The 55,307-nt window shown below is 69.4% G+C and carries 55 protein-coding genes, 2 tRNA genes and 1 pseudogene (1 of these 58 running past the window's edge); 30 read left to right on the top strand and 28 right to left on the bottom strand.

The annotated features are described in order from the left end of the window. The 9 genes from cyoE to ccoS all read left to right on the top strand — a co-directional run. Positions 1-338, top strand: the 3' end of a protein-coding gene (gene cyoE / locus ACLFRB_RS01060; protein ID WP_411067140.1) for a heme o synthase. The gene continues 592 nt to the left of window position 1, outside the view; 338 of the gene's 930 nt are visible here — the last part of the coding sequence; the start codon falls outside the window, past its left edge; the stop codon is at positions 336-338. A 274-nt stretch (positions 339-612) separates the two neighbouring features. Beyond that, positions 613-2,073, top strand: a complete 1,461-nt coding sequence (ccoN, locus tag ACLFRB_RS01055) for a cytochrome-c oxidase, cbb3-type subunit I (protein ID WP_411067139.1) — start codon at positions 613-615, stop codon at positions 2,071-2,073. A gap of 30 nt (positions 2,074-2,103) precedes the next feature. Continuing rightward, a complete protein-coding gene (ccoO, locus tag ACLFRB_RS01050) occupies positions 2,104-2,847 on the top strand; it encodes a cytochrome-c oxidase, cbb3-type subunit II (RefSeq protein ID WP_411067138.1) in 744 nt (247 codons plus the stop codon). A gap of 33 nt (positions 2,848-2,880) precedes the next feature. Further along, complete coding sequence (locus ACLFRB_RS01045) at positions 2,881-3,126, top strand: cbb3-type cytochrome oxidase subunit 3 (protein ID WP_411067137.1); 246 nt, start codon at positions 2,881-2,883, stop codon at positions 3,124-3,126. Next, positions 3,113-3,976, top strand: a complete 864-nt coding sequence (gene ccoP, locus ACLFRB_RS01040; RefSeq protein ID WP_411067136.1) for a cytochrome-c oxidase, cbb3-type subunit III — start codon at positions 3,113-3,115, stop codon at positions 3,974-3,976. The genes ACLFRB_RS01045 and ccoP overlap by 14 nt, the downstream gene beginning before the upstream one ends. A 183-nt stretch (positions 3,977-4,159) precedes the next feature. After that, positions 4,160-5,575: a cytochrome c oxidase accessory protein CcoG gene (gene ccoG / locus ACLFRB_RS01035; RefSeq protein ID WP_411067135.1), complete on the top strand. Its 1,416-nt coding sequence runs from the start codon at positions 4,160-4,162 to the stop codon at positions 5,573-5,575. A 101-nt stretch (positions 5,576-5,676) separates the two neighbouring features. Beyond that, on the top strand, positions 5,677-6,207 hold the full coding sequence (locus ACLFRB_RS01030; protein ID WP_411067134.1) for a FixH family protein: 531 nt from the start codon (positions 5,677-5,679) through the stop codon (positions 6,205-6,207). Beyond that, positions 6,207-8,687: a heavy metal translocating P-type ATPase gene (locus ACLFRB_RS01025; RefSeq protein WP_411067133.1), complete on the top strand. Its 2,481-nt coding sequence runs from the start codon at positions 6,207-6,209 to the stop codon at positions 8,685-8,687. The genes ACLFRB_RS01030 and ACLFRB_RS01025 overlap by 1 nt, the downstream gene beginning before the upstream one ends. Before the next feature lie 17 nt (positions 8,688-8,704). Beyond that, positions 8,705-8,947, top strand: a complete 243-nt coding sequence (ccoS, locus tag ACLFRB_RS01020; protein ID WP_411067132.1) for a cbb3-type cytochrome oxidase assembly protein CcoS — start codon at positions 8,705-8,707, stop codon at positions 8,945-8,947. Positions 8,948-9,209: 262 nt separating this feature from the next. Here the strand turns inward: ccoS and ACLFRB_RS01015 are convergent, their stop codons facing one another. The 18 genes from ACLFRB_RS01015 to ACLFRB_RS00930 all read right to left on the bottom strand — a co-directional run bounded on the left by ACLFRB_RS01015 (position 9,210) and on the right by ACLFRB_RS00930 (position 24,982). Next, the gene (locus tag ACLFRB_RS01015; protein WP_411067131.1) at positions 9,210-10,226 is read right to left on the bottom strand and encodes a class 1 fructose-bisphosphatase; all 1,017 of its coding nucleotides are present in this window, start codon (positions 10,224-10,226) and stop codon (positions 9,210-9,212) included. Positions 10,227-10,278: 52 nt separating this feature from the next. After that, complete coding sequence (gene zapD / locus ACLFRB_RS01010; protein ID WP_411067130.1) at positions 10,279-11,034, bottom strand: cell division protein ZapD; 756 nt, start codon at positions 11,032-11,034, stop codon at positions 10,279-10,281. Continuing rightward, positions 10,989-11,603 (bottom strand): ATP-binding cassette domain-containing protein, encoded by a 615-nt coding sequence (locus tag ACLFRB_RS01005; protein WP_411067129.1) that lies wholly within the window; start codon positions 11,601-11,603, stop codon positions 10,989-10,991. The genes zapD and ACLFRB_RS01005 overlap by 46 nt, the downstream gene beginning before the upstream one ends. After that, positions 11,600-12,223, bottom strand: a complete 624-nt coding sequence (gene coaE, locus ACLFRB_RS01000; RefSeq protein ID WP_411067128.1) for a dephospho-CoA kinase — start codon at positions 12,221-12,223, stop codon at positions 11,600-11,602. Before coaE ends, ACLFRB_RS01005 begins: the two co-directional genes overlap by 4 nt. A gap of 1 nt (position 12,224) precedes the next feature. Next, positions 12,225-12,716: a hypothetical protein gene (locus tag ACLFRB_RS00995; protein ID WP_411067127.1), complete on the bottom strand. Its 492-nt coding sequence runs from the start codon at positions 12,714-12,716 to the stop codon at positions 12,225-12,227. Further along, the gene (locus tag ACLFRB_RS00990; RefSeq protein ID WP_411067126.1) at positions 12,683-13,513 is read right to left on the bottom strand and encodes a prepilin peptidase; all 831 of its coding nucleotides are present in this window, start codon (positions 13,511-13,513) and stop codon (positions 12,683-12,685) included. The genes ACLFRB_RS00995 and ACLFRB_RS00990 overlap by 34 nt, the downstream gene beginning before the upstream one ends. Beyond that, positions 13,510-14,877, bottom strand: a complete 1,368-nt coding sequence (locus tag ACLFRB_RS00985) for a sigma-54-dependent transcriptional regulator (protein WP_411067125.1) — start codon at positions 14,875-14,877, stop codon at positions 13,510-13,512. The genes ACLFRB_RS00990 and ACLFRB_RS00985 overlap by 4 nt, the downstream gene beginning before the upstream one ends. Then, positions 14,849-16,474 carry a sensor histidine kinase gene (locus tag ACLFRB_RS00980; protein WP_411067124.1) on the bottom strand — a complete coding sequence of 542 codons (1,626 nt, stop codon included), beginning with the start codon at positions 16,472-16,474 and terminating at the stop codon, positions 14,849-14,851. Before ACLFRB_RS00980 ends, ACLFRB_RS00985 begins: the two co-directional genes overlap by 29 nt. A 9-nt stretch (positions 16,475-16,483) precedes the next feature. After that, the gene (locus ACLFRB_RS00975; protein ID WP_411067123.1) at positions 16,484-17,719 is read right to left on the bottom strand and encodes a type II secretion system F family protein; all 1,236 of its coding nucleotides are present in this window, start codon (positions 17,717-17,719) and stop codon (positions 16,484-16,486) included. Between the two features lie 24 nt (positions 17,720-17,743). After that, positions 17,744-18,595, bottom strand: coding sequence for a shikimate dehydrogenase (gene aroE, locus ACLFRB_RS00970; RefSeq protein ID WP_411067122.1), 852 nt, complete (start codon positions 18,593-18,595; stop codon positions 17,744-17,746). Beyond that, positions 18,592-19,527, bottom strand: a complete 936-nt coding sequence (locus tag ACLFRB_RS00965) for an ABC transporter ATP-binding protein (protein WP_411067121.1) — start codon at positions 19,525-19,527, stop codon at positions 18,592-18,594. The genes aroE and ACLFRB_RS00965 overlap by 4 nt, the downstream gene beginning before the upstream one ends. An 11-nt stretch (positions 19,528-19,538) precedes the next feature. After that, positions 19,539-20,357 (bottom strand): hypothetical protein, encoded by an 819-nt coding sequence (locus tag ACLFRB_RS00960; RefSeq protein ID WP_411067120.1) that lies wholly within the window; start codon positions 20,355-20,357, stop codon positions 19,539-19,541. A gap of 66 nt (positions 20,358-20,423) precedes the next feature. Beyond that, on the bottom strand, positions 20,424-21,227 hold the full coding sequence (locus ACLFRB_RS00955) for a hypothetical protein (RefSeq protein WP_411067119.1): 804 nt from the start codon (positions 21,225-21,227) through the stop codon (positions 20,424-20,426). Positions 21,228-21,264: 37 nt separating this feature from the next. Next, positions 21,265-22,710: an O-antigen ligase family protein gene (locus ACLFRB_RS00950; protein ID WP_411067118.1), complete on the bottom strand. Its 1,446-nt coding sequence runs from the start codon at positions 22,708-22,710 to the stop codon at positions 21,265-21,267. Positions 22,711-22,871: 161 nt separating this feature from the next. Beyond that, the gene (locus ACLFRB_RS00945; RefSeq protein WP_411067117.1) at positions 22,872-23,252 is read right to left on the bottom strand and encodes a hypothetical protein; all 381 of its coding nucleotides are present in this window, start codon (positions 23,250-23,252) and stop codon (positions 22,872-22,874) included. Between the two features lie 48 nt (positions 23,253-23,300). Then, a complete protein-coding gene (locus ACLFRB_RS00940) occupies positions 23,301-23,495 on the bottom strand; it encodes a prepilin-type N-terminal cleavage/methylation domain-containing protein (protein ID WP_411067116.1) in 195 nt (64 codons plus the stop codon). Between the two features lie 191 nt (positions 23,496-23,686). Then, positions 23,687-23,926 carry a PP0621 family protein gene (locus ACLFRB_RS00935; protein WP_411067115.1) on the bottom strand — a complete coding sequence of 80 codons (240 nt, stop codon included), beginning with the start codon at positions 23,924-23,926 and terminating at the stop codon, positions 23,687-23,689. 87 nt (positions 23,927-24,013) lie between these two features. Beyond that, a complete protein-coding gene (locus tag ACLFRB_RS00930) occupies positions 24,014-24,982 on the bottom strand; it encodes a polyprenyl synthetase family protein (RefSeq protein WP_411067114.1) in 969 nt (322 codons plus the stop codon). Positions 24,983-25,127: 145 nt separating this feature from the next. On the opposite strand from ACLFRB_RS00930, the gene ACLFRB_RS00925 reads away from it, so the two are divergent. The 6 genes from ACLFRB_RS00925 to slmA all read left to right on the top strand — a co-directional run bounded on the left by ACLFRB_RS00925 (position 25,128) and on the right by slmA (position 30,155). After that, positions 25,128-25,811 (top strand): DUF484 family protein, encoded by a 684-nt coding sequence (locus tag ACLFRB_RS00925; protein WP_411067113.1) that lies wholly within the window; start codon positions 25,128-25,130, stop codon positions 25,809-25,811. Further along, the gene (locus ACLFRB_RS00920; protein WP_411067112.1) at positions 25,808-26,719 is read left to right on the top strand and encodes a tyrosine recombinase XerC; all 912 of its coding nucleotides are present in this window, start codon (positions 25,808-25,810) and stop codon (positions 26,717-26,719) included. The genes ACLFRB_RS00925 and ACLFRB_RS00920 overlap by 4 nt, the downstream gene beginning before the upstream one ends. Before the next feature lie 66 nt (positions 26,720-26,785). Beyond that, positions 26,786-27,331 carry an ATP-dependent protease subunit HslV gene (hslV, locus tag ACLFRB_RS00915; RefSeq protein ID WP_411067111.1) on the top strand — a complete coding sequence of 182 codons (546 nt, stop codon included), beginning with the start codon at positions 26,786-26,788 and terminating at the stop codon, positions 27,329-27,331. Next, complete coding sequence (gene hslU / locus ACLFRB_RS00910; protein WP_411067110.1) at positions 27,324-28,646, top strand: ATP-dependent protease ATPase subunit HslU; 1,323 nt, start codon at positions 27,324-27,326, stop codon at positions 28,644-28,646. Before hslV ends, hslU begins: the two co-directional genes overlap by 8 nt. Further along, entirely contained in the window at positions 28,643-29,560 is a 918-nt protein-coding gene (gene argB, locus ACLFRB_RS00905; RefSeq protein WP_411067109.1) for an acetylglutamate kinase, read from the top strand. The genes hslU and argB overlap by 4 nt, the downstream gene beginning before the upstream one ends. 10 nt (positions 29,561-29,570) lie before the next feature. After that, on the top strand, positions 29,571-30,155 hold the full coding sequence (gene slmA / locus ACLFRB_RS00900) for a nucleoid occlusion factor SlmA (protein ID WP_411067108.1): 585 nt from the start codon (positions 29,571-29,573) through the stop codon (positions 30,153-30,155). A gap of 87 nt (positions 30,156-30,242) precedes the next feature. Here slmA and ACLFRB_RS00895 read toward each other — a convergent pair whose 3' ends face one another. The 5 genes from ACLFRB_RS00895 to hemA all read right to left on the bottom strand — a co-directional run bounded on the left by ACLFRB_RS00895 (position 30,243) and on the right by hemA (position 34,818). After that, positions 30,243-30,662, bottom strand: a complete 420-nt coding sequence (locus tag ACLFRB_RS00895; protein ID WP_411067107.1) for a Mov34/MPN/PAD-1 family protein — start codon at positions 30,660-30,662, stop codon at positions 30,243-30,245. Continuing rightward, positions 30,626-31,399 (bottom strand): HesA/MoeB/ThiF family protein, encoded by a 774-nt coding sequence (locus ACLFRB_RS00890; RefSeq protein ID WP_411067106.1) that lies wholly within the window; start codon positions 31,397-31,399, stop codon positions 30,626-30,628. Before ACLFRB_RS00890 ends, ACLFRB_RS00895 begins: the two co-directional genes overlap by 37 nt. Positions 31,400-31,607: 208 nt before the next feature. Then, positions 31,608-32,471: a peptide chain release factor N(5)-glutamine methyltransferase gene (gene prmC, locus ACLFRB_RS00885; protein ID WP_411067105.1), complete on the bottom strand. Its 864-nt coding sequence runs from the start codon at positions 32,469-32,471 to the stop codon at positions 31,608-31,610. 5 nt (positions 32,472-32,476) lie between these two features. Continuing rightward, positions 32,477-33,550, bottom strand: a complete 1,074-nt coding sequence (gene prfA, locus ACLFRB_RS00880) for a peptide chain release factor 1 (RefSeq protein ID WP_411067104.1) — start codon at positions 33,548-33,550, stop codon at positions 32,477-32,479. Further along, entirely contained in the window at positions 33,547-34,818 is a 1,272-nt protein-coding gene (hemA, locus tag ACLFRB_RS00875) for a glutamyl-tRNA reductase (RefSeq protein WP_411067103.1), read from the bottom strand. The genes prfA and hemA overlap by 4 nt, the downstream gene beginning before the upstream one ends. Before the next feature lie 440 nt (positions 34,819-35,258). Between hemA and ACLFRB_RS00870 the strand changes: the two genes are divergently transcribed. The 10 genes from ACLFRB_RS00870 (at position 35,259) to ACLFRB_RS00825 (ending at position 44,872) form a co-directional block, all read left to right on the top strand. Further along, positions 35,259-36,878 (top strand): tetratricopeptide repeat protein, encoded by a 1,620-nt coding sequence (locus tag ACLFRB_RS00870; protein ID WP_411067102.1) that lies wholly within the window; start codon positions 35,259-35,261, stop codon positions 36,876-36,878. Then, the gene (gene lolB / locus ACLFRB_RS00865; protein ID WP_411067101.1) at positions 36,875-37,483 is read left to right on the top strand and encodes a lipoprotein insertase outer membrane protein LolB; all 609 of its coding nucleotides are present in this window, start codon (positions 36,875-36,877) and stop codon (positions 37,481-37,483) included. The genes ACLFRB_RS00870 and lolB overlap by 4 nt, the downstream gene beginning before the upstream one ends. Positions 37,484-37,506: 23 nt before the next feature. Continuing rightward, a complete protein-coding gene (gene ispE, locus ACLFRB_RS00860) occupies positions 37,507-38,451 on the top strand; it encodes a 4-(cytidine 5'-diphospho)-2-C-methyl-D-erythritol kinase (protein WP_411067100.1) in 945 nt (314 codons plus the stop codon). 31 nt (positions 38,452-38,482) lie between these two features. Continuing rightward, positions 38,483-38,557, top strand: a tRNA-Gln gene (locus tag ACLFRB_RS00855). A gap of 125 nt (positions 38,558-38,682) precedes the next feature. After that, complete coding sequence (locus tag ACLFRB_RS00850; RefSeq protein ID WP_411067099.1) at positions 38,683-39,630, top strand: ribose-phosphate pyrophosphokinase; 948 nt, start codon at positions 38,683-38,685, stop codon at positions 39,628-39,630. Positions 39,631-39,666: 36 nt separating this feature from the next. After that, the gene (locus ACLFRB_RS00845; RefSeq protein ID WP_411067098.1) at positions 39,667-40,323 is read left to right on the top strand and encodes a 50S ribosomal protein L25/general stress protein Ctc; all 657 of its coding nucleotides are present in this window, start codon (positions 39,667-39,669) and stop codon (positions 40,321-40,323) included. Between the two features lie 9 nt (positions 40,324-40,332). Then, complete coding sequence (gene pth, locus ACLFRB_RS00840) at positions 40,333-40,917, top strand: aminoacyl-tRNA hydrolase (protein WP_411067097.1); 585 nt, start codon at positions 40,333-40,335, stop codon at positions 40,915-40,917. 34 nt (positions 40,918-40,951) lie between these two features. After that, the gene (gene ychF, locus ACLFRB_RS00835; protein ID WP_411067096.1) at positions 40,952-42,046 is read left to right on the top strand and encodes a redox-regulated ATPase YchF; all 1,095 of its coding nucleotides are present in this window, start codon (positions 40,952-40,954) and stop codon (positions 42,044-42,046) included. A gap of 59 nt (positions 42,047-42,105) precedes the next feature. Further along, positions 42,106-42,181 (top strand) — tRNA-Met (locus tag ACLFRB_RS00830). A gap of 129 nt (positions 42,182-42,310) precedes the next feature. Further along, a complete protein-coding gene (locus tag ACLFRB_RS00825; protein WP_411067095.1) occupies positions 42,311-44,872 on the top strand; it encodes an ATP-binding protein in 2,562 nt (853 codons plus the stop codon). A 21-nt stretch (positions 44,873-44,893) separates the two neighbouring features. Here the strand turns inward: ACLFRB_RS00825 and ACLFRB_RS00820 are convergent, their stop codons facing one another. Beyond that, complete coding sequence (locus ACLFRB_RS00820; RefSeq protein ID WP_411067094.1) at positions 44,894-45,778, bottom strand: crotonase/enoyl-CoA hydratase family protein; 885 nt, start codon at positions 45,776-45,778, stop codon at positions 44,894-44,896. A gap of 388 nt (positions 45,779-46,166) precedes the next feature. Between ACLFRB_RS00820 and miaB the strand changes: the two genes are divergently transcribed. The 4 genes from miaB to lnt all read left to right on the top strand — a co-directional run bounded on the left by miaB (position 46,167) and on the right by lnt (position 50,560). Beyond that, on the top strand, positions 46,167-47,516 hold the full coding sequence (gene miaB, locus ACLFRB_RS00815) for a tRNA (N6-isopentenyl adenosine(37)-C2)-methylthiotransferase MiaB (RefSeq protein WP_411067093.1): 1,350 nt from the start codon (positions 46,167-46,169) through the stop codon (positions 47,514-47,516). Between the two features lie 169 nt (positions 47,517-47,685). Continuing rightward, the gene (gene ybeY, locus ACLFRB_RS00810; protein ID WP_411067188.1) at positions 47,686-48,138 is read left to right on the top strand and encodes an rRNA maturation RNase YbeY; all 453 of its coding nucleotides are present in this window, start codon (positions 47,686-47,688) and stop codon (positions 48,136-48,138) included. 4 nt (positions 48,139-48,142) lie between these two features. Beyond that, positions 48,143-49,003, top strand: a complete 861-nt coding sequence (locus ACLFRB_RS00805) for an HlyC/CorC family transporter (protein WP_411067092.1) — start codon at positions 48,143-48,145, stop codon at positions 49,001-49,003. 9 nt (positions 49,004-49,012) lie between these two features. Continuing rightward, positions 49,013-50,560 (top strand): apolipoprotein N-acyltransferase, encoded by a 1,548-nt coding sequence (gene lnt / locus ACLFRB_RS00800; RefSeq protein WP_411067091.1) that lies wholly within the window; start codon positions 49,013-49,015, stop codon positions 50,558-50,560. A 120-nt stretch (positions 50,561-50,680) separates the two neighbouring features. Here lnt and ubiD read toward each other — a convergent pair whose 3' ends face one another. From ubiD to ACLFRB_RS00780, 4 genes and pseudogenes are all read right to left on the bottom strand, one after another. Continuing rightward, on the bottom strand, positions 50,681-52,141 hold the full coding sequence (gene ubiD / locus ACLFRB_RS00795; protein ID WP_411067090.1) for a 4-hydroxy-3-polyprenylbenzoate decarboxylase: 1,461 nt from the start codon (positions 52,139-52,141) through the stop codon (positions 50,681-50,683). A gap of 179 nt (positions 52,142-52,320) precedes the next feature. After that, on the bottom strand, positions 52,321-53,193 hold the full coding sequence (gene ubiA, locus ACLFRB_RS00790) for a 4-hydroxybenzoate octaprenyltransferase (protein ID WP_411067089.1): 873 nt from the start codon (positions 53,191-53,193) through the stop codon (positions 52,321-52,323). Beyond that, positions 53,175-53,714 (bottom strand): chorismate--pyruvate lyase family protein, encoded by a 540-nt coding sequence (locus ACLFRB_RS00785; protein WP_411067088.1) that lies wholly within the window; start codon positions 53,712-53,714, stop codon positions 53,175-53,177. Before ACLFRB_RS00785 ends, ubiA begins: the two co-directional genes overlap by 19 nt. Positions 53,715-53,772: 58 nt before the next feature. Beyond that, a pseudogene (locus ACLFRB_RS00780) lies at positions 53,773-54,657 on the bottom strand (YifB family Mg chelatase-like AAA ATPase); the annotation flags it as partial. Between the two features lie 47 nt (positions 54,658-54,704). On the opposite strand from ACLFRB_RS00780, the gene ACLFRB_RS00775 reads away from it, so the two are divergent. Beyond that, positions 54,705-55,307: recombinase family protein (locus tag ACLFRB_RS00775; RefSeq protein ID WP_411067087.1), on the top strand; the 603-nt coding region annotated here is incomplete at its 3' end.

Genomic DNA, 55,307 nt, shown 5'->3' with positions numbered 1-55,307 from the left:
TCGCCCGCTACCGGGACTACGCCGAGGCGGAGATCCCCATGCTTCCGGTCACCCACGGGGTGGCCCTGACCCGGCTGCACCTCCTGCTGTACACGGTGCTGCTGGTGCTGGTCTCGCTGCTGCCCTTCGTCACCGGCATGAGCGGCTGGGTCTACCTGGTGGGGGCGATGGGGCTGGGGGCGGGCTTCCTCGGTCAGGCGCTGGCCCTGCTGGTCACCGGGGACGACGAGCGATACGCGATGCCTACCTTCGGCTATTCCATTTTCTACTTGATGGCCCTGTTCGCCGCCCTATTCGTCGACGCCTACCTCCCCCTCTTGAGCGGCGTCCTGGCCTGAAGGATCCGAGCCACCGAAGCCCGCCTCAGGCCCCCGCCGACCCTGTTTCCGGCAGTGTTTGACAGGCGGGGGTCTACGCTTATAATTCCACAATGTTTTTGCGGGATCTCGCCGTATAAAGCATATTCTTATATGCCGGATCTATTGCCTTGGATTAGGCCATGCGCGTAGGATATTGTTCCGCATTTCCACGGTGAGTTTTTGCTAACCGGAGTCGGCGAAGGCTCCGACGGACGTATTTCCAGCCCAAAGAGAACAAGCCGGAGGGGAGACCATGGCACAGGCGCAAGCAGCAACCGCCGGCCAGACGGGCGTCAACGAGGAGTATAACTACCACGTTATACGCCAATTCGCGGTAATGACGCTGGTCTGGGGCATCGTAGGCATGTTCATGGGGGTGTTCATCGCCCTCGAGCTGGCGTACCCGGAGCTCATGTACGCGCTCACGGGTAGCAGCGAATTCCTGAACTTCAACCGGCTGCGGCCTGTGCACACCAGCGGTGTGATCTTCGCCTTCGGCGGCTCGGCTCTGTTCGCCACCTCCTACTACGTGGTGCAGCGCACCTGCCAGGCGCGGTTGTTCGGTGACAAGCTGGCCAGCTTCACCTTCTGGGGCTGGCAGGCCATCATCGTCCTGACGGTGATCAGCTACGTCCTCGGCTACACGCAGAGCCGCGAGTACGCGGAGATGCCCTGGCCGGTGGACATCTTGATCGCCCTGGTGTGGGTGGCCTACTTCGTGGTGTTCATCGGCACCATCATGAAGCGCCGCCAGCCCCACATCTACGTGGCCAACTGGTTCTATCTCGCCTTCATCGTGACCACCGCCCTGCTCCACATCTTCAACAACCTCCAGGTGCCCATCGCCTGGAACTCCATGTGGTCCTACTCCCTGTTCTCCGGGGTGCAGGACGCCATGACCCAGTGGTGGTACGGCCATAACGCCGTGGGCTTCTACCTGACCGCCGCCTTCCTCGGCATGATGTACTACTTCGTGCCCAAGCAGGCCGGCCGGCCGGTGTACTCCTACCGGCTGTCCATCATCCACTTCTGGGCGCTGATCTTCCTGTACATGTGGGCCGGCCCCCACCACCTGCACTGGACCGCCCTCCCCGACTGGGTGTCCACCCTCGGCGCCACCTTCTCCATCATGCTGCTGATGCCCTCCTGGGGCGGCATGATCAACGGCATCATGACCCTGTCCGGGGCCTGGGAGAAGCTGCGCACCGATCCGATCATCAAGTTCATGGTGGTGGCGCTGTCCTTCTACGGCATGTCTACCTTCGAGGGGCCGATGATGGCGCTGCAGAACGTGAACGCCCTGTCCCACTACACCGACTGGACGGTGGGGCACGTGCACTCCGGCGCGCTCGGCTGGGTGGGCATGATCACCTTTGGCTCCCTGTACCACCTGATCCCGCGCCTGTGGAACACCGAGCTGTACAGCACCCGGCTGGCCAACGTGCACTTTTGGCTGGCGACCCTGGGCGTGCTGTTCTACATCGTCGCCATGTGGATCAGCGGCATCCTGCAGGGCCTGATGTGGCGGGCCTTCGACGAGTACGGCAACCTCGTCTACACCTTCGCGGAGTCGGTGGAGGCCATGCATCCCTTCTACGCGATGCGGGCCTTCGGCGGGATCCTCTACCTCGCCGGCATGATCCTGCTCACCTACAACTGCTATAAGACCATCGCTCAGGCCAAGGCCGCCCAGCCGGCCACCGCCCGGGCGTAAGCGGCCTTTCGGCGCGAAGGAGCTCGCTACATGCGACACGAAAATATCGAGAAGAACATTGGCCTGATGACCATTTTGACGCTGATCGTGGTCAGCGTCGGGGGGCTGGTGGAGATCGTTCCGCTCTTCTACATCGACGACACCGTGGAAGAGGTGGAGGAGGTGCGCCCCTTCACGCCCCTGGAGCAGCGGGGCCGCGATATCTACGTCAAGGAGGGTTGCTACCTCTGCCACTCGCAGCAGGTCCGGCCCTTCCGGGATGAGGAGATCCGCTACGGCCATTATTCCCTGGCCGCCGAGAGCAAGTACTCCCATCCCTTCCAGTGGGGCTCAAAGCGCACCGGGCCGGATCTGGCCCGCGTGGGCGGCAAGTACTCCAACGAGTGGCAGGTTCAGCACTTGATCGCGCCGCGCTCGGTGGTCCCCGAGTCGGTCATGCCCAACTATCCCCACCTGATGGAAGAGCTGGATTACAGCCAGCTGCAGGCTCGCATGCGGGCCCTCAAGGCCGTCGGCGTCCCCTACACGGAGGAGGGCGAGGACGAGCTGTACGAGAAGAACGTGGAGCGCTGGGGCGAGGATGTGGCCGAGCAGCTGCACATTCCCAACGCCGAGGACTCCCTCAAGGCCGAGGCCGAGGAAGGCAATTTCGACGGCGATCCGAGCAAGCTGACGGAGATGGACGCCATCGTCGCCTACCTCCAAGTCCTCGGCACCATGGTGGACTTTGACGAGTACAGCGAGCCGGAGCAGGGCCGCTCCCGGGGCTTCTAATGCCCCGGCGGCCCCGCCCCGCGGGATAGGAAAATGACCGATTTGTTCGCATGGATCTCCAATGCCCTGACCGACATGCAGACGGCGGGACAGATCGCCACGGTGATCTTCTTCCTGACCTTCTGCGGCATCCTCATCTACGTCTTCACCGGGAAGCACCGCAAGAAGCGCTTCGACAGCTATCGGTACATTCCCCTGGATGACGAGGACGGGGAAACGGGCAAGGAAAAGTCCAGCGACGAAGAGCGCAAGGGGAGTGCCGACGATGGCCAGCAATGAAAAGCAACAGGTCCAGACCACGGGGCATACCTGGGACGGGGACCTGGCGGAGTACAACAACCCGCTGCCCCAGTGGTGGGTGTGGGTCTTCTACGCGACTGTGGTGTTCGCGGTGGTCTACTGGGTCCTCTACCCGGCCTGGCCCATGGGCGGGAGCTATACGCAGGGCGTACTGGACTACTCCAAGCGGGCCAAGCTCCAGGAATCCACCTCTGAGCCGACCCTGCAGGAGCAGTACCCGGAGCGGTACGAGGCGCTGAACAAGATCGCCGAGATGAGCCCGGCAGCCATCGCGCAGGACGAGGACCTCATGAGCTTCGTGAACTCCTCCGGCAAGGTGCTGTTCGGGGACAACTGCTCCGCTTGCCACGGCGCGGGCGGGGAGGGGGTGGTCGGCCACTACCCAAATCTGGCGGATAACGACTGGCTGTACGGCGGGACGCACTCCGACATCCGGCAGACCCTCATAAACGGACGCAACGGCTACATGCCCGCTCACGAGGACAAGCTCTCCGACGAGGATATCGAGGCAGTTGCCACCTATGTGGGTGACCTGGCCGGTGAGGAATGGGCCCAGGATTCCCAGAAAGTCGAGCAGGGCGAGGAGATCTTCCACGGGGATCAGGCCGCCTGCTACGCCTGCCACGGCGAGGACGCGGAGGGCAACCAGACCCTTGGCGCCCCCAACCTGACCGACGCCATTTGGCTCTACGGTGGTGAGAAGGAAACCGTGATCGAGACCATCGCTCAGGGCCGCGAGGGCGAGATGCCCGCCTGGAAGGACCGGCTCTCCGAGAGCGAGATCAAGATCCTCACCGCCTACGTCCACGCCCTGGGCGGGGGCGAGTGATTCGGACCCTCCTCTAGGAGTGGAACCGGAACGGCAGGCCGGGCATGCGCCCGGCCTGTTTCGTTGGGGCGCGGGGAATCGCGGTCCGTGCCCGTTGTCAAAAGCGGTGACCCGGCTTCTATATTAGATTATACTTATATTTAGATCCCAATGCCCCGCCAGCTTCCCGCGAGAGGATAGCCCATGGCCGAGCAAACCGAAGGCCTCTACGCAGCCCACGAGAAAGTCTACCCCCAGTCGGTGCACGGCTTCTTCCGCCGCATGAAGACCGCCATCCTGGTGGTGGCCTATGCGGTGTACTTCCTGCTGCCCTACGTTCGCTGGGGCGATCGGCAGGCCGTGCTCTTCGACATACCAGGCCGGCAGTTCTTCCTGTTCGGCCTGCGGGTGGCCCCCGAGGACATTATCTGGCTTTCCGGGCTGCTGTTCATCGCTGCGGTGGCCCTGTTCTTCGTCACCAGCCTGGCCGGGCGCGTGTTCTGCGGCTATTTCTGCTTCCAGACCCTGTGGTCCGATCTATTCCTGTGGATCGAGGAGAAGGTGGAAGGGGGCCGCAGCCGGCGGATCCGGCTGGACAAGCAGCCCCTCAATGCGGACAAGGCGATCAAGAAGGGCGTCAAGCACGCCCTGTGGCTCGGCGTGGCGCTGATCACGGGGATCACCTTCACCCTGTACTTCGCCGATGCCTTCCAGCTATGGTCTCAATACCTGACCTTCCAGGCCCCGGTGCCGGCGCTGTTCACCGCCGGGCTGCTCACCGCCACCACGTACACCATGGCCGGCTGGGCGCGGGAGCAGGTGTGCACCTACATGTGTCCCTACGCCCGGTTCCAGGGGGCCATGTTCGACAAGGACACCCTGATCGTCGCCTACGACCCCAATCGGGGGGAGCGCACCCAGGGGCGTCAGCCGCCCAAGCGTGGCGAGACCTACGAGGAACGTGTGGCCGCGGGCAAGGGCGACTGCATCGATTGCGGCTACTGCGTGAAGGTCTGTCCCACCGGCATCGACATCCGGGAAGGCCAGCAGTATCAGTGCATCACCTGCGGCCTGTGCATCGATGCCTGCAACACGATCATGGAAAGCCAGGGCTTTCCCAAAGGGCTAATCCGCTATACCTCGGAAAACGAGCTCGAGGGGGGCAAGACCCGCTTCCTGCGCCCAAAGATCCTGGGCTACGCGGGCGTCCTGTTGGCGGCCACAGCGGCCCTGGGCTATAGCATTGCCACCCAGTCCCTGATGGACTTGAACGTGGCCAAGGTGCGCAATCCCAACTACATTCTGGAGCCGGACGGCCGGATCAAGAACGTTTACGAGCTCCGGGTGAACAACAAGGACCAGGAGTCCCATCGGTACCAGCTCTCCATGGAGGGCTTGGCGGGGGCGGAATACGAGTTCCAGGGGGGCTTCCAGGAGCTTACCGTGGACTCGGGGGCCAACCAGACGGTGCGCGCCTACGTCTGGGTGGATCCGGAGCGACTGGAGAATCCCCGCACCCATTTCACCTTCCGCGCGGTGCGCAGCGACGACCCAGGAGACGGGGAGCCGGAGTCCAGCGAGGCCAGTGCGTTGTTCTATGCCCCCGAGCGGCTTCTCTAACAGGATCGAATGCGCCCCCTGGCCGCGGGCCCGCAGAAAGGCGTACGGCCAAGGGGGCTCACAGCGGAATGCGCGCACCAGCCTCCAGGAGTTAGGCACCCATGAGCACCAAGTCCGAGACGCAGAGCTCGGAGGCCCGAAAGACCCGACGCACACTGCGGCTGTGGATTCTGGCCGCCATCGTCTTCGCCACCACGGTGGTGGGCTACAGCGCCACCATGGTCTATCTGGCCCAGCGCGACTATCCGGGCTCGGTGGTGAACAACTACTTCGAGAACTACGAGAAGTTCAACGAGTATTCGACCGGACTGGAGGAGCAGCAGCAGCTGGGCTGGCAGGTGGCCACCAGCATCGACAGCCTGCCCATGGTGGGCAACGAGCTGGACATCGAGGTCTTCGCGCGGGACGACCAGGGCCGCACCATCCGGGATGGAGAGGTCCACGTCCATTTTGTGCGCAACGTGAATGCCCGGGTTGACCGCAAGGTTCGCCTAGGGGCTCGGGGCGACGGCAGCTATTTCGGCCGGGTGGAGCTGCCACGGCCCGGAAACTGGACGGTCTACACCACCCTCCGGGAGGACGGTGAGGAGTACACCGCGCGTAGGTTCCTATGGGTGGAGGAGGCGTTGTAGTGCCCTCTTCCGTGGAGGGATGCTTCCACTGCGGGCTGCCCGTGCCCGCGGGCGATCCCTGGCGGGGTACGGTCGCCGGGGAGGAGGCTTCCTTCTGCTGCGCTGGCTGCCGGGCCGTGGCCGAGGCCATCGACCGCGCCGGGCTGGCGGACTATTACCGCCAGCGCACCGCTTTCCCCGAGCGGCCCGAGGACGCCATCCCGGAAGAGCTGGGCGGTGCCGCGCTCCTCGACCGTGAGGAGGTGCAGCGCAGCTTCGTCCGTGACGAGGGCAAGGCGCGGGAGGCCTCGCTGATCCTGGAGGGGATCACCTGTGCGGCATGCATCTGGCTGAACGAGCGCCAGCTGCAGCAGACCCCTGGCATCCTCGATGCGCAGGTGAACTACACCACCCACAGGGCCCGGGTCCGCTGGGACCCGGAGCGCATCACCCTCTCCCAGATCCTGCAGCGCATCGCCGCCATCGGCTACACCGCCCACCCCTACGATCCCGAGCGCCAGGAGGCGGCCATCGCCCGCGAGCGCCGGGACCTCCTCAAGCGCATCGGCGTGGCGGCCATGGGCACGGTGCAGCTCATGATGATCGCGGTGGGGATCTACGCCGCCGACTTCTACCCCATCGACGAGCGCTTCCTGGAATTCTTCCGCTGGATCTCCTTCGCCCTGGCGGTGCCGGTGGTGGCCTATTCCGCCCGGCCTTTCTTCACGGGGGCCTGGTCGAGCGTGCGGCGCGGCCAGGGGAGCATGGACATCCCGGTGGCGCTGGCCCTGGGGCTGACCTTCGCCGCCTCCTCCTGGGCCACGGTCTCCGGGCGGGGGGATGTGTACTTCGAGACCATGGCCATGTTCGTCCTCTTCCTCCTTACCAGCCGCTACCTGGAGATGAACGCCCGCAAGCGGGCCGCGGAGGCCAACGAGGAGCTGTCCAAGCTGGTGCCCACCATGGCGCGGCGGCTGGCGCCGGACGGGCAAACCGAATGGGTGCCGGTGGGCGACCTGCAAAGCGGCGATCGGGTGCGGGTGGTCCCGGGAGAGACCATTCCGGTGGACGGCACCGTGGCCGAGGGCCACTCGGACGTGAACGAGTCGGCCCTCACCGGAGAGCAGACCCCCGTGCACCGCGGCCCGGGAGCGACCGTGCTCGGCGGAACCACCAACGGAGAGGGGCCGCTTACCATCCAGGTGGAGCGGGTGGGCGAGGAGACCTTCATGTCCGGGGTCCTGCGCCTGCTGGAGGACGCCCAGGCTGCCCGGCCCCGGATCGCCCGCCAGGCCGAGCGGGCCTCGCGCTGGTTCGTCTGGGGCCTGTTGGCCACTGCGACGGTGGTGGGGGCGGCCTGGTGGGCCTACGATCCGGGGCGGGCCTTCTGGATCGTGGTCGCCCTGCTCATCGTTACCTGCCCCTGCGCCCTGGCCCTGGCCACCCCCACGGCCCTGGTGGTGGCCACCGGCGAGCTGGCCAAGCGTGGCGTCTTGGCCGCCCGCGGAGAGGCCCTGGAGACCCTTAGCGAGGTCACCCGGGTGGTCTTCGACAAGACGGGCACCCTGACCCGGGGCCAGCTTCGGCTCGGCGCCTGGTCGGGCGATCCCGGGGCCCTGGAGCGAGCGGCGGCCCTTGAGCGGGCCTCCGAGCACCCCGTGGCCGCGGCCCTGGTGGGCGCGGCGGACGGCCGCGAAGAATCGGGCGAGCGGCTGGAAAACTTCCCGGGCCGGGGGGTGAGCGGATACCTGGAGGGGCGCCGGTACTGGGTGGGCGCCTACGGGTGGGTGGCCGAGCAGGCAGGTCCTGCGCCGGAGGCGCTCGCCGGGGAGGCCGCCCGCATGGACGGCCGGGGCGAGACCGTGGTGGGGCTCGCCAGCGAGGGGGGCTGGGAGGGCGTGTTCGGCATCGCCGACGAGATCCGCCCCGAGGCGCGTGCCACGGTGGCGGCACTGCGGGAGCGTGGCTGGGCGGTGAGCATGGTCACCGGCGACAGCGAGGCGGCGGCCGACAGCCTGGCGTGCCAGGCCGGGATCAAGGAGGTGCACGCCCGCCAGCGCCCCGAGGACAAGCTCGGCCTGGTGCGGGCCTGGCAGCAGAAGGGCGAGGTGGTGGCGGTGGTGGGCGATGGACTGAACGACGGCCCCGTGCTGGCCGGGGCGGACGTCTCCTTCGCCATGGGCGCCGGAGTTCAGGCGGCCCGCGCATCGGCGGACTTCATCCTGCTGTCCAACCGCCTGGAGCGCCTTTCCGAGGTGGCCCACATCGGAGAGGCGGCCCTGCGCAATATCCGGCAGAATCTCCAGCTGTCTTTCGGTTACAACGTCCTGGTGGTCCCGCTGGCGGCCCTGGGCTGGGTTGCCCCCTGGATGGCCGCCATCCTCATGCCCGCCTCGAGCCTGATGGTGGTGGGCAACGCCCTGCGCCTGCGGGGCCTGGGACGGCAGCGGGCGCGGGCCGCGGCGTCGGCTCGGGCCCCCGCCCCCATCCCCCACGCCTAAGCGACGGGAGGAACGCCATGGAGACCCTGTTCGCCTTGCTTCCCATCGTGCTGGTGCTGGTGGGGTTCGCCCTCGCGGCCCTGTTCTGGGCCATCAAGAGCGGCCAGTTCGACGACCTGGAGGGGCCCGCCTACCGCATCCTCCACGACGACGACGATCCGCGCATCCCCTTCAACCGCCAGGGGGAAAAAGAGGGGGAGAGGGCGGAAGACGGCGGGGAAGAGGGCCAGCGGGACAAGGACCGCCCGGCCGGTTCTTGAAAAACGGAGAAATTAAATATAGATTAATGTTTCAATCCAATTATCCTGACTGAATTGGTCGGTTTTACAGGAGACTGGAACGATGGATCATACCCGCATCACCCTCGGTGTGGTGGTCGCCCTTGTGGCCGTGGCGTACACCAGCTTCTTCTCCGTCGTCCTCGGCGGCTAAACGTTTCGACGCGGTAGAGACTCCTCCTTTGCGCGAAAAAGGCCTGCTCCTCGGAGCAGGCCTTTCGCTTTTCCGGGGTAGTCCCCTTCCCTAGGCGCTTCCGTACTTCTCGTAGTATTCCCGCACCCGCTCCACCTCCTCCTTGGAGCCGATGACCACCGGTACCCGCTGGTGGAGGGAGTCCGGCTGGATGTCCAGCATGCGCCGCACACCGTCGGAGCAGGCGCCGCCCGCCTGCTCGGCCAGGAAGCCCATGGGGTTGGCCTCGTAGAGCAGGCGAAGCTTGCCGGGCTGCTCGGGCTTTTTCAGGTCGCGGGGGTACAGGAACACGCCGCCGCGCATGAGGATGCGGTGGAAGTCGGCCACCATGGACCCCACCCAGCGCATGTTGAAGTTCTTGCCGCAGGGGCCGTCCTTGCCCTCCTCGCAGTCCCGCACGTACTGCTGGATGGCCGGCTCCCAGAACCGCCGGTTGCTGGCGTTGATGGCGTATTCGGCGGTTTCGTGGGGGATCTTGAGGTCCTGGTTGGCGAGGACGAACTCGCCCACGTGGGGGTCCAGGGTGAAGGCGTGCACGCCGTTGCCGGTGGAGTAGACCAGCTGGGTGCTGCCGCCGTAGACGGTGTAGCCCGCGGCCACCTGCTCGGCGCCGGCCTGGAGGAAGTCCTCCACGGTGGCGTCCACCCCGGGCCGGGGGGCCTTGAGGATGGAGAAGATGGTGCCGACGCTGATGTTGACGTCGATGTTGCTGGAGCCGTCCAAGGGATCGAAGACCAGCAGGTACTTGCCCTTGGGGTACCCGGCGGGAATGGCGTAGGGCTCGTCCATCTCCTCGGAGGCCAGGCCCGCCACGTGGCCCATGGCCTCCATGGACTGGAGGATCAGGGTGTTGGCGAGCACGTCCAGCTTCTTCTGCTCCTCGCCCTGGACGTTGGTGGCCCCGGCCTGGCCGAGCACATCCTCGATCCCGGCGCGGTTCACCGCGCTGGAGATGGCCCGGATGGCCGTGGTCAGGTCGCTCATCAGCCGGGTGAATTCCCCGGAGGCGTCGTTGTACTTGCGTTCCTCCTCCAGGAGGAAGTGGGTCAGCGTGGTGCCGATATCCATGAAGATTCCTCAGGCTTGATAGGGCTTCAAGTGCAAGATCGGGAAATGGAGGCTACAGGGTAAACCAGCCCAGGACCACCTCCGTCGGCTCCGAAGCGGGGACGAGGCGATCGGCGGTGTGCAGGCCGACCCGTACCCCGGTGGGGCCGGGCTCGAAGGAGGGCAGGAACGGCGCGCCGGGCACTCGCACCTCCACCAGCCCGCTGACGGGCGGATGCTCCCATTCCAGGGTGTGGCCTTCGGGCCCAAGGCGCAGCTCCTCCCGCTGCAGGGAATCCCGCAGCAGGCGGAGGATGGTCTCGCCGCCGGTGCGCACGGGGTCGAGCAGCTCCAGCCAGCGGTCGAAGCGATCGGCGGCATCCGGCGAGGCCGCCCAGGCCTCGGCCCCCAGCCGGATGTCGGGCTCCGTATCCGGACGCAGGGAGGCCCGGTAGGCGGCCATCCAGGGATCCTCCTCCAGGGCCTGGAAGTACCCGGGCCAGTCCCGGGGCAGGCGGTCGGCGAACCGATCGAGGCCGCTGCGAAGGCGCTCCACCTTGTCGGTGTCGGCCCCGGGGCGGGCGGCGAGGTCCCGCAGGTATTCCGTCCAGCGCCGGGTTTCCAGGATGAGCCCCGTTTCCAGGCCCTCGGGGGCGATCTCCCCCAGGTACCCGGCCAGACGCGCGGCCGCCATGTGCCGGAAGGCGGCCACCTCCCAGCGGCGGGCATCCTCCAGCGTCCGGACCACGGCCTCCAGCTCCAGGAGGCCGGCCATGGTCCCGCTCAGGGGGAATTCGTAGACGTGCTCTGCGGCGTCGCCCGGAGCCATTGCTCCACCTCCCAGATGGCATCGTTTGCGGCCTCCCCCGGGGGCTCCCCCGCGACCAGGACGACAGCCCCGCCGTCCACCAGGCGCTGCCGGCAGCCGCGCCAGAGCCGCCCGGCCTCCTCCCGGCCCAGGCCGGCGAAGGGCAGGTCCAGGAGGGCCAGGTCGGGCGCGGCGGCCAGGACCCCCGCCAGGGCCACCCGGCGGCGCTGCCCCGGAGTGAGGGATTCGGGCGCCCGGTCCCGGAACGGCCGACAACCGGCAAGGTCCAGCGCTGCCTCCGCGTCCTCCGGAGAGCGGGCGTTCAGGGCGACGTCCGCCTCGGCGCTCGGGGCGAGGAGCTGGTAGTCGGGGTTCTGGAAGAGCATGGCCACCCGATCCGGGTCGGGGGCCGAGCCGTCCAGGGCCACCCTGCCCTCCTCCGGGATCACCAGCCCCGCCGCCAGATACAGGAGCAGGGTCTTGCCGCTGCCGGTGGGCCCTTGAGCCCAGCCCACCTCGCCGGGCCCCAGGGCGAGGCGTACGCCGCCCAGCGGGCCGTGCGCGACGTCCTCCAGGGCCAGGCCGCTCACCGCCGCGGGCCCCCCCGAGCGGCCAGGCCGCGGTAGCGTTCCATGAGCTCCCGCACCTGCCGCTCGGTCTCAGCCCAGGGGCCGTTGTTGTCGATCCGGTCGTCGGCGTATCGGAGCCGCCGCTCCCGGGGCCACTGGGCGTCCATGATGGCGCGCACCTGCTCGGCCTCCCGGTCCCCGCGGGCGACGGCCCGCTGGACCTGCACCTCGGGGTCCACGTCCACCACCGCCACCCGATCCACCATCTCCTGGGCCCCGGATTCCAGCAGCAGGGCGGCGTCGTAAAGGACCACCGCCTCGGGGAATTGCTCGCCCAGGGCCTCGGCCCGCGACCGGGCCAGAGCGTTGATCCGCGGATGGAGGATGGCCTCCAGGGTGGACCGGGCCTCGTCGTCGGCGAAGACCCGATCGGCGAGCCGGGCCCGGTCCAGGGCCCCCTCCCCCGTAAGGAGGTCCCGGCCCAGGGCGGAGGTCACCTCCTCCAGGGCTTCCGAGCCGGGGAGGAGCATCTCCCGGGCCAGCCGGTCGGCATCGAGGACATGCGCCCCCAGCTCGGCGAAGACCCGGCTTACGGAGCTCTTGCCGGAGCCGATGCCGCCAGTGAGCCCAACGAGGAGCATGTCAGCGCAGGACGTAAACGGTGCGCTCCCCGTCCGGATCCGTGCGCACGATCTCTTGGGGGAGCCCCGAGGCGCGGCCATTCTGTCGGCGGACATCGCGGAACCGCCAGGTGACCCCCTCGCCATCCCGCAGCAGCACCGGGTGCTGGCCGTCGCGGTCCACCGCCAGCCGCAGGCCCGAAGCCTCCCGGGAGGCGCCGAAGAGGCGCACGGCCCCGGCGTCCTCCTCCCAGCCCAGGCCGGCGGCCTCGGGGAAGATTCCTCGCCCCAAAAGGTGGCGGTTCAGGGCGTCTGCCCCCTGAGGGCGAAGCAGCCAATCGGGCCAGTCCGCGGGACGTCCGTCCTTCCCCTCCTCCTCCGGCTGGTACGAGGCGCTCGCGACGCCGTCATCGCGGAGCCACTTCCCCAAGGCCTGGTGAACGCTCACCTCCCCGGCCTGGGCCAGCCAGGGCAGAAGGGTCAGACCGACAATCCCGACAAGGCGAAGTACCATCGGATAATCGCATCCTTCAAGAGGAACAGGATCCATCCGCCGGCGGCCAGGAAGGGCCCGAAGGGGATGGCCAAGTGCCTGTCGCCCCCGCGCAGGAGGATCAGCAGGCCACCGATTAGGCTACCCATCAGGGCCGCCAGGAACAAGGTGAGCAGCACCGCCACGGGCCCGATCCAGGCGCCGAGGGCGCCCAGCAGCTTGAGGTCGCCCCCGCCCAGGCCCTCGCGGCCGGTAGCGCGCTGGTAGGTCCAGCCGGCGAGGAACAGCAGCCCGTAGCCGAGCAGGGCGCCCAGACCGGCGGCCAGCAGGCTCGGCGGGGCCGCCGGGGCGTCGGCGGGGACGGCGGGCAAGTCCAGGAAGGCGGCGGCCAGGGCGTACAGGAGCCCCAGGGCGCCCAGGGGCAGGGTCAGCCGGTTCGGCAGCAGCTGCAGGTCCAGGTCGATGCGGGTCAGGACCAGCAGGAGCCAGGTGAGCACCAGGGCGGGACCCAGGGTCCAGACCGGCCCCACCACCCAGGCAGTCAGCGCGCCAAGGACACCCGCGGCCAGCTCGGTGAGCGGATAGGCGGCCGAGATGGGGGCCCCGCAGCCCCGGCAGCGGCCGCGCAGGATGGCGTAGCTGAGCAGGGGGATGTTCTCCCAGGCGCGCAGGCGGTGGCCGCACTGCGGGCAGGCGGAGGCGGGACGCACGATGGAGGCCTCGCGGGGCAGGCGGTGGGCCACCACGTTCAGGAAGCTCCCCACGATCAGGCCCAGCAGGCCGGTGGCGGCGACGAGAATGGCGGTTTCGGGGCTCATTCCATCCCCAGCTTCTGGATGCGGTAGCGCAGGGAGCGCAGGCTCACCCCCAGCCGGTGGGCGGCGGCGGTCTTGTTGCCTTCGGTGGCCTCCAGGGCCTGGCGGATCAGGCCGCGCTCCACCTCCGCCAGGTGGTGGTCCAGCTGGAATCCGCCGCCCAGGGGGGGCTCCGTGGCCGCGTCGGCATCCTCGCCGGGCTCCGTCTCCGTTGCGGACCGCTCGCGGCCCCCCTGGATGCTCTCGGCGGGGATGGTGTCGCCGTCGGTCAGGCTCACCGCCCGCTCCAGGACGTTCTCCAGCTCGCGGACGTTGCCGCGCAGGGGCATGGCGCGAAGCTTGTCCAGGGCGCCCGGGCTCAGGATGGGCGGCGGCGGGTCGTCCCGGCGGCGGAAGCGGCGGGCGAGCAGGGCGGTGGCGATCTCGGGGATGTCCTCCGGGTGCTCGCGCAGGGGAGGAAGATGGATCTGCAGCACGTCCAGGCGGTAGTACAGATCCTCCCGGAAGCGGCCCGCCTCCACCTCCTCCTCCAGGTCCTTGTTGGTGGCGGCGAGGATTCGCACGTCCACCGGGATCTCCCGGGTGGCCCCCAGGGGCCGGATGGCGCGCTCCTGGAGGGCGCGCAGCAGGTTGGCCTGCACGGACAGGCCAAGGTCCCCCACCTCGTCCAGGAACAGGGTACCCCCCTCGGCCTCCTGGAACAGGCCCTTCTTGTTCATGGTGGCGCCGGTGAAGGCCCCCTTGTGGTAGCCGAACAGCTCGCTCTCGATGAGGTGCTCGGGGATGGCGGCGCAGTTCACCGGCACGAAGGGATGGCGGGCGCGGAGGCTGGCCTTGTGGATGGAGCGGGCCACCAGCTCCTTGCCGGTGCCGCTCTCACCGGTGATCAGCACCGGGGCCTCGCTGCGCGCCACCCGGGCCACCCGGGCGCGCACGGACTCCATGGTGGCGCTCTGCCCCACCAGGTCCGAGTCCAGCTCCTCGGGCTCGGCCCCGACGGCCTGGGTCAGGCGCAGGCCGTGCTGGGCCAGGGCGCGCAGGCGGTTGGTGTCGATGGGCTTGGACAGGTAGTCGTAGGCCCCGGCGCGCATGGCCTCCACGGCGCTCTCCGGGGTGCCGTAGGCGGTGATCACAGCCACCGCCGGCGCCGGGCGCAGGGCAGCGCTCTCCTCCACCAGGGTCATGCCGTTGCCGTCGGGAAGGCGCAGGTCGGTGAGGATCAGGTCCGGGGCCTCCGCGGCGAGCGCCTCCCGGGCCTCGGCGAGTGTGCCGGCCTCGCGCACCTCGAAGCCGAGCGGCTCCACGGTGAGGCCGATGAGCTCCCGGATGGAGGGCTCGTCATCCACTATGAGCAGGACCGGATTCACCTGTTTCCCCCTTTGAACAGTGTCGCGGCAGGTCCACGGCGACGCAGGCTCCTCCGCCCGGCCGGTCGCCGATGGCGATTGTACCGTGATTGGCCTCCACCAGCTCCCGGATCAGCCCAAGGCCCAGCCCCGTGCCCTCGGAGGCCGTGGTGTAGAAGGGCTCGAAGACGGTCTCCCGCCGACGCTCGGGGATCCCCGGTCCGCTGTCCAGGACCTCCACGCTTACCCGGTCGGGCCCCAAGGCCCGGGCCCGGAAGCGCCCCGGACGGTCGGGCGTGGCCCCGCCGTGCCGGATGGCGTTGGTTCCCAGGTTCCAGAGGACCTGCTGCAGGTGCCCCTCGTCGGCGCATACCGTTAGCCCATCGGGGGCCTCCCACTGAAAGCAGCCCGGCTCGGCCGGGCCCTGCTCACTGGCTAGCAGGCGGGCCGCTCCCTCCAGGATCGGAGCCAGCTCCAGCTCCCGGGCCTGTCCGCTGGGCGGGCGGAGGTGGCGGAGCAGGGTCTCCACCCACTCGTCCAGTCGCCGGCTCTCCCGCTGGATGATCCCCGTCAGGCGGGAGTCGGCCCCCTGCTCCGCCAGCAGCTGTCCCGCGTGTTGGATGGAGCTTAAGGGGTTCCGGATCTCATGGGCAAGGTTGGCGGACAGCCGCCCCAGGGCGGCGAGGCGCTCGGTAAGCTCCTGGGCCCGCTGGCGTTGCCGGGCCGCGGTGAGGTCGTAGAGGCTGATCAGGGTGGTCTGCCGCCCGGGGAAGCCCAGGGGGGTGAACCGGAAGGCCAGGACATGTGCCTCCTCCTGCCCTTCCTCCGGGAGCTCGGCCCGGAGCTCGCCGGTTTCCGGGCCCTGGCCCCGACGCCATCGCCGGAAGGCCCGAAAGAGCCGGGGGCTGCGGATGTCCAGCTGCTCCAACTCGGGGGCGGGGGCCGGGGCCAGGAAGCGGTCGGCCTGCGGGTTGGCGAAGCGGATTGCGCCCTGGTCTTCCACCACCAGCAGGCCGTTGTCCACGCGGTCCAGGACCTGCTCGGCAAGGGCGGTGAGGGTGTGGACGTCCTGGGCACGGCGGTGGGCCTGCTGCTGGTGGCGCAGGAGCCGGGTGGTCAGGCCGTCGCTCAAGGCCGCCAGGGCCACCAGCAGCAAGCCCTGCAGCGCCAGGGCGCGGATGGCCGTGTCGGGCTCAGGTCCCCCCAGGAGCAGGTAGCCCGCTCCCTGGAGCAGGAAGGCCCCCGCCGCGGCGTAGTAGGACACCCCCGGTCCGAGCAGGAAGCTGGAGGAGACCACCGCCAGGGGGTAGAGGAACACCAGGGGGCCGTCGATGGGGCCGGAGAACCAGATCAGGTGAGTGGCCGCCAGGAAGTCCCCGACAACCAGGGCCGCTGCCAGACGGATCGGATGCCCACCGGTACGAAGCCCGTGGAGCACCCACAGGCCCACTACCACTTCGATGCCCAGGGCGGCAGCCAGGTCCCGGATCGTGAGCGATTCGAAGGGGGCCAGCGTGCCCCAGCGGAACGTGGCCAGGGCCAGCAGGAGCACGAGAGCGGTCCGGTAGAGGACCGACCGGCGCAGGTTGGCCAGGGAAGGAGTCCAGCCGCTGGGCATGGGTACGGGTTACTCGCCGACCACCTCGCCCATCTTAAAGATCGGCAGGTACATGGAGATCACCAGGCCGCCCAGCACCACGCCCAGGACGACCATGATCATGGGCTCGAGCAGGTCGGTGAGGCCGTCCACGGCGGCGTCCACCTCGGCCTCGTAGAAGTCGGCGATTTTGGCCAGCATGGTCTCCAGGTTGCCGGACTCCTCGCCGATGGCGATCATCTGGGTGACCATGGCGGGGAACACCCCGCTGCTCTCCAGGGGCTCCGAGAGGCGCTGGCCCTGGCTCACCGCGTCCTGGGTGGTTTCCATGGCCTCCTGGATGACCCGGTTGCCGGCGGTGCGGCTGACGGTGTCCAGGATCTCCAGCATGGGCACGCCGGCGGCGGTGAGGGTGGCGAAGGTGCGCGTCATGCGGGCTATGGAAGCCTTCAAGGCGATGTCGCCGAAGATGGGGAGCTTGAGGACCTGCTTGTCCACCTGGTAATGGAACCGCTCGGAGCGCCGGTAGGCCTCCCGGAAGGCGAAGAAAAAGGCCGCGATGCCCCCGAAGATCCAGTACCAGTTGGCCTGGAAGCTGTTGGAGAGGTCGATGACGAACTGGGTGGGGGCCGGCAGGGAGGTGCCCATGCCCGTGAAGATGTCCTCGAACTGGGGAATCACCCAGACCAGGAGCACCACGGTCACGAGGGCGGCCACCACAAGCACGGCAATGGGATAGAACATGGCCGACTTGACCTTGGCCCGGAGCGCCGCGGTCTTTTCCAGGTAGGTGGCCAGGCGGTCCAGCACCGTGTCCAGAATGCCGCCCTTCTCGCCGGCGCGGACCATGTTCACGTAGAGCTCGTCGAAGACCTGGGGGTGGGCGGCCAAAGCATCCTGCAGGGGCTGGCCGCTTGCGATGTCGTCGGCCACCTCCTCGATGACCTTGCGCATGGCGCCGTTCTCGCTGCCCTGGGCGATGAGCTTGAAGGCCTCCACCAGGGGCAGGCCGGCGTCGATCATGGTGGAGAGCTGGCGGGTCATGATCACCACGTCGTGGGTGGTGATCTTCTGCTTCTTCTGGAAGAGGGGCTGGGGCTTTTTCTTGACCCGGGCGGGAATGATGCCCTTGCGTCGGAGGGCGGCGGTGGCCGCCTCCACCGAGACCGCCTCGATCTCGCCCTTCTGGGTGTTGCCCTGGCGGTCGCGCCCCTTCCATTGGAACTCGACCTGCTTGGGCTTCTCCGCCTGCTTGCCTTCGGCCATGTACCCACTCCCCCTTAATGCGGATCAGTTGCCCAGCTGCCCTTGGAGCCAATGGAGTACCGGCTCCACCCGCGGCTCCTGGCCGGTCCAGCGGGCGTAGCTGACGGCTCCCTGCCGGACCAGCATGCCCAGCCCGTTGGCCACGGCCAGCCCCCGCCGCTCTGCCTCCCGGAGCAACGGGGTGCGGGCCGGGTTGTAGATCAGGTCGTAGACTCCCGCCTCCGGCGGCAGGGCGTCAAGGGACAAACCGGGGATGTCCTCGCCGTGAAGTCCAAGGCTGGTGGTGTTCACCAGCAGGCGCGCATTTCCCAGCGCATCTTCCAGTTCTTTGCCAGGCAGACCTACCGGGCGGCCCGGTCCCGGGGCCAGATCCGCTACCAGGGCTTCCGCCTTCTCCCGAGTGCGGTTGGCCACCACGATCTCGGGGACGCCCGCTTCGTTAAGGGCGTGTACCACGGCCCGGGCCGCCCCCCCGGCCCCGAGCACCACCACCGTGCTCCGCTCCCAGCCGCTATGCCCGAGCTGGGCCTCCAGGTCCGCCTGGAAGCCGGCGGCGTCGGTGTTGTCGCCGACCAGTCGATCCCCCTCGACGACTACGGTATTCACGGCCCCGATGGCCAAGGCAGCATCGGTGGGTTCGGACAGCAGGCGGAAGGCCCCTTCCTTGTGGGGGACGGTAAGGTTCACGCCCCGGATGCCCAGGCTCGGGAGGGCGAACAGGGCCGTCTCCAGGTGTCCGGCACGCACGTGGAAGGGGACGTAGATGGTGTCGGTCTCTGTGTCCTCTGCAAAACGTGCATGCATCTGGGGAGACAGGCTGTGGGCCACGGGGTCGCCAAACACCCCTAGAACTTGGCTGCTTCCGGTGACGGTCATTTCGCCCCGGCCTCCTCCAGGAACCGCATGACGGCCCCCTCCAGGCCCGCTCCCGCCGGGCGCACCTCCACGATCTGGTGCCCCAGCTCCCGAAGGCGGTCCAAGCTGGGCCAAAGGGCTTCCTCGGACACCTCCCCCGACCACTGGTCCGACCCCTCTTTCCAGAAACTTTCATCGGCGGGATCCTGCCTTCCCTGGGTACGGATCACGTAAGTCTGTACATACCGGCCGATTAAGCTGGCGGGTGTGGTCACCGCATGAAGTTGGCCCTGGTGCAGGATCCCGATGCGGTCGGCGAGGCGCTCCACGTCCGCGAGGATGTGGGAGCTCAATAGCACCGTCCCTCCTTCATCGCGGAAGGCCATCAGCCGTTCCACCACGCGGGTGCGCCAGATGGGATCCAGCCCGGTCAGGGGCTCGTCCACCACCAGCAGGTCGGGTCGTCCCGCCAGGGCGTGGGCGATGGCGGCCCGCTGCTGCATCCCCTTGGAGAATTTGCGCAGCGGGGTCCGGGCCACCCCCGCCAACCCCATCTCGCCGAGCAGCCGCTCGGCCTCCCCCTGGGCCTCCCCGCGAGCCATGCCCTGAATCCGGGCGGCACCGGAGACCACCTCCAGGGCGGTGAGCTGGGGGTAGAGGGCGGGATGCTCGGAGAGGAAGCCTACCCCCTGGCGCGCGCGGTGGTCCTCCACCGGACATCCGTTCAGGCGCATGGTGCCCGCCGAGGGCCGCACCAGCCCCATGAGCATCTTGATGGTGGTGCTTTTGCCGGCGCCGTTGGGGCCGATGAGGCCGAAGGCCTCGCCGGGCTCCAGGGCCAAATCCAGGCCGGAAACCGCCTGCACGGTGTGGGTTCGCCCGCGCCAGTTGCGCTCTTTGAAGACCTTGCTGATGCCCTGGGCCTGAAAGGGAACCTCCCCGCGGTCTGTCATGGTCGCTCCGTTCATTGCATTCCCTCGGGAAGGCCGGGCTCCTCGCGCAAGGGCTTGGGCGGGGTTATCACCACCTTCCCGGCATCATTCAGGGTGTAACCGTCCTTGAAGGGGTCCTCGGGGAGGGCCTGGAGCCCGCCATAACCCACCAATTCTTTCAGCGAACGGGGTCCCCGGCCCTCCTCCTTGCGGAAGGCCTCGGCCGCATCCCGCAGCTTCAGGAGCCCCTCCAGCTGGGTTTGGCGGGCACGCAGGTTGCGCCGGAGGTCCCCCTCGGGCGTGCCCTCGACCATCGCCCGCACGATGCGCAGGGCCTCCCCGGGCTCCCGCCCCAGCGCCCGCCAGCGGACCGCACTGGCGAGAAGCTTCTCGCGATTGGCCGCGGGGGCCCGCATGGCCGCGTCCCGGAGGAGGGCGCTGGCGGGGCCCGGCTCCCGCAGGAAGTAATACCGGTTGAAGGCCCGGAAGAAAAGGGGAAGCCAGTCCCAGGACCTGGCCTCGGCCGCGGCCTTCTGGATGCGCTGGTTGGCCTGCACGTACCCGTTCCAGGGCAGGATGGATTGGGCGATGTAGTACCCGTCCTCGTGGGCCGGGTTCATGCGGCTGGCGTTGGCGAGCAGCCGGGCGAAAAGGGCCTTCTCCGTGTCGCTTTCCAGCCGGTTGGCCACCACCGCCCCCCGGATCACCTGGAGGTTTGCGGCCAGGAACCGGTCGCCCCCGGCCATGGCCGTGGCCAGGGAGGGGGGGAGCACCACGGAGAGCTCCGGGTCCCACGCCTTGGGCTCTTGCGCCCCGATACGCTTCAGCAGGGGCGAGGTCCCGAGGAACACGCCCGCCCCTGCCAGCACCAGAACCAGCCCGACTAGTGAAGGCCGGGGGCGGTTCCGCCACCCCATTCAGGCCAGCTCCCGCCGGTTGAACCCCCAGACCGCCAGGCCCAGGAGCAGGGCGATGTATCCAAGGGTGTTCAGGGCCGCCAGCCCCAGGAAGCCGGGGTCGGGCCACTGCCCATAGAGCACCGCGGGGCGGAGATCCAAACGGCTGAGGTCCGGGAGCAGCCAGAGGAGGCCGTTCAGCACCGGATACAGCTCCCCGCGGAGGTCTTCCATGACCCCCTGCCCCGCGACGAGATAGCCCAGCACGGGCGCCAATGAGCGGGCGGCCCAGGCGAAGGCGGCCCCGAGGGCGAACGGCAGGAACGGCGTGGTGGACAGAGTGGTCAGCAGCCAGGCGAAGGCCGTGATGGTAAGGAGGTCCAGCCAGAGGTACAGCCCCAGGGGCACCAGGGACAGACCGGCGCTGACGGGGGTGGGCTGGCTGTAGCCCAGCCCGGCCAGCCAGCCCACCAGGGCGAGCAGGACCCCGGACCCAGCCAGCGCCAGGGCCAGCAGGACGGCCACGCTGCCGAAGCGTCCCAGGACGTAGTCGGCGCGGCGGGTGGGGTAGCTGAGCACGGTGTGCAGCACCCGCTGCTCCGTGTCCCGGGTGAATAGCTCCTGCACCCAGAACAGGGCCAGGAGCACCCCGATGATGCGCACGGCGGAGATGCCCACGTCCAGAGCCACGGTGGCCGGCTGCCGGCCCGAGAACTCAGCGGCCAGCAGGGCACCACCAAGGGCCAGGACCCCCACCAGGGCAAGCCCGAGGAAGCTGCGGCTGCGAAGCCCCAGGCGAAGACCGTTCAGGAAATGCAGGTACACGTTGGTACGCCCCCAAAGCAAGGAAAAGCGGAAGGCATTATGGCCCCTGCCGGGGCCCTTCCGCCAGGTCGGCGGACGGGTGCGTCCAGGGGGGGTGCTCCAGATCCCCCTGAACCCAGAAACGGGGGTGGAATTTTCCCACCTCCCGCGAATACTGGCTGCGTGCCGTTTCCAGGACCGGAATCTGCTGGGAGGCCGGAACCAGCAACGGCACGAGGACAGTCGCCGAAGTCGCCGGGAGCCACCACCCCCGCCTCACTCGGGCTGGGGGCTGTTCCCGCAAATGCAGGCCCCAGGCCCAGCCCACAATCGCCGCCCCGAGGAACTGGCTGGCCGGCATGACGGCAATGCCGCTGACCATGGCATGGCCCAGCCCCGCCAGAATGGCGCACGCCACACCCGCCACGAGGAAGGCGTGGCGGGAACCGGCGTAAGTCCCTGCCGACCGCCGGGCCCGGAGCCAGGCCCAAAGGCCCCAGATCAGGGCGGCCGCCAGAAACAGCGCGGCGGGAAGCCCCCACTCAGCGGCTATTTGCAGCGCCGCGTTGTGGGGGTGCCCCAGGGTGCTTTGCGATTCCCCGCTGGCGAAGTGCATGGGGCCCACGCCGAGCCAGGGGTGGGTGGCCGTGAGGTCCAGGGCGTCCGCCCACAGGGCGAGGCGTGCGCTGTCCGCGTGGGCCGCCTTCTCCGCAGCCCGGGCGACCCCCGGGGCGGCGTGGTGGAACAGGGGGGCGTAGAGCAGGGCGCCGCCGACCGCCAGGCCCGAGTGCGCGGCCAGCCAGGGACGGGCGGAGCGCCCCAGGAACAGGGCCGCGAGTGCCGCTCCCAGCACCTGGGCCACCAGGGCCCCGCGGCCCCCGGTGGCGAACAGCAGGGCCCACCACGCGATGGCCGCCAGGCCGAAGAGTGCTCCGAGGCCGCGATGGAGGCGATACGCCCAGACCGCCAGCACGGTGAGCAGGGGAAGGGTCCAGGTCTGCACCTGGTTGAAGAAGCGCACATTGACGAAATCGTGGAAGGGGGATCCCCAGGAAATGGGGACGTCCCGCCCCCAGGTAGCCCACATGTAGGCGGCGTAGAAATCGCCCATGTACAGCACCGTCCCCAGCCCCAGGGCGGCCAGGAGCACCCCGTCCCCGGTCCGGCCGAGGCGTCCCAGGGACACGGCGGTCCCCACGGCGAACAACCCCAGCGCCAGCACCAGGCCCCATTCGGCCAGGGCCGGCCCCGGCCGGGGGGCGGCCAGGGCGGAGGCGAGGCCCAGCGCGCCAAAGGCCGTAACCAGCCCCCGGGCGGGGAATGGGAGGGCGCCCCAGGCCGATGCGGCCCCCCGGCGCAGCCCTGGGTGCAGGGCCAGCAGCAGGCCCCCACCCGCCAGCACCGCGAGGAGAAGGAGCCGCTTGTTGTCGTAGGTGGCGAACCCCCCGGAAAGCCAGTCCGGCCCCCCCACCACGAGAACCGCGGCGGCCCAGGCGGTGAGCATGAGCCAGAGGAAGGCGGAAGGGATCGGCGGGGAGCACAGGATAACGCGGGCTCCTTGGATGGCTGGAGAGTGGCTGCAGCCGGATCATGAAGCAAAAAAGGAAGGGGCCTGGCCCCTTCCCGTTGGCGGCTTCCCCAATTGCGGGGCGGCCGCAGGCCTGCTTAGGAGTCGGCCTCGCTCCAGGCATTCGCCGCAGCCTCTTTTGCTGAGACACCATCCGTGGGATCGAAATCACTCCCGGTGTGCTCCTCGACAGACCCGCCACCCGTTACGCCGGCGTAAGCGGCGTTGCCGCCATCGTGGGCAGCGGCTATGGCGATATCACCACCCGCGGTGGTCTCGCCGGCGGTCAGGTAGGTGCCGTCGGAGACCTGCAGGTCAACAGGACTGCGGAGGAGGTCGAGGTCAGTGTCAGAACATTCTATGGTGCCTCCTCCCTCGAGGTCTTTAATTCCATCAGCTTCACATTGTCCTTCTTCGCCAAAGGCGGTCATGGGCGAGAGAAGGCCGAGCATGGCCAGCAGGGCCAGAGACTTTTTCATGGCAAGCTCCTGTCAATCGAAATTGGTTCTGGACTGTGGTGGACGAGGCTACATGCCTGCCACGACGGAGGTTAGCGCGTTGCGCGCGTCGCTCTGCGCCGTGGAGTTGTTGGCGCTCTCGCGGTACTGGGCGAACTGCGGGATGGCGATGGCGGCGAGGATGCCGATGATGGCCACCACGATCATCAGCTCGATGAGCGTGAAGCCCTGCTCGCCCTTCTTGGCGCTCAGCTTCTTGAGCATTGGTGCTCCTCCTGTGGGTTTGTCCGTAAGCAATGGGCCGGGGCCCGCGTCCAGTCAGGTAAGCAATTGGCGTGCCAAGGTTTTGCTTGCGGCGGCGGGCGGGCTGGCGGGGCGGTCCGGGAGTCGAGGTGACAAGATTGGTCACCCCGGGGGACAAGGAGCGTGTCCCTGTCTGGACAGAGGCGTCGGAATCAGTCCCGCTCCCGGGTCTCCTGGAGGCAGCGGTCGGAGCAGTAGAAGTGGCCCCGGTCGTCGGTACGGGCGCGGTCCTTGGGCACGAAGGTGCCGCAGGCCTTGCAGGGGACCACGGGCTGGGACTCGGACGTGGGGGGAGTGTCCGGACGCGGCGGTTGGAGCTTGGCCAGGACCCGCCGGACGAGCCGGTAGGCGAAGTAGATCAGGACGGCGAGGGCGATCAAGCGCAGGATCATGGGCCGGCGTTGGTGTCCGTTGGGGGGTGGCGATGGCCCGGGCGCGGTGGGCCCGGCTTCCTGGAAGGCTTGGACCGCGCCGGGCCCTCAGAAGTCCCGGGTGACCACGAAGTCCGCCAGGGCCTCCAGGGCGCGGCGCTCCTCGGTGTCCGGCAGACCGGCCAGGGACTCCTTGGCGGTTTCGATCCGCTCGCGGGCCGACTGCACGGTGTACTCCAGGGCCCCGGTGCGCTCGATGGCGGTGCGCACGGGGTCGAGCAGGGCCACGCCCTCCTCCTCCAGGGCGCGGCGGATGGCGTTGCGGCCCTGGTGGTCGGCGTGGGCCAGGGCGTGGATGGTGGGCAGGGTGGGCTTGCCCTCCTCCAGGTCGTTGCCCAGCTGCTTGCCCCAGGCCTCGGCGGTGGCGCTGTAGTCCAGGCAGTCGTCGATGAGCTGGAAGGCCACGCCCAGGTGGTGGCCGTAGGCGGCGATCCGCTCCTCCTCTTCGGCGGGGCGGCCGCTGACGACGGCGGCGATGCGGGCGGCCGCCTCGAACAGCACGGCGGTCTTGGCCGTCACCACCCGCAGGTAGCTGGCCTCGTCCACCTCGGGGTCGTGCATGTTGGCGAGCTGCAGCACCTCGCCCTCGGCCAGCTCGCGGGTGGCCCCGGAGAGGATCTCCAGCACCCGCATGTCGCCGTCGGACACCATGGCCTCGAAGGAGCGGGCGAACAGGAAGTCGCCCACCAGCACCGGGGCCTGGGCCCCCCACAGGGCGTTGGCGGTGGGCCGCGTGCGGCGCTGCTCGGCGTCGTCCACCACGTCGTCGTGCATGAGGGTGGCGGTGTGGATGAACTCGATCACCGCGGCCAGCTTCAGGTGGCGCTCGCCCCGGTAGCCGAACATGCGGGTGGCGGCCAGTAGCACCATGGGCCGCAGGCGCTTGCCGCCACTGTCGATGACGTAGTTGCCGAGCAGGGGGATTAGCGGGATGTCCGAGTCCAGAAGCCCGTGGATCGCCTGGTCCACGGCCTGCAGGTCGTCGGCAAGGAGGGATTTGAGCTGTTCGATCGCCATGGGTACCGGTTTCCGGGGGCCGGGGCAAAGCTAGGGCGGCGGGCGGGCCTTGTCAAGGCGCCAATTCTTGCAAGCCCGGCCCCGGAAGGCAAATCGGCGCCCCATCCTTGACACGCGTGCGTTTTCCGGGCACCAAGCAGGGATTATGCCCCAGACCAATCAGCAAGATCCCGTCGAGTATCTGCGTGGCCTCCTGCGGGAGAACCCGCGCCTGTTTCGCGACCACCCCGAGCTGCTGGAAGAGCTGGACCTCGGCCCGGACGCCGAGGCCACCGTGGTGGCCCTCGAGCACGCCCGTGGCCGGCGCCTGCAGCGCAAGGCCGCCGACCTGGAGGGGGAGCTGGAGCGCCTGGTGGGCATGGCCCGGGACAACGACCGCCTGGCCGCCCACCTGCACCGCCTGACCGTGGACCTCCTGGCCTGCGCGGACCGCGACGAGCTGGTCCACACCCTTCTGGAGGGGGTGCGCGACAACTTCCGCGTGGACGCCGTGGGGCTGCGGGTGGAGCGGGAGGGCTTCGCCGGTCGGCTGGACGCCCGGTTCCTCGCCTCCCGGGACTGGATCCGCGAGCGCTTCGTTACCGAGGATCGCATCACCCTGGGCGAGCCCGGCGACGGGACCGCGGTCGGCGCCCTCTACGGCGACGAGACGGCCCCCCAGTCCCACGCCCTCGTCCCCCTGCGCGACGGCTCCCGCCTGTTCGGCCTGCTGGGCCTGGCCAGCCGCGACCCGCAGCGGTTCGTGCCCGGCATGGGCACCACCTATCTGGAGCGGCTGGGGGAGCTGGCCGGCGTCCTGCTGGCCGGCCCCGGGTGGCGGGCGGAGTGAGCGGGGCGGACGACTCCGGCGATCCTCTGGCCCGCTTCCTGGTCCACCTGGCCGGGGAGCGCGGCCTGTCGCCGCGCACCGTGGACGGCTACCGCCGTGACCTGGAGGCCTTCCGCGTCTTCCTCGGGGAGGCCGACCCCGATTGGGGCCGCGTCAGCCGCCAGCAAGTGCGGGGCTTCGTGGGTGACCTCCACCGCCGGGGCCTGACGGCGCGCTCCATCCACCGTGCCCTGTCCGCCCTGCGCACCTTCTACCGCTACCTGATCCGGGAGCGGGTGGTCACCGCCAATCCCGCCGAGCAGGCCACCGCCCCGCGCATGGAGCGCGGGCTGCCGCGCGTCCTGGCCCCCGAGCAGGCCGCCGCCCTCCTCCAGCGCTTCCCGGAGGGCTTCGAGGGCGCGCGCGACCGCGCCCTGCTGGAGCTGCTGTACTCCAGCGGCCTGCGCGTGGCAGAGGCCGCCGCCCTGGACCTGGGCGGGGTGGATCGGGCGGCGGGCGAGACCCGGGTGGTGGGCAAGGGCGGCAAGACCCGGGTGGTGCCGGTGGGCCGCAAGGCGCGGGAGGCCCTGGAGGCCTACCTGCCCTGGCGCGCCGAGCGCGCCGCCGCCGGCGAGGCCGCCCTGTTCATCACCCGCCGCGGCCGCCGCATGGCGGTGCGCACCATGCAGGAGCGGGTGCGCCGGCTTTCGGGTGGCGCCGCCTCCCCCCACACCCTGCGCCACAGCTGCGCCAGCCACCTGCTGGAGAGCTCCGGGGACCTGCGCGCGGTCCAGGAGCTCCTCGGCCACGCCAGCCTCTCCACCACCCAGGTCTACACCCACCTCGACATCCAGCAGCTGTCCGCCGCCTACGACCGCGCCCATCCCCGGGCGCGGCGCGGAACCTCCGACGCTGAGAGTGAGGACTAACCCTCCAGAAGGTATACTGGTCGGTTTCCCGCGGCTTCCGCCACCCACCCACGGCAAGAGGCAGCCATGGCCGACTTCGAAGGCACCACCATCCTCTCCGTGCGCCGGGGCCGCCGCGTCGCCATGGGCGGCGACGGCCAGGTGACCCTCGGCAGCACCGTCATGAAGGCCAACGCCGTCAAGGTGCGGCGCATGTACCAGGAGCAGGTGCTGGCGGGCTTCGCCGGCTCCACCGCGGACGCCTTCACCCTGTTCGAGCGCTTCGAGGGCAAGCTCGAGGCCCACCGCGGCAACCTCAAGCGGGCGGCGGTGGAGCTGGCCAAGGACTGGCGCACGGACCGCGCCCTGCGCCGCCTGGAGGCCCTGCTGGCCGTGGCCGACGCCGAGTCCAGCCTGATCCTCTCGGGCAACGGCGACGTCATCGAGCCGGAGGGCGGGCTAATCGCCATCGGCAGCGGCGGCCCCTACGCCCAGGCCGCGGCCCGGGCGCTCACGGAGCACACCGATATGGAACCGGTGGACGCGGTCCACCACGGCCTCAATATCGCCGCGGAGATCTGTATCTACACCAACGCCAACCGCACGGTGGAGGTCCTGGAGAGCGATGAGTGAGCTGACCCCGCCGGAGATCGTCCGGGAGCTGGACAAATACATCATCGGCCAGCAGGAGGCCAAGCGGGCGGTGGCCGTGGCCCTGCGCAACCGCTGGCGCCGCAACCGCGTGGGCGGCGATCTGGCCCAGGAAATCACGCCCAAGAACATCCTCATGATCGGCCCCACCGGCGTGGGCAAGACCGAGATCGCCCGCCGCCTGGCCACCCTCGCTGGGGCCCCCTTCCTCAAGGTGGAGGCCACCAAGTTCACCGAGGTGGGCTACATGGGCCGCGACGTGGAGTCCATGGTCCGCGACCTGGTGGAGCAGGCCATCAAGATGGTTCGCGAGGAGGCCAAGGAGGGCGTCCGCAGGCGCGCCGAGGACGCCGCCGAGGAGGCGCTGCTCGACATCTTGCTGCCGCCCGCCCGCGACGGCAAGGGCGAGGAGGACTCCGACACCCGCCAGAAATTCCGCAAGATGCTGCGCGAGGGCCGCCTCGACGAGCGCGAAGTGGAGATCGAGGTGCAGGAGAGCGGCGCGCGCATGCAGATGATGGTGCCCCAGGGCATGGAGGAGATGGGCAGCCAGCTCCAGGAGATGCTCCAGGGCCTGGGCGGCGGGCGCACCAAGACCCGCAAGGTGACCGTGAAGGAGGCCTTCCAGATCCTCACCGACCAGGAGGCGGCCAAGCTGGTGGACGAGGAGGACATCCGCCACCGCGCTGTCCGTCGGGTGGAGAACCACGGCATCCTGTTCATCGACGAGCTGGACAAGGTGGCCGGCTCCGGGCAGGGTGGCGGCGGCAGCCCGGACGTGTCCCGGGAGGGCGTGCAGCGCGACCTGCTGCCGCTGGTGGAGGGCTCCACCGTGTCCACCAAGCACGGCATGGTGAGCACCGACCACATCCTGTTCATCGGCTCCGGGGCCTTCCACCTGTCCAAGCCCTCGGACCTGATCCCCGAGCTGCAGGGGCGGCTGCCCATCCGGGTGGAGCTGGAGGCCCTGGCCACCGAGGAGTTCGTGCGCATCCTCACCGAGCCCCAGGCCGCCCTCACCCACCAGCACCAGGCGCTGCTGGAGACCGAGGGGGTCAACCTGGAATTCACCGACGACGGCCTGCGTCGCCTCGCCGAGGTGGCCTTCGAGGTGAACGAGCGCACCGAGAACATTGGCGCCCGGCGCCTGCACACGGTCATGGAGCGGCTGCTCGAGGAGGTCTCCTTCGAGGCCGCCGAGCGCTCCGGCCAGACCCTGACCGTGGACGCCGCCTACGTGGACGAGCACCTGGGCGACCTGGCCGCCGACGAAGACCTGTCCCGCTACATCCTATGAGCGAACGAAACGGCTATACCCCGGCGGACACCGCCCACATCCTCAACGAGGCCCTGCCCTACATCCGCCGCTTCCACGGCTCCACCATCGTGGTGAAGTACGGTGGCAACGCCATGGTGGACGAGGGCCTCAAGGAGAGCTTCGCCCGCGACGTGGTGCTCATGAAGCTGGTGGGCATGAACCCGGTGATCGTCCACGGCGGCGGCCCGCAGATCGGCAAGACTTTGGAGGAGATGGGCCGCAAGACCGAGTTCATCGCCGGCATGCGGGTCACCGACGCCGACACCATGGAGGTGGTGGAGATGGTGCTCGGCGGCCACGTCAACAAGGAGATCGTCCGCCTCATCAACCGCCACGGCGGCAAGGCGGTGGGCCTGTCCGGCAAGGACGGCGGCCTGATCCGCGCCCGCAAGCTGCAGGTGACCCGGGAGAGCCCCGAGGCGGACGCCCCGGAGATCATCGACGTGGGCCTGGTGGGCGAGGTGGAGTCCATCCATCCGGAGGTGGTGGAGACCCTGGATACCGGGGACTTCATCCCCATCATTGCCCCCATCGGCGTGGGGCCCGAGGGCGAGACCTTCAACATCAACGCCGACCTGGTGGCGGGCCGGCTGGCCCAGGAGCTGGCGGCCGAGAAGCTGGTCCTGCTCACCGATGTCCCCGGCATCCTGGACAGCGGCGGCGGGCTGCTGACAGGGCTCGACCCGGAGCAGGTAAACGGGTACATTTCCGATGGGACAATCGCCGGCGGCATGCTCCCCAAGGTGCGCTGCTGTCTGGACGCTGTCGGCGGGGGCGTGGGCAGCGCCCACATCATCGACGGGCGCGTGGACCACGCCCTGCTGCTGGAGGTCTTCACCGACGCCGGGGTGGGGACCCTGATCCGGGGAACGGCGGGACGGACACAAAAATAGGGGAAACGGTTTGGCCAGAAAGGGGCAACGGCGCGAGGAGATCCTTCAGGCCCTCGCGCGCATGCTGGAGAACAATACGGACGGACGCGTGACCACTGCGGCGCTGGCCCAGGAGGTGGGCGTGTCCGAGGCGGCGCTGTACCGCCACTTCGGCAGCAAGAGCCAGATGTTCGAGGCCCTCATCGAATTCATCGAGGAGAGCCTGTTCTCCCGCGTGAACCGCATCGTCGAGGCGGAGGAGGATCCCCGCGAGCAGTGCGAGTCCATCCTGCGCCTGTGGCTCGGCTTCGCCGGCAAGAACCCGGGGCTGGCGCGCCTCATGCTCGGCGAGGCCATCCAGGGCGAGTCGGACAATCTGAGGAGCCGGGTCAACCAGCTCCTGGAGCGCCTGGAGACGCAGCTCAAGCATGTCCTCAAGCGCGCCCGGCTGGAGTCCCAGCTGTCCGGGGACACGGACGCCCTGGCCGCCGCCAACCTCCTGGTGGCCGTGGTGCACGGCCGCATCAACCAGTACTCCCGCTCCAATTTCAAGGTGGATCCCACCCATCAGTGGTCCGCGCAGTGGGCCATCCTCGAAGGCGGGCTGTTCCAGTAGCGCCTGTCCTGGTAACGGCGGAGACGCGGAGGGTGCGGAAAGGGACCTCGAAAAAGGAGGGGTTCCGCGCCTGCTGCGCCCCTGCGGTTACCCCCCCGCCGCATCCGGCACCACCTCCAGATCCAGCTCGGCGACCTCCCCTTCCAGCCGGAACGCCCGCGCCCGCCACTCGCCCCCCTTCCGGCCGATGATGACGTGCGCCGCCTCCGGGTAGCGGTTCTCGGCCACGTCCGTGGGGCTGGGCCGCGGCTCGCCGTGGGGATGGGAGTGGTAGATGGCCACCAGCTCCCGGCCGGACTCCCGGATCCGGCGCATGGCGTCGATGAGGGCGGCGGGCTCCATGTCGTAGGCCTGGGGGCTGTGGAGGGCGTTCTCCACGGGCAGGCGGGCGTCGACCGTGTCGCCGTGGCCGGCGAGCAGGCCGCAGACCTCCTCGTCGGGCCGGGCGGCGGCGTGGGCCCGGAGGTCGGTCAGGAGGCGGGCTGGAAGGCGGAGCACGCCGGGCATTGGGGGTCCCGGGCCAGCCGGATGGTGCGGAAGTCCATGGCGAGGGCGTCCACCAGCAGCAGGCGGCCGGCCAGGCCCTCGTCGATGCCGGCCAGGCGCTTGATGGCCTCGGCGGCCATGGTGGTGCCGATCAGCCCGGCCACCGGGCCCAGCACCCCGGTCATCGAACAGCGCTCCGTCTCCCCGGCGTCGGGGGCCTCGCGGTAGAGGCAGCGGTAGCAGGGGCCGCCCTCCGCCACGAAGGGGAAGACGGTCACCTGCCCCTCCATGCGGATCACGGCGCCGGTGACCAGGGTGCGGCGGTGGCGCAGGCAGGCGGCGTTGACCGCGTAACGGGTGTCGAAGTTGTCGCTGGCGTCCACCACCAGGTCGGCGGCCGCCACGGCGTCGGCGAGGCCTTCCCCTTCGAGGCGCTCCGCCAGGGGGTGCACCTTCACCTCCGGGTTCAGGTCGTAGAGGGCGGCCGCCGCCGACTCCGCCTTGTTCCAGCCCACCCGGCTCTCGGTGTGCAGCACCTGACGGTGGAGGTTGGACACCGCCACCGCGTCGGCGTCGGCGACGGTCAGCTCCCCCACCCCGGCCCCGGCGAGGTAGAGGGCCGCGGGCGCGCCGAGGCCGCCGGCGCCGACCAGGAGCACCCGGGATCCCAGCAGCCGCTGCTGCCCCTCGACGCCGAGCCGGGGCAGCAGGATCTGGCGGCCGTAGCGGTCGAGCTGTGCGTCGGTGAGCTCGGGCATGGGATAGTCCCTTCCGGGGTCAACGGCGGCAAAAAGCGCCAAGGCGCCAAGAAGCCCAGGCTACGAACCGCCAAGGACACCGAGCAACAAACAGAAAAATAGATATTGCGCGAATTCTTGGCCAGGGGGCATTCGGGCCCTCCCAAGGAATTGGCCGTTTTCCTTTTCGCCGTTCCTTGGCGATCTTGGTGTTTTCTTGCCGTTTTGGTCAGTCCGTCGAGGCCCACCGCCCCTCGACAACGCGGTCCCGGCCCCCATAATCGCGGTGCACGGCCACCTCCGTGAAGCCGTGTTCCTCGAAAAGCGCGGCAACCGCCTTTCCCTGGTCCCAGCCGATTTCCACCACCAGCCAGCCGCCGGGCTCCAGATGGGCCGGCGCCTCGGGCACCAGGACGCGGTAGGCGTCCAGGCCTTCCGGGCCGGCGGCCAGGGCCTCCCGCGGCTCGGCGGCGACGTCGCCCGCCTCCAGGTGCGGATCGGCCTCGGGGACGTAGGGGGGATTGGCGACGATCAGGTGGTAGGTCTCCCCCGCCACCGGCGCGAACCAGCTGCCCGTGTGGACCGTGACCCGCTCGCCCAGGCCGAGTTGCTCCACGTTTCCGGCGGCCACCTCGGCCGCCTCCGGACTGGCCTCCACGGCGTCCACGCGCAGTTCCTGGCGTTCGGTGGCCAGCGCGGCGGCGATGCAGCCGGTGCCGGTGCCCAGGTCCAGGGCGCGGATCTCCCCTTCCAAGGGCAGGTGCTCCACGGCCCGTTCCACCACCACCTCCGTGTCGGGACGGGGGATCAGGGTGTCGGCGGTGACGCGAAAGGGCAGGGACCAGAACTCCCGCTCGCCCAGGAGGTGGGCCACCGGGGCCCCCTTGGCGCGGGCGCGCACCAGCTCGCGGTAGGCGTCGCGCTCGGTCTGATCCAGCGGTCGGTCGGGGTCGAGGTAGAGCTGCAGGCGCTCAACGCCCAGGGCGTGGGCCAGGAGCAGCTCGGCGTCGAGGCGGCCCGTGTCGCTGCCGGCCTCGTTGAGGTGGCCGGCGGTCCATTCCAGGACGGCCCGGACGGTCCAGGCACCGGCCATGGCCGTCAGGCCTCCAGCTGGGCCAGCTGCTCCGCCTGGTCCTCGGTGATGAGGGGGTCGATGATCAGGTCCAGATTGCCCTCCAGCACCTGGTCGAGCTGGTAGAGGGTGAGGTTGATGCGGTGGTCGGTGACCCGGCCCTGTGGGAAGTTGTAGGTGCGGATGCGCTCGGAGCGGTCGCCGCTGCCCACCAGGGAGCGGCGCTGGTCGGCGCGCTCCTGGTCGGCCCGCTGGCGCTCGGCCTCGTAGAGGCGCGCCTGCAGCACCTTCATGGCCTTGTCCTTGTTCTTGTGCTGGGACTTCTCGTCCTGGCACGAGACCACCACCCCGGTGGGCAGGTGGGTGATGCGCACCGCCGAGTCGGTGGTGTTGACGCTCTGGCCGCCGGGTCCGGAGGCCCGGAAGATGTCGACCCGCAGGTCGTTGGGGTCGATGTTCACCTCCACCTCCTCCGCCTCGGGCATCACGGCCACGGTGCAGGCGGAGGTGTGGATGCGGCCCTGGGTCTCCGTCTCCGGCACCCGCTGCACGCGGTGGCCGCCGGACTCGTACTTGAGCCGGCTGAAAGCGCCCTGCCCCCGCACCTGGAGGATCACCTCCTTGAAGCCGCCGCGGTCGCTCTCGCTGGCGGACATGACCTCCGTCTTCCAGCCCCGGGATTCGGCGTAGCGGCTGTACATCTTGAGCAGGTCGCCGGCGAACAGGGCGGCCTCCTCGCCGCCGGCACCGGCGCGAATCTCCAGGAAGACGTTCTTCTCGTCGTTGGGGTCCTTGGGCAGCAGCAGCCGCTGCAGGTGGTCCTCCAGCTCGGTGAGCTTGGCCTCCGCTTCCTCCAGCTCGGCCCGGGCCATCTCGCCGAGCTCGGGGTCCTCCAGCATCTCCCGGCTCTGGGCGGCCTCGTCCTCCCACTGCTCGTACTCGCCGAAGGCCTTCACGATGGGCTCGAGCTCGGCGTACTCCTTGGAGCGCGCCTGGAACTCCTCGATGTTCTCCATGAGGGCGGCGTCGGAGAGCATGTGCCCCAGCTCGTCGAGCCGGTTGCGGGCGTTCTCCAGCTTGTGGCGGATGGCCTCTTTCATGAATCCTCGTCCAGCCGGAAGAGCTGATGCGTGGCCTCGATCAGCTCCTCGCCGTTGCCGTTCTCGCTGCAGTGGCGCAGCTGCATGGTGGGCTCGTGCAGGAGCTTGGTCACCAGGGCCTGGGAAAGCTTCTCCAGGGCGCTCTCCATCTCCTCGGGCACGTGACCGAGGCGCTTGCGGGTGCGCTCCAGCTCCTGCTCGCGGATGGCCTCCGCCTTGGCGCGCATGGCCTTGATGGTTGGGACGATCTCCTGGCTGCGCAGCCACTGGAGAAACTCCTCCACGTTGGCCTCCACGATCCCTTCGGCCCGCTCCGCCTCCTGGCGGCGCGCCTGGAGGTTCTCCTCCACAACCGCTTGCAGGTCGTCCACCGTATAGAGGTAGATGCCGGATACCTCCTCGGCGTCCTCCGGCAGGTCCCGGGGCACCGCCAGGTCCACCAGGAACATGGCCTGGCGCTTGCGGCGCTTCTGGGCCCGCTCCAGCCAGGCCCGCTCCACCACCTGGGTGGGGGCCCCGGTGGAGGAGATCACCATGTCCACCTCCCCCAGCACCTCGGGCACAGCGTCCAGCGGCATGGCGCGGACCTCCAGCTCGGCGGCCAGCTCCTCGGCGTTCTCCAGGGTGCGATTGGCCACCAGCTGGGTGGCCACGCCCGCCTCGCGTAGGTGGCGGCCGGCCAGCTGAATGGTCTCCCCGGCGCCGATGAGCAGTACCCGCGAGCGGGAGAGATCGCCGAAGATGCGTCGGGCCAGCTCCACGGCGGCGTAGCTCACGGAGACCGCCTGGCCGCCGATGTCCGTCTCGCTGCGCACCCGTTTGCCCACCTTGAAGGCGTGGTGGAAGGCGCGGTTGAGCAGGGGGCCCAGGCTGCCCACGTGGTAGGCGGACCGGTAGGCCTCCTTGAGCTGGCCGAGGATCTGGGGCTCGCCCACCACTAGGCTGTCGAGGCTGCCGGAGACCCGGAACAGATGGGTGACCGCCTCCCGGTCGTGGTAGGCGTAGAGGTGGGGTCGCAGCTCCTCCGGCGTCAGGCCGTGGAAGCCGGCCAGCCAAGTGATCACCGCCTCCTGGCCCGCCACCGTGTCGGTCGCCGCGCAGTAGCATTCGGTGCGGTTGCAGGTGGAGAGGATCGCGCCCTCCCGCACGCCCCGCTGCTGGGTGAGGTCCAACAGGGCGTCGGGGAGGGTTTCCGGGCCGAAGGAAACCTGCTCGCGGATGGCCACCGGGGCCGTCTTATGGTTTACGCCTATGGCGAGGAGGTGCATGGATTACGCAATTGGACGCTGCGTTCGACGCGGGGAATCGCTTCTCCCCAAACCATCCCGGCCGGGGGGCAGCGTACCGCGGTTGGATTGGGGGCATGGCAACCGGGAAATACTGCGCCATTGCCATTTCGAATGCAACCGTTAGGCCCCATCGGGGGCGGGGCTTTGGACACCCTGTCTCGCCTATGGGACAATCAGAGACCAGGAACGATCCGTGCGGGCCCGCACGGTGTTTTCCGGCTTTGGCGGGCGCGACCCCGTTCGGTCTTCAGTCCCCCGCCACCATCCCTCTCCCGGATTCCGGAATGGACGATACCCGCGTGAAAGCCCGTTTCCTCCTCGGGCGGCTCCTCCTCGTCGGTGGCCTGGCGAGCACCTTGGCTGCCTGCCAGACCGCGCCTCCCGAAAAACCTGCCACGGATGTCGCGCCCGAGCCTTCCATGGAGGACAGTTCCCCCCCGGAGAAGGCCGAGGCCTCCCCTTTTCAGCGGGGCATGTACGCCTACCTGACCGCCGAGATGGCCCGCCAGGAGGGGCGTCTGGATATCGCCGCGGAATGGTACGCCCGGGCCGCCCGGGTGACCGGCCGGGGGGGGCTCTTCGAGCAGGCGACGGAAGCCGCCTTGCACGGCCGGAAGGGCGAGAAGGCAGCGGACTATGCCCGGGAGTGGCGCGAGGCAGCCCCCGAGCGGCCCGAGCCACTGCTGGCTCTGGCCCAGGCGCGACTGCTGGTGGGCGAGCCCGGGGAGGCGGTGGAGGTCATAGGCGTCCTTGTGGACCGGTTTCCCCGGGCGGAAGAGCTGTACCTGAGCGCCGGGGAGCGCCTGGTGCAGGCGGGCGGCGTGGAAAGCGCCGTTCGTGTGCTGCGCGATGCCGCTGAGAACAATTCGGATAAGGCCGCCGCCCAGCTCGCCTATGGCTACCTCCTCGCCCGCCTGGAGCAGCGGGAGAAGGCAGCCGACGTGCTGGAACGGGCCCTGGAGCTGCGACCCCACTGGGAGGCGGCGGCTGTGGAGCTGGCGCGCACCCGCTCGGTGGGCGAGGGCCTGCGTCTCCTGCGGGATTTCATCGATGAGCACCCCCGTGCCGTTCAGGCCCGGCTCCGCTACGGCCAGGGCCTGCTGGCGCGGGGAGAGGCCGAGGAGGCCGAGCAGGCATTCCGGGAGCTGTCCGAGGAAGGGATGCAGGACCCCCGCGTGCATATGGGCCTCGGCCTGGCCCGCTCCCAGCAAGGCAACTGGCAGGGGGCGCGGCGCGCCCTGCAGCGTGTGCTGGATCTTGACCCAGGGAACAACGAGGCCCTCTTCCACCTCGGCCAGGTGGCCCAGGAGCTGGAAAATTACGAGGCGGCCGCCGACTACTTCGGACGGGTGAGTGGCGGCCGCTATCTGGAGCAGGCTCGCATGGAGGAGGCAGCCGCCGCCGTAGAGCTGGGCGACCTCCAGCGGGCCTTGCAGTTAGTGCGTCAGGTGCGCACCGTCCGACCGGACGAGCCGGAGTATTTTCGCCTGGAGGCCCGCATCCTCGCCGAGATCGGCCAGTACCGGGCCGCCGAGGAGGTGGCCTCCCAGGGCCTGCAGCAGGACTCCGACCACAAGGAACTGCGCTACACTCGAGCCCTGGTCCGGGAGGAGGTGGGGGACTACGCCGGCATGGAGGCGGACATTCGCCAGGTGATCGAGGACCACCCCAAGGAGGCCCGGGCCTATAACTTCCTCGGCTACAGCCTGGCGGACCGGGGCGTACGTCTCAGCGAGGCCCTGCGTCTCCTGGAGCGCGCCAACGAGCTGGAGCCGAATCAGGGCTACATCCTCGACAGCCTGGGCTGGGCCTATTTTCGCCTCGGTCGGCTGGAGACTGCGGAGTCTTATCTCCGGCAAGCCCTGGAACAGAGCGAGGAGGAAGACCCCGAGATCCTTGTCCACCTGGGGGAGGTCCTGGAGGCCCGGGGGCGCCCGGAGGAGGCCCGGGAGATGTGGCGGGGAGCCCTGGAGCTGATGGAGGAGGACTCCGACATGGCCCGGGAGCTGAGGCGCCGACTGGATGAGGAAAGCCAGTGAGGCTCGGGCTTCTGCTCGCGGTGGGGCTCGCCATGGTGCTGGCAGGCTGCGCCGCGCTGGGCCCGCAGCCGGCGGAGGATCGCGACCGGGCCGCAGCGGCCTACCGCGAGCGGGCGGAGGCGCTCGCCGCCCCCGATGGCTGGCGGATGGTCGCCCGGGTGCGTGTGGAGGGCCCGGAGGAGTCGGGGCAGGTACGGCTTCACTGGACGCACCAGGACCGGTCCGACCGCCTCCAGGTGCGCAACCCCTTCGGGCAGACGGTCCTGGAAGTCCGCTATGGCGCCCAGGGTATGCAGGTCCGGGATTCCCGCGGGCGCACCTATCGGGGGGCGACGGCGCGGATGGTGCTCCAGCGGCGGCTGGGGTGGCGCGTGCCCGTGGAGTCCATGGCGCGGTGGGCCCTGGGGCTGGCTGACGAGGAACGCCTGCCGGAGGTGCTCGATGACCTGGGGGCGCCGTTGGAACTGCGCTCGGGGCCCTGGCGGGTAACCTACGGGGAGTACCGGGAGGTGGAGGGCATACGACTGCCACGGGACATTCGCCTGGAGCGCGAGGGCGCGGAGGCGCGCCTGCGGGTGGAGCAATGGGACCTGCGGGGAACGTGAGGAACGCGGGAGGGTGTGCAAAGGTGAGTGACCGGGTGAGCGAGGGCGCGGCCCCGGCCCTGGAGGTCCCGGTGGGGCTGAGGGAACCCCATTGGGACCGGGAGGGGACCCTGGCGGCGCCCGCCCCCGCCAAGCTGAACCTGTTTTTGCACATTACCGGCCGGCGGGCGGACGGCATGCACACCCTCCAGACCCTGTTCCAGTTCCTGGACTGGGGGGACACCCTGCGCCTGACGCCCACCGCAGAGCCGGTGATCGAGCGGGCGGCTTCCCTACCGGGCATTCCCGAGGAGGAGGATCTGACCCTCCGCGCCGCCCGCCTGCTGGCCAGGCATTCCGGCCATCCCGGCGGGGTCCGCATCCACGTGGACAAGCGGCTTCCGGTGGGGGGCGGGCTGGGAGGCGGCAGCAGCGACGCGGCCACCGTCCTCCTGGCGCTGAACCGCCTGTGGGGCTGCGGGATGCCCCGGACCGAGCTGGCCGCGCTGGGGGCCGCGCTGGGCGCCGACATCCCGGTCTTCATCGGCGGCAGCGCGGCCTGGGCCGAAGGGGTCGGGGAGCAGCTGAGCCCGGTTAGCGAGCTCGCGGAGCCCTGGTACCTCCTGGTGTGGCCCGTTGGCGGGGGGGTTTCCACCCGCCGGGCCTTCGCGGACCCTGCCTTGACACGGGACCACCCTGAAGTAACAATACTGGACTTTTCGCAGGGACGATGCGGCAACGATTTCACCCCTGTGGTGGAAAGGCTGCATCCGGAATTGGTCCGGATCCGCGAGTGGCTGGACCGGAACGCCCCGGGGCCCGGACGCCTGACGGGATCCGGGGCGTGCTCGTTCGCGGAGTGCAGCGACCGGGCCCAGGCGGAGGCCCTGCGGGCCCGGGTGCCCTCCGCGTGGGGGGCGGCCGTGGCCCGAGGACGCAACCGGCATCCGCTGGCCGACTGGGCCTTCGCCACCGACCGGGAGGGCTGATCCGGGCGGATGGCCAGCCAGTTCCAGCGCTTGGGGCGTCGCCAAGTGGTAAGGCACCGGATTTTGATTCCGGCATTCGCAGGTTCGAATCCTGCCGCCCCAGCCAAACCCGAAGCGAAGAGCTCTGTTCGCGGGCGGATCCCGGCAGGGGTCCGCCCGCGGTCGTGGGGCCGCCTCGCGTACTCCACCCCAGTCAACCCATCGCCCGAGACAACGACGGAGTCCCCCTGAATGGCCAATTCCGATCTGGCCCTGTTTACGGGGAACGCCAATCGGGACCTGGCGGAGAAGGTCGCCCACCACCTGGGGGTGCCCCTCGGCCAGGCCGAGGTCGGTTCGTTCAGCGACGGCGAGGTCCACGTCGAATTCCTGGAGAACGTCCGGGGCCGCGACGTCTTCGTCATCCAGCCGACCTGCGCGCCCGCCAACACCCAGCTCATGGAGCTGCTGGCCATGCTCGACGCCCTGAAGCGGGCGTCGGCGGCGCGCATCACCGCGGTGGTGCCCTACTTCGGGTACGCGCGGCAGGATCGGCGGGCCAACGGGCGGACGCCCATCACGGCCAAGCTGGTGGCCGACCTCATCACCACCGCCGGGGCGGATCGGGTCCTGACCATGGACCTCCACGCCGACCAGATCCAGGGCTTCTTCGACATGCCGGTGGACAACATCTACGCCTCCCCGGTGCTGCTCGGCGAGCTGAATCGCATGGCCCTGGAGAACCTGGTGGTGATCTCCCCCGACGTGGGCGGCGTGGTGCGGGCGCGGGCCCTGGCCAAGCGGCTGGATGCCGAGCTGGCCATCATCGACAAGCGCCGGCCGCGGGCCAACGAGGCCCAGGTGATGCACATCATCGGCTCGGTGGAGGGGCGCAACTGCGTCATCGTCGACGACATGGTGGACACCGCCAACACCCTCTCCCGCGCCGCCACCGCCCTCAAGGAGAAGGGGGCCAAGTCGGTGATGGCGGCGGTCACCCACCCCGTGCTCTCGGGCAAGGCCATGGAGAACATCGAGGGCTCGGGGCTGGACACCATGCTGGTCACCGACACCATCCCGCTGAGCCCGGAAGCGGCGGCGAGCGACAAGATCCGGGTGCTGACCATATCCGAGCTGCTGGCGGAGGCCATCCGCCGGGTGAACCGCGAGGATTCGGTCAGCTCCCTGTTTCCCGAATAAGAATCCAGGCGTCCCAAGAGCGCGAGGCTTGCAACGATGGCGGACTATTCCCTCAACGTAGTGGAACGGACTGAGAAGGGCACCCCGGCCAGCCGGCGGATGCGCCGGGCGGGCATGATCCCGGCCAACGTCTTCGGGGCCGACAAGGACCCGCACATGGTGGCCCTCAATGAGAACGAGCTCATGCAGCTCATGGACGACGAGGGCTTCTTCTCCAGCCTGATCAGCCTGGAGGGCCTCAACGAGCGCCAGGACGTGCTGGTGCGCGAGGTCCAGATGCACCCCTACAAGCCCAAGCCCCTGCACGTGGACTTCCAGCGCGTGCAGGCCGACCAGAAGCTGAGCCTTAACGTGCCCCTGCACGTGGTCAACGACGAGCGGGCTCCGGGCGTGCTCGCCGGCGGCACGATCTCCCCGCTGATGACCGAGGTGGAGGTCACCTGCCTGCCCGCCAACATCCCGGACCACATCGAGGTGGACGTGGGCGCCATGGAGATCGGCGACACCCTGCACCTCTCCGACCTCCAGGCCCCTCCCGGCGTTGAGATCAACGCCGATCCGGAGAACGACCAGCCGGTGGTGAACATGGCCGGGACCAAGCCGGAGCCCGAGGCGGCCGTGGCCGAGGAAGTGGCCGAAGAGGCCGCCGGGGAAGGCGGTGAGGAGGCCGGAGCCGGCGAGGAAGAGGAATAGGCGCGGCCCGTGGTTCGCCTGGTCGTCGGCCTCGGCAACCCCGGGTCCAAGTACCACCGCACCCGGCACAACATCGGCTTCGACTGGGTGGACCGGGTGGCGGACCGCCTCGGCAGCCGCTGGTCCGCCCAGCGGCGCTACCAGGCCGAGGTGGGCGAGTGGCTCGTGGACGGCCAGCGGGTGTGGGCCATGAAGCCGCAGACCTATATGAACCGCAGCGGTCAGGCGGTGGCTCCCTTCGCCCGGGCCAAGGGCCTCGATCTCGGCGAGATTCTGGTGGTCCACGATGAGCTGGACCTCGACCCCGGCGTGGCGCGCCTCAAGGCGGGCGGGGGGCACGGTGGCCACAACGGGCTGCGCGACCTCGTCGAGCACCTGGGCTCCAAGGACTTCTTGCGCCTGCGCCTCGGCGTGGGCCATCCCGGCGACCGCAGCCAGGTGACCCCCTACGTGCTGGGCCGCGCCTCCCCCGAGGAGCGCAGTCGCATGGAGGCGGCCATGGACCGGGCCCTGGAGGTGCTGCCGGACTTGGCCGCCGGGAAGTGGCAGCGCGCCGTCAACCACCTCCACGCGCCGGTCTCCTCCGGAGACTGACCCCGGCCCGAATCAGGATCAGGACGACCCCCTCATGGGATTTCAGTGCGGCATCGTCGGGTTGCCCAACGTGGGCAAATCCACCCTGTTCAACGCCCTCACCCGCGCCGGGATCCAGGCGGAGAACTACCCCTTCTGCACCATCGAGCCGAACGTCGGCGTCGTGCCGGTACCCGATCGGCGGCTGGACGAGCTGGCCCGCCTGGTGCAGCCGCAGGAGGTGACCCCCACCGCCATCCACTTCGTGGACATCGCCGGCCTGGTGGCGGGTGCCTCCGAGGGGGAGGGCCTGGGCAACCAGTTCCTGGCCCACATTCGCGAAGTGGACGCCATCGCCCACGTGGTGCGCTGCTTCGCCGACGACAACGTGGCCCACGTGGCGGGCGGGGTGGACCCGGTCCGCGACATCGAGACCATCGAGAACGAGCTGGTCCTCGCCGACCTGGAGACGGTGGAGAAGGCCCACGCCAAGGCGACCAAGAACGCCAAGAGCGGGGATAAGACCGCCGCGGCCGAGCGGGACCTTCTCGCCCGCCTCCAGGCGCACCTGGCGGAGGGCGGCCCGGCCCGGGCCCTGGACCTCGGGGACGAGGACCTCGAGGCCCTCAAGGGCTTCCACCTCCTCACGCTCAAGCCCATCATGTACGTGGCCAACGTGGACGAGGGCGAGACCGGGGAGGACAACCCGGCCGTCCAGGCCGTGCGCGAGCACGCCGCCGCCTCCGGCAGCGAGGTGGTGGTAGTCAGCGCCGCCACCGAGGCGGAGCTCATGGAGCTCGAGGACGACGAGCGGGAGGAGTTCCTCGCCGAGCTGGGCATGGAGGAGCCCGGCCTGAACCGGGTCATCCGTGCCGGCTATCGCCTCCTCGGCCTGATTACCTTCTTCACCGCCGGGCCCAAGGAGGTGCGCGCCTGGACCGTCCCGGAGGGCTCCACGGCCCCGCGGGCGGCCCGCGAGATCCACAGCGATATGGAGCGCGGGTTCATCCGCGCCGAAGTGATCGCATTCGAGGACTACGTCGCCTACGGCGGGGAGCAGGGTGCCAAGGAGGCCGGCCGCATGCGGTCCGAGGGCAAGGACTACGAGGTCGCCGACGGCGACGTGATCCTGTTCCGCTTCAACGTCTAGCCAAGGCGCGGCTCGACGGTTGACAGGCACGGCCCGATTCCTAAAATAAGTAGCCCTCTGGCGGATTAGCTCAGTGGTTAGAGCAACGGAATCATAATCCGTGTGTCCGGGGTTCAAATCCCTGATCCGCCACCATCCTGCCGGCCGCCTCCGTGCGAGGCGGCTTTTTTGTGGTTGGGCCAAAGACCCCAATGGGCGGGTGATGGTGAATGCCCCCCGGCTGCAGGTATCATCCCTCCAGATTCCGGATCAAGGATCCCCCGCATGTTCCGGATTGCCCGGGCGAAATCGCGGATGGCTGGATGGCTGGGTCTGGTTCTGGACCGGTACCGGAACCGGCCCGATTCCGAGCACGAGCAGGCGGTGGTCCGGGTGGGCATTGCCAGCGCCATCACCGCCTACCTGTCCATCTACGGCAGCTTGCATCCCAGCAGCTACGCGGGGCTAGCCGGGGCTCTTCAGATCCTGGGGTTGTTCCTGGCGTTCGGGCTGGCCCTGCTGGTCTGGATCGGCCTACGCCCTGCCCCCTCCCATGGTAGGCGCCTCCTCGCCAACCTCGCGGATCATGGCACGCTCTCCCTGCTTTTGGCCCTGTACGGAGAGGCAGTGGCGCCCCTGTACGTCGTGTATCTCTGGGTGGTGGTGGGCAACGGCTTGCGCTTCGGCCAGGGGTATCTGTATTTGTCGATGTCCCTGGCCCTTGCCGGTTTCCTCGGTGTGACCCTGTCCCATCCCTTCTGGGTGGCGAACCCCACCCTGGCGTGGGGGCTTTGGGCGGGTCTGCTGATACTGCCCCTCTATTTCTCCGCCCTGCTATCCAAGCTGATCCGGGCCCGCGCGGAGGCCGAGGCGGCCAACCGGGCGAAAAGCCAGTTCCTGGCCAATATGAGCCACGAGATCCGGACCCCCATGAACGGCGTCATCGGCATGGTGGACCTGCTCGGGGACACCTCCCTGACCCCCATGCAGCGGCATTTCACCCGGACGGCCCAGCGCTCGGCCCGGGCGCTCCTGGAGCTGTTGGAGAATGTGCTCGATCTCTCCCAGATCGAGGCCGGCAAGCTCAGCCTTCAGGAGGAGGACTTCGACCTGTACGCCGCCGTGCGGGGGACGGTGGACATGCTGGCCCATCAGGCCGAGCAGAAAGGCCTGCGCCTGGACCTCCACATCGACCCCCACACCCCCTGCCGGGTGCGGGGCGACGAGGTGCGCCTGCGCCAGATCCTGATCAACCTGATTAACAACGCCATCAAGTTCACCGACGCGGGCCATGTGGAGGTGCGGGTAGGCTCCTGCCCGGCGCCGGAAAACAACCTCCGGGTGTGCTTCGAGGTGGTGGATACCGGGATCGGCATCCCCGAGGAGGTCCAGGGCCACATCTTCGAGGTGTTCACGCAGGCCGATGGGTCCATCACCCGGCGGTACGGTGGCACGGGCCTGGGGACGGCAATCTCCAAGCAGCTGGTGGATCTCCTCGGGGGCACCATCGAGGTGGAGAGCCAGCCCGGGATGGGGACGCTGTTCCAGGTTGCCCTCCCCTGGCAGCCCCCGGAACAGGAGGCGCAGGCGCAGACCATGGGGCCGGGGGGCGGCATTTTGCTTTTGACCCGTGACCCGGTGCTGCGGGAGAGATTAACGGGGTGGTTCAGCCTCTGGGGGCTGCAAGCCGAGGTGGTGGACGTCCAGGACGAGCTGCTGGCCCGGATCGGGCGGCCGGGGGCCCATATACGCGGTGTGGTGATCGACGAGGGGGAGCTTCTGGATCCCTCGGGATTCCTCGCCTGTTGCCGGGCCCCGGGCCATACGGCCTCTCCGGGCCTGGTCCTGCTGCGGCGCGATCCCGGCAGCCATCGGCTCCGGGGGCTGGAGGGGCGCTTCGATTCCATTCTCGACCTTCCCCCGGACAAGCCGCTCCTCTTCAATGCGCTGTATGCCCTCCAGACCGAGCTGCCGCGGGATGAGCGGGTGGTGGACCTGGCCCGCCGGCGGGAGAAGCGGCAAGGTCGGGAGCGGCAGCCCTACATCCTGGTGGCGGAGGATAACCCCACCAACCAGGAGGTGATCGGCCTGATCCTGGAGAACGGGGGCTACGCCGCCCGCACGGTCGCCGACGGGGAGGAGGCCTTGCGGGCCCTGGAGGAGGAGGCCTTCGACCTGGCCATCCTGGATATGCACATGCCGAAGCGCAGCGGCCCGGAGGTGGTCAAGCTGCACCGCTTCACTGAAACGGACGATCGCCCCCTGCCCTTCGTGCTCCTCACCGCCAACGTTACGAGCCATGCGGCCCGGGAGGCGGAGGAAGCGGGGGTGGCCGCCTTCCTTACCAAGCCCGTGGAGGCCCGGCGCCTGCTGGAGACCCTGGAGCAGATCATGGCCCATGGGGGATGCCCGGCGGGGGCCGACACGCCGTCCGGGGAGGTAGGAGCCGGGAGGGTCGGATCGCAGGGGGGTGTCGAGACCGAGGAGGGGACCCTGGTTTCGCCTTGCACCATGAAGGATCTGGCGGGAATGAGCCGGGACCCGGCCCTTCTTGCCGGCCTGATCCAGGGCTTCCTGCGGGATTCCGAAAACCTGGTGGAGCGGATGGAGAGGGCGGCGGCGGAGTGTCGGCTGGAGGATCTGCAGAAATGCGCCCATACGTTGAAGGGGAGCGCGGGCAATCTGGGGGTGGAGGCGGTTGCCAATGTGTGCGAGCGCCTGCTGGGGGCAAGCGCAACGGACCTGGCCGCGGGGACCATTCACCGCGATCTGGAAGGGCTGCGGGATCTCCTGGCGCGGGCGCGCCCCGCTCTCCTGCTGCACGCCAGCGGCCAGCTCCAGCACTGACCGCCGGCGTGCCGGGCTCCATCACCGGGCCTGCGAGAGCTCCTGCCCGTTCCGCCGATCCTGCGCCCGCACCAGGCGCTCCATGGTCCGGAGCTCACGCTCCCCAAGCCCCAGGGCGGAATCGACCCAAAGCTCGGTGATGTCCCGTAGCTCCTCGAAGGGTACGCGGTTGTGGGAAGAGTGGATCCGGCGCAGGAGTCCGTGCACGGAGCTGTGCTTATCGGCCTCGGTGATGTACTCCGCGAGCGTCTCGCGCCCCTGACCGGGCTCGGCGAGCACGTCCACCACCCCCATCTCATAAAGCTCCTCGGCCTCATAGAGGCGGCCCGAGAGGATCATGCGCTCCGCCAGGGAGGGGGCGATGCGCCGGGAAAGGTAGCTGTAGGCGCCCATCCCCGGGAATAGGTTGAACAGCACCTCGGGAAAGCCCATCTGGGTACCCTTCTCCGCGATCACCACGTTGCAGGAGAGGGCCGCTTCCAGGCCTCCGCCTTGGGCCCGCCCTTCCACCAGGGACAGACTGGTGAGCGGGAGGTCCATTCCCACCGAGAACCGGTGGCCGGCCCGAACGCAGGCCAGGGCGTAATCCAGGAGGCCCTCACGGTCCCCGGCCCGGATCAGGGACAGGAAGCGGGCCAGATCGCCTCCGAAGTTGTAGATCCCATCCAGGTTGGAGGCGAGTACCATATACCGGATGTCCGGGGTGCGGCCCTGGGCCTGCTGCTGGCGCACCCGTTGCGCGACCTCTCTCTGGAAGGCCTCGATGTCCGCGAGGAGCTCGGGGGTAAAGGATGGCCGGGGCTGGGGATCCATTTTCAAGACTGCCGCGCCAAGGTCCCGGTGAAGCTCGACCTCCGACTGCTGATACCCATGGGTGGCTTCGGGGAAGTGGAACAAAGTGCTCATGGTGCGCTCCTTGCTTGGGGATTGTGGGAGTCGCCAATCGGGCGACCGAGAAACAGCCAGCCCGCCGGAATCCGGCAGGCTGGCGGAAACGGGTAGCCCGCCCAGGGATGGGGCCGAGGGGAGGCCCTCGTGAGGGGACTCCAATGGGATGCACCAGGAGCACGCGGGAGAGAGCCAGCGGAACGCTGGCGGCAGTCGGGCAAGATCGCAAGGAGCCCCCCCTTTGGCTCGTTTCCTGCGCCTTTACCAGACTAACCCATTGAACAGCAGAGGGAAGGGCCTCTACCGGCCATCGCCCCGGAGAGGCAGGGACCCCAGCCCCTTGGCCCCTTCCCGCCCAGGCCCTATAATGCGGTTTTGACGGAAACCCACTTCCCGAAGCCCGCCCATGCCCCGCAAGCTCTACATCCGCACCTTCGGCTGCCAGATGAACGAGCACGATTCCACCCGCATGGTGGACCTGCTCGATTCCGCCATTGGGGTGGAGTGCACCGACGAACCCGCCGAGGCGGACATCCTGCTGCTGAATACCTGTTCGGTGCGTGAGAAGCCCCAGGAGAAGGTGTTCTCCGAGCTGGGCCGCTGGCGGCCGATCAAGGAGGCCCGGCCGGGCACCCTGATCGGCGTGGGCGGCTGCGTGGCCCAGCAGGAGGGCGAGCGCATCCGGCAGCGGGCACCCTACGTGGACCTGGTCTTTGGCCCGCAGACCATCCACCGCCTGCCGGAGATGATCGCGGCCGCCGAGCGGGAGCGCTCCGGGGTGGTGGACGTGGATTTTCCGGAGATCGAGAAGTTCGACCACCTGCCCGCCCCGCGGGTGGAGAAGGCGCGCGCCTTCGTCACCATCATGGAAGGCTGCGACAAGTTCTGCACCTTCTGCGTGGTGCCCTACACGCGCGGCCGCGAGCTGTCCCGGCCCTTCGACGACGTGCTCGCCGAGTGCTACGAGCTGGCCCAGCAGGGGGTGCGCGAGGTGACCCTGCTCGGCCAGAACGTCAACGGCTACCGCGGGGTGATGGAGGACGGCACCGAGGCCGACCTCGGTCTGCTGCTTTACTACCTGGCCGGCATCCAGGGCCTGGACCGGCTGCGCTTCACCACCTCCCATCCCAACGAGTTCGGCGCGGGGCTCATCGAGGCCTTCGCCGAGCTGCCCGAGCTGGTCTCCCACCTGCACCTGCCGGTGCAGACCGGCTCCGACCGCCTCCTGGCACGCATGCACCGCAACCACACCCAGGCGGAGTTCCTGGACAAGGTGGCGCGCCTGCGTGCGGTGCGGCCCGATATGTCCATCGGCACCGACTTCATCGTCGGCTTCCCGGGCGAGACCGACGAGGACTTCCAGGATACCCTGGACCTGGTGGCCGAGGCGGACCTCGACCACTCCTTCTCCTTCAAGTACAGCCCGCGCCCGGGGACCCTCGCCGCCGAGGTGCCCGACGACGTCCCGGAGTCCGTCAAGCAGGAGCGCCTCACCATCCTCCAGGCCCGCCTGAACCAGCAGGCCATGGAGAAGAGCCGCGCGCTGGTGGGGCGGGAAGTGACGGTGCTCGTGGAGGGCCCCAGCCGCAAGGACCCCAACGAGGTGATGGGCCGCACCCCCTGCAACCGCATCGTGAACTTCGCCGCGCCGGAAGGGTCCGTAGGCAAACTGGTGCCGGTGACCATCACCGAGGCGCTGCCCAATTCCCTGCGCGGCCGGCCCAGCCGGGAGGCCGCCTTGAGCCAGGCGGGCTGAAACCGGGTGCCCGTTCCGTGCATGAGCCCCTTGCCCCTGCAAGCTTCCACCCAATTGCCGGCGCATGTTCCCGGCGCGATTATGACTGCATGTCCGCCCTCCGGGCGGTGAGGTAAGAATCGTGGCTGACTCTGCCCCTGCCGTTGGCAGCGCGGAACAAACCCACCCGGTGGTGGTGCAGTGCCCTCAAGACGAGGAGGGTATTCCCGAGGACCCGCGAATCCAGGAATGGGTCCATGCGGCCCTTGCGGCCGTGCCGGGCGAGGCGCCGCCAGGCGAGGTGGTGGTGCGTGCCGAGGATGCGGAGGCCATGGCCGAGCTGAACGGCAGCTTCCGGGGCAAGGAGGGGCCCACCAACGTGCTCTCCTTCCCCGCCGACCTGCCGCCGGGACCCTGGGAGCCCATGCTCGGGGACCTGGTCGTCTGCCCGCAGGTGGTGGCCCGGGAGGCGGCCGAGCAGGGGAAGCCTCTGCAGTCCCATTGGGCCCACATGGTGGTGCACGGCACCCTGCATCTGCTCGGCTATGACCATATGGCGCCCGATGAGGCGGAGGAGATGGAGGCGCTGGAACGGGAGGTGATGGCGCAGTTGGGATACGGGGACCCCTATGCGGAGGAGTAGAGCGGTGGCCGAAGAAGGACCCAGACGACGAAGTTGGATCGAGCGACTCGCCCGGGGCCTGGGAGCAACCCCCGAGTCCCGGGAGGACCTCCTGGAGATCCTGCGGGAGGCCGAGTACCAGGGCCTCCTGGACCCTGAAGACCTGCACATGATCGAGGGGATCTTCAAGATCTCCGGAACCCGGGTGCGGGACGTCATGGTGCCCCGGGGCCAGATGGAGGTGGTGCGTACCGACGAGGCCCCGGAGGATTTCATCCCCCGCATCGTCGAGGTGGGCTTCTCGCGCCTGCCGGTGGTGGGCGAGGACCGCGACGACGTGCGCGGCATCCTCTACGCCAAGGACCTGCTGCGCTATTGGGCGGCGGAGCAGCGCGACCAGTTCGACCTCCTGTCCGTGATCCGCGCGCCCGTGTTCGTCCCCGAGAGCAAGCACATCGACAGCCTCCTCCACGAGTTCCGCGCCAGCCGCAACCACATGGCCATCGTGGTCAACGAGTTCGGCGGCACCGCGGGCCTGGTGACCATCGAGGACGTCCTCGAGGAGATCGTCGGCGAGATCGAGGACGAATTCGACATCGAGGCGGTGATGGTGGAGCAGCGCGGGCGCGGCCGCTTCCAGGTGGATGCCCAGATCCCGCTGGAGACCTTCGCCGCCCGCTTCGGGGCGCACCTGGAGGCGGAGGGGGTGGATACCCTGGGCGGCTGGATGGTGCGGGAGATGGGCCACCTGCCGGAGGTGGGCGAGTCCCTGCGGGTGGACGGCCTGCTGCTGGAGGTGATCCGCGCCGACCGCCGCCGGATCCGCAGCATCCGGGTGGTGGAGCAGAACGAGGCGGAAACGGGTACCCATGGCGGCGCGAGCTGAACGCGACTGATGGAGGCCCGGACCCTGGCTGCTAACCGCCCCGTGCCCGGCCTGGCCCGCACGGTGGCCGCGGACCTCGCCTATCTGGTCGCCGGCGCACTGGTCCCCCTGGCCTTCGCCCCCTGGGACTGGTACGCCCTGGCCTGGGTCCTTCTGATCCCCCTCTTCCTCGCCACGGAGATTCCCGCTCCCCGACTGCGCTTCCGCCGCGGCCTGGCCTTCGGCCTGGGCATGTTCGGCGCCGGGCTGCACTGGCTGCTTCCCACCATCCACACCTTCGGCCACATGCCCCTCGCCCTGGCGGTGCCCACCTGGGCTTTGCTGGTGGCCTACTGCGCCCTCTATCCCGCCCTGTTCGTCCTCCTGGGGGGCTGGCTGCGCGGGCCCCGCCCCTGGCGCCTGGCCTTGGGCCTGCCCCTGCTGTGGGTGGTCCTGGAAGGGGTCCGGGGCCTAGCCTTCACCGGTTTCCCGTGGCTGACCCTGGGAGTGACCCAGACCGAGGGGCCTCTGGCCGGGCTGTTCCCGGTGGTGGGCAGCCTGGGGGCCGGACTGCCGGTGGCCTCCCTCAACGGCATCCTGCTGCTCGCCTATATGGCCCGGGACCGGGGCATCCTCCAGCCCCTGGCCTGGCTAACCGGGACGGTGGCGGTGGTGGGAGCGGGCCTTCTGGCCGCTACCCTGGCCTGGACCAGCCCGTCGGGGGATCCCCTGCGCACGGCCCTGGTGCAGGGGGCGGTGCCACAGGAGCTGAAGTGGAGCGCCGAGCGCCGGGAGGCGATCCTGGAGCGCTACCGTCGGCTGACCCTGGCGAACCTGGACGCCGATCTGGTGGTGTGGCCGGAGACCGCCGTGCCCTTGTTCGCCGACCGGGTGGGAGATTACCTGGAGGCCCTGGAGCGGAAGGTGGCGGCGCGGGGGGCCACCCTGCTGCTGGGCATCCCGGAGCGCGACTGGGAGGACGGCGAGCGGCGCAACTACAACGCCGCCATGGCCCTGGGGGCGGGGGATCAGCCGCCCTACCGCAAGCGGCACCTGGTGCCCTTCGGGGAGTACGTGCCGCTGCCGTCGCTGCTGTTCTTCGCCGAGCGCTTCGTGCCCGGGGAGGGGGTGTTCGCTTCCGGGAAGAGCGCCGCGCCGCTGGAGGTGGACGGGCACCACGCGGGAATGTCCATCTGCTACGAGGACGCCTTCCCGCGGGAGGTGGCCGCCACGGTGCGGGAGGGGGCGGACCTGCTGGTGAACGTCACCAACGACGCCTGGTTCGGCGGCTCCATCGGCCCGGACCAGCACGCCCAGCTGGCCCGCGTCCGGGCCATGGAAATGGGGCGGCCGCTGCTGCGGGTGGCCAACACCGGCATCACCTACGCCGCCGACCACAAGGGCGAGGTGCAGGAGCGCATCCCCCGCGACGAGCCCGGCGTAGCCCGCGTGACCGTCGAGCCGCGCACCGGCGCCACCCCTTACCAGCGGTTGAGTAAAGGCTGGCTCCTGGCCGGGGTGCTGGCGGGCCTGGGGCTGTTCGTGCTCGTGGCCCGTCGGTACCCTGCTGGCGAATAGGCGGGATTGCTGAGAGGAGCCCGCTTTAGCGGGCGAAAGGCCTGAAAAAAAACCGGGCCCTGAAACCAGGTCGCCCGCTAAAGCGGGCTCCTACCGCCCCTGCTCGCCTGCCTTTTGTGCTCAATTCAGCCCCAGCTCCTCCCAGAAGCCGTCCACCCGCTCCCGGGTGGCGGCGTCCATGCGCACCGGATGGCCCCATTCGCGCTGCGTCTCGCCCGGCCACTTGTTGGTGGCGTCGATGCCCATCTTGGAGCCCAGCCCCGACACCGGCGAGGCGAAGTCCAGGTAGTCGATGGGGCTGTTGTCCACCAGGTGGGTATCGCGCACCGGGTCCACCCGGGTGGTCAGCGCCCAGATCACGTCCTGCCAGTCGCGGGTGTCGATGTCGTCGTCCACCACCACCACGAACTTGGTGTACATGAACTGGCGCAGGAAGGACCACACGCCCATCATCACCCGCTTGGCGTGGCCGGGGTACTGCTTCTTCATAGACACCACCGCCATGCGGTAGGAGCAGCCCTCCATGGGCAGGTAGAAGTCGGTGATCTCCGGGAACTGCTTCTGAAGCAGCGGGATGAACAGCTCGTTCATGGCCAGGCCGAGCACGGCGGGCTCGTCCGGCGGCCGGCCGGTGTAGGTAGTGTGGTAGATGGGGTCGCGGCGGTGGGTGATGCGCTCCACGGTCAGCACCGGGAAGCGCTCCTGCTCGTTGTAGTAGCCGGTGTGGTCGCCGAAGGGCCCCTCCACCGCCAGGTCGTCCGGGTAGATGTGGCCCTCCAGGACGACCTCCGTGTGCGCCGGGATCTGCAGGTCCACGCCGAGGCCAGTGGCCAGCTCCGTGCGCGCGTCGCGCAGCAGGCCGGCGAACTGGTGCTCGGAGAGGGTGTCCGGGATGGGGGTGACGGCGGCCAGGATGGTGGCCGGATCGGGGCCCAGCGCCACCGCCACCGGGAACGGCCGATCCCCGTGCACCTCCCGCCAGCGCTGGTAGTCCAGCGCCCCGCCGCGGTGGGCCAGCCAGCGCATGATCACCCGGTTGCGGCCGATGACCTGCTGACGGTAGATGCCCATGTTCTGCCGGTGGCGGTCCGGGCCGCGGGTCAGGGTGATGCCCCAGGTGATGAGCGGCCCGGCGTCCTCCGGCCAGCAGGTCTGCACCGGCAGGGTGGCCAGGTCCACGTCCTCCCCCTCCACCACCACCTCCTGGCAGGGCGGGCTCTTGCGCTCCTTGGGGCGCATGTTGAGGGCCTTGCGCAGGATGGGCACGGTGTCCCACAGCTCGCGGAAGCCACCCGGCGGCTCCGGCTCCTTGAGGTAGGCCAGCAGCCGCCCCACCTCGCGCAGCTCGGGGGTGGAGGAGCGCCCCATGCCCATGGCCACCCGGTCGGCGGTGCCGAACAGGTTGGCCAGTGCCGGCATGGAGCCGGAGGTGGGCCGCTCGAACAGCAGCGCCGGGCCGCCCCGGCGCAGCACCCGGTCGCTGATCTCGGTCATCTCCAGGTGCGGGTCCACCGGGCGGGCGATGCGCTTGAGCTCGCCGCGCTGCTCTAGGTCGGCAATGAAGGCGCGGAGGTCTTTCATAGAGCCTTTTCCAAAAGGTAAACCGCCAAGGACGCCAAGATCGCCAAGAAAAAAAGCCGAACGGAAAAGGCCGAAAAAATCCTTGGGACCGGAGCAAGTTTGGGTAACGAATTTTCGGGGCTTGTCTTTGCTTGGCGCTCTTGGCGGTTAGTTGTTTCTGTTTTGCGCCGTAAGAAGTTTCAGGCGGTAAGGTACTCCAGCACGATCCCGGCGAACACCGCCCCGCCCAGCCACTGGTTGTTGAGGAACGCCCGCAGGCACGGCCCGCGCGTCCGGTCGCGGATCAGCCAGTGCTGGTAGAGCCCGAAGCCCGCCGCCCCGGCCAGGCCCAGGGCGTACCAGACGCCGAATCCCGCCAGGTAGCCCACCACCCCCATCAGGGCGAGGGCGATGAGCTGGTTCACGGCCACCGCCACCCGGTCCCAGGCGCCGAACAGGATGGCGGTGGAGCGCACGCCGATGGCCAGGTCGTCGGGGCGATCCTCCATGGCGTACATGGTGTCGTAGGCCACCGTCCAGAAGATGTTGGCCGCCAGCAGGACCCAGGCCACCAGCGCCACTTCCCCCGAAACGGCGGCGAAGGCCATGGGGATGCCCCAGCCGAAGGCCACGCCCAGATAGGCCTGCGGCATGTGGGTGAAGCGCTTGAAAAAGGGATAGGTGGCGGCCAGCACCACCGCCACCAGGGCCAGGTACAGGGTCAGGCGGTTGAGCAGCAGCACCAGGCCGAAGGCCACCAGGCACAGCACCACGAACAGGGCGATGGCCTCCCCCGGGCGCACCTCGCCGCTGGCCAGCGGGCGCTCCGCGGTGCGCTGCACATAAGGGTCGAAGTCGCGGTCGGCGTAGTCGTTGATCACGCAGCCGGCGGAGCGCATGAGCAGCGTGCCCAGCACGAAGACGGCAACGATCCAGGCCGGTGGGCTGCCCTCCCCCGCGATCCACAGCGCCCACAGGGTGGGCCACAGCAGCAGCAGGGTGCCGATGGGCCGGTGCAGCCGCATCAGGCGGGCGTAGGCCCCCAGTCTGGCGGTCAGGGCTGCGGCGGACATAGCGCCTCCATGTCCGGAAGGAAGACCTCCCCCACCAGCAGACGCCCGGCCCCCACCCGGTGCAGGGAGCGTCGGGCCCACAGGGTTGCCCCGTCGGCGGCCGCCACCGGTGCGGCCTCCAGGGACAGGCGCTCCGCGTCGTTGCCCGGCTCGAACAGCTGGTCCCCCAGGGGCTGCTCCCCCGGGTCGGGCAGGGCCTGGCCGGGGATCCAGCTGCGGGCGAACACCACCTCCCGGCCGCCGCACAGCAGCCACACCTCCCGCTGCAGCACGGGGCTCCCCGCGGACAGGCGGAGCAGCTCCGCACCGGCCGGAGGGAGGGAGACGGTGACCCGCCGGTGGATGCGCAGCCCGAACTCCTGTGGACAGGCCGCCCGCAGGGCCCCCGTCAGCGAGCCGTCGCAGGCCAGCCAGGCCGCCAGCCCGGGGCCCGGGGCGCCCGGCCCCGACAGGGCGGCGGGAACCCGCCAGGGGCCCCGGGCGGGAAAGAGGTCGTCTGCGGTGGGGAAGGGATCGTCCATGATCGGGGGCTCTCGCCGGCGGTCGCGGGCGTGATTCTAGCGCAGGCGGAGACGGGCGTCAGGAGGCCGCGCTCCCGCTGTCCAGGCGTCGGTATTGCACCGCCTCGGCGATGTGGGCGCGGGTGATGCGGTCGGTGCCGGCGAGGTCGGCGATGGTGCGCGCCAGCTTGAGGATGCGGTGGTAGGCCCGGGCGGACAGGCCCAGGCGCTTGCTGGCGGTTTCCAGGAAGGCCAGGCCGTCTGCCTCCGGCTGACAGTGCTCCTCCACCCCCCGGGCGGTGAGGCCCGCCGCGGGCACCCCCAGTCGCTGCAGCTGGCGTTCCCGGGCCGCCTCCACCCGGGCTCGCACCGCGGCGCTGGCCTCCTCCCCGCCGTTCCCCTGTCCCGGCCGCAGCTCCTCCACCGGCAGGGCCGGCACCTCCAGCTGCAGGTCGATGCGGTCTAGGAGCGGCCCGGAGAGCTTGCCCCGGTAGCGCTGAATCTGCGCCGGGGTGCAGGCGCAGGCCTGGCGGGAATCGCCCAGGTGGCCGCACGGGCACGGGTTCATGGCGGCGAGCAGCTGGAACCGCGCTGGGAAGCGGGTGGTGGCGCGCGCCCGGGCGATGGTCACCTCCCCCGTCTCCAGGGGCTCGCGCAGGGCCTCCAGGGTCCGCCGGTCGAACTCGGGGAGCTCGTCGAGGAACAGCACCCCCCGGTGGGCCCGGGTGATCTCCCCGGGGCGGGGCGGGCTGCCGCCGCCTACCAGCGCCGGCAGGGAGGCGGAATGGTGCGGGTCCTGGAACGGGGGATGGGGGTCCAGGGCGGCCACCCGCTCGCCGCGTACCGAGCGGATCCGGGCCACCTCCACCTGGGCCTCCCGGTCCAGGGGCGGCAGGATGCCGGGCAGGCAACGGGCCAGCAGGGTCTTGCCTGCCCCGGGAGGGCCAGAGAGCAGCATAATGTGGTCCTTTTAGTTTACCCTGACAACTTCCCTTGTAACCGGGAGGCCGCATGCCCAAAGCCTACTCCTACGTCCGCTTTTCCCACCCTGACCAAGCCGCAGGGGACAGCCTTCGCCGCCAGGTCGAAGCGGCCCGGGAATGGGCCCAGCGCAATGGTTACGAGTTGGACGACTCCATGACCCTCGCGGACATCGGGGTCAGCGCCTATCACGGAAACAACCGGACCGAGGGGGCGCTCGGGGCATTCATTACAGCGGTGCATGACGGCCATATCCCCAGCGGGTCCGTGCTCGTCGTTGAAAGCCTCGACCGCATCAGCCGGGACCGGATCCACGCGACCCTGCGTCTGTTCCTCGACCTGCTAGACCGGGGAATTGAGATCGTCACCCTCACCGACTCCAAACACTATACCCGAGAGTCCCTGAACGACCTTACCGACTTAATCACCTCGCTGGTGGTTATGTCCCGGGCCCACGAGGAGTCGGTAACCAAAGCCAACCGTCTGGCGGCCGCATGGGAAGCTAAGCGCCGGAAAGCTACTGAGGAAAAGCTAACCGCTCAATGCCCCGCTTGGCTCAGGCTGACTGAGGATCGAAAAGTGGAGTTGACCCGAATTCGTGGACACCCAATCCTTTGGCAGGAAGGAGTGATC

The sequence above is a fragment of the Thiohalorhabdus sp. genome (genome assembly GCF_046545655.1).
Lineage (GTDB): Bacteria > Pseudomonadota > Gammaproteobacteria > Thiohalorhabdales > Thiohalorhabdaceae > Thiohalorhabdus.
The sequence above is the reverse complement of the archived record's forward strand: the minus strand, read 5'-3'. Positions and strand labels throughout refer to the sequence as shown.

Excerpts from the sequence above, each read along its gene's own strand:
- ccoN (WP_411067139.1), top strand. The coding sequence starts at position 613 with ATGGCACAGGCGCAAGCAGCAACCGCCGGCCAGACGGGCGTCAACGAG.
- ccoO (WP_411067138.1), top strand. The coding sequence starts at position 2,104 with ATGCGACACGAAAATATCGAGAAGAACATTGGCCTGATGACCATTTTG.
- ACLFRB_RS01045 (WP_411067137.1), top strand. The coding sequence starts at position 2,881 with ATGACCGATTTGTTCGCATGGATCTCCAATGCCCTGACCGACATGCAG.
- ccoP (WP_411067136.1), top strand. The coding sequence starts at position 3,113 with ATGGCCAGCAATGAAAAGCAACAGGTCCAGACCACGGGGCATACCTGG.
- ccoG (WP_411067135.1), top strand. The coding sequence starts at position 4,160 with ATGGCCGAGCAAACCGAAGGCCTCTACGCAGCCCACGAGAAAGTCTAC.
- ACLFRB_RS01030 (WP_411067134.1), top strand. The coding sequence starts at position 5,677 with ATGAGCACCAAGTCCGAGACGCAGAGCTCGGAGGCCCGAAAGACCCGA.
- ccoS (WP_411067132.1), top strand. The coding sequence starts at position 8,705 with ATGGAGACCCTGTTCGCCTTGCTTCCCATCGTGCTGGTGCTGGTGGGG.
- ACLFRB_RS01015 (WP_411067131.1), bottom strand. The coding sequence starts at position 10,226 with ATGGATATCGGCACCACGCTGACCCACTTCCTCCTGGAGGAGGAACGC.
- zapD (WP_411067130.1), bottom strand. The coding sequence starts at position 11,034 with ATGGCTCCGGGCGACGCCGCAGAGCACGTCTACGAATTCCCCCTGAGC.
- coaE (WP_411067128.1), bottom strand. The coding sequence starts at position 12,223 with ATGCTCCTCGTTGGGCTCACTGGCGGCATCGGCTCCGGCAAGAGCTCC.
- ACLFRB_RS00995 (WP_411067127.1), bottom strand. The coding sequence starts at position 12,716 with ATGGTACTTCGCCTTGTCGGGATTGTCGGTCTGACCCTTCTGCCCTGG.
- ACLFRB_RS00990 (WP_411067126.1), bottom strand. The coding sequence starts at position 13,513 with ATGAGCCCCGAAACCGCCATTCTCGTCGCCGCCACCGGCCTGCTGGGC.
- ACLFRB_RS00980 (WP_411067124.1), bottom strand. The coding sequence starts at position 16,474 with ATGCCCAGCGGCTGGACTCCTTCCCTGGCCAACCTGCGCCGGTCGGTC.
- ACLFRB_RS00975 (WP_411067123.1), bottom strand. The coding sequence starts at position 17,719 with ATGGCCGAAGGCAAGCAGGCGGAGAAGCCCAAGCAGGTCGAGTTCCAA.
- aroE (WP_411067122.1), bottom strand. The coding sequence starts at position 18,595 with ATGACCGTCACCGGAAGCAGCCAAGTTCTAGGGGTGTTTGGCGACCCC.
- ACLFRB_RS00965 (WP_411067121.1), bottom strand. The coding sequence starts at position 19,527 with ATGACAGACCGCGGGGAGGTTCCCTTTCAGGCCCAGGGCATCAGCAAG.
- ACLFRB_RS00950 (WP_411067118.1), bottom strand. The coding sequence starts at position 22,710 with ATGCTCACCGCCTGGGCCGCCGCGGTTCTCGTGGTGGGGGGGCCGGAC.
- ACLFRB_RS00945 (WP_411067117.1), bottom strand. The coding sequence starts at position 23,252 with ATGAAAAAGTCTCTGGCCCTGCTGGCCATGCTCGGCCTTCTCTCGCCC.
- ACLFRB_RS00940 (WP_411067116.1), bottom strand. The coding sequence starts at position 23,495 with ATGCTCAAGAAGCTGAGCGCCAAGAAGGGCGAGCAGGGCTTCACGCTC.
- ACLFRB_RS00935 (WP_411067115.1), bottom strand. The coding sequence starts at position 23,926 with ATGATCCTGCGCTTGATCGCCCTCGCCGTCCTGATCTACTTCGCCTAC.
- ACLFRB_RS00930 (WP_411067114.1), bottom strand. The coding sequence starts at position 24,982 with ATGGCGATCGAACAGCTCAAATCCCTCCTTGCCGACGACCTGCAGGCC.
- ACLFRB_RS00925 (WP_411067113.1), top strand. The coding sequence starts at position 25,128 with ATGCCCCAGACCAATCAGCAAGATCCCGTCGAGTATCTGCGTGGCCTC.
- hslV (WP_411067111.1), top strand. The coding sequence starts at position 26,786 with ATGGCCGACTTCGAAGGCACCACCATCCTCTCCGTGCGCCGGGGCCGC.
- hslU (WP_411067110.1), top strand. The coding sequence starts at position 27,324 with ATGAGTGAGCTGACCCCGCCGGAGATCGTCCGGGAGCTGGACAAATAC.
- argB (WP_411067109.1), top strand. The coding sequence starts at position 28,643 with ATGAGCGAACGAAACGGCTATACCCCGGCGGACACCGCCCACATCCTC.
- ACLFRB_RS00895 (WP_411067107.1), bottom strand. The coding sequence starts at position 30,662 with ATGCCCGGCGTGCTCCGCCTTCCAGCCCGCCTCCTGACCGACCTCCGG.
- ACLFRB_RS00890 (WP_411067106.1), bottom strand. The coding sequence starts at position 31,399 with ATGCCCGAGCTCACCGACGCACAGCTCGACCGCTACGGCCGCCAGATC.
- prmC (WP_411067105.1), bottom strand. The coding sequence starts at position 32,471 with ATGGCCGGTGCCTGGACCGTCCGGGCCGTCCTGGAATGGACCGCCGGC.
- prfA (WP_411067104.1), bottom strand. The coding sequence starts at position 33,550 with ATGAAAGAGGCCATCCGCCACAAGCTGGAGAACGCCCGCAACCGGCTC.
- hemA (WP_411067103.1), bottom strand. The coding sequence starts at position 34,818 with ATGCACCTCCTCGCCATAGGCGTAAACCATAAGACGGCCCCGGTGGCC.
- ACLFRB_RS00870 (WP_411067102.1), top strand. The coding sequence starts at position 35,259 with ATGGAGGACAGTTCCCCCCCGGAGAAGGCCGAGGCCTCCCCTTTTCAG.
- ACLFRB_RS00850 (WP_411067099.1), top strand. The coding sequence starts at position 38,683 with ATGGCCAATTCCGATCTGGCCCTGTTTACGGGGAACGCCAATCGGGAC.
- ACLFRB_RS00845 (WP_411067098.1), top strand. The coding sequence starts at position 39,667 with ATGGCGGACTATTCCCTCAACGTAGTGGAACGGACTGAGAAGGGCACC.
- ychF (WP_411067096.1), top strand. The coding sequence starts at position 40,952 with ATGGGATTTCAGTGCGGCATCGTCGGGTTGCCCAACGTGGGCAAATCC.
- ACLFRB_RS00825 (WP_411067095.1), top strand. The coding sequence starts at position 42,311 with ATGTTCCGGATTGCCCGGGCGAAATCGCGGATGGCTGGATGGCTGGGT.
- ACLFRB_RS00820 (WP_411067094.1), bottom strand. The coding sequence starts at position 45,778 with ATGAGCACTTTGTTCCACTTCCCCGAAGCCACCCATGGGTATCAGCAG.
- miaB (WP_411067093.1), top strand. The coding sequence starts at position 46,167 with ATGCCCCGCAAGCTCTACATCCGCACCTTCGGCTGCCAGATGAACGAG.
- lnt (WP_411067091.1), top strand. The coding sequence starts at position 49,013 with ATGGAGGCCCGGACCCTGGCTGCTAACCGCCCCGTGCCCGGCCTGGCC.
- ubiD (WP_411067090.1), bottom strand. The coding sequence starts at position 52,141 with ATGAAAGACCTCCGCGCCTTCATTGCCGACCTAGAGCAGCGCGGCGAG.
- ubiA (WP_411067089.1), bottom strand. The coding sequence starts at position 53,193 with ATGTCCGCCGCAGCCCTGACCGCCAGACTGGGGGCCTACGCCCGCCTG.
- ACLFRB_RS00785 (WP_411067088.1), bottom strand. The coding sequence starts at position 53,714 with ATGGACGATCCCTTCCCCACCGCAGACGACCTCTTTCCCGCCCGGGGC.